This window comes from Vibrio sp. 10N.286.49.E11 (assembly GCF_041469505.1).
GTDB classification, from domain to species: domain Bacteria; phylum Pseudomonadota; class Gammaproteobacteria; order Enterobacterales; family Vibrionaceae; genus Vibrio; species Vibrio crassostreae_C.
This window is the reverse complement of record NZ_JBFRKQ010000072.1, coordinates 1-41,996: the sequence shown is the minus strand read 5'-3', so window position 1 is coordinate 41,996 and position 41,996 is coordinate 1. Positions and strand designations below refer to the sequence as shown.

General features: G+C 45.4%; 37 protein-coding genes and 3 tRNA genes. 34 read left to right on the top strand and 6 right to left on the bottom strand.

Annotation, left to right across the window (positions count from 1 at the left end; translation table 11 throughout):
- Nucleotides 1-35: 35 nt before the first annotated feature.
- From AB4167_RS17595 to ygfZ, 3 genes are all read right to left on the bottom strand, one after another.
- The gene (locus tag AB4167_RS17595; RefSeq protein ID WP_009847660.1) at nucleotides 36-242 is read right to left on the bottom strand and encodes a DUF1107 domain-containing protein; all 207 of its coding nucleotides are present in this window, start codon (nucleotides 240-242) and stop codon (nucleotides 36-38) included.
- 557 nt (nucleotides 243-799) lie between these two features.
- Nucleotides 800-1,261, bottom strand: a complete 462-nt coding sequence (locus tag AB4167_RS17590) for an aminoacyl-tRNA deacylase (protein ID WP_372136841.1) — start codon at nucleotides 1,259-1,261, stop codon at nucleotides 800-802.
- A 4-nt stretch (nucleotides 1,262-1,265) separates the two neighbouring features.
- A complete protein-coding gene (gene ygfZ / locus AB4167_RS17585) occupies nucleotides 1,266-2,237 on the bottom strand; it encodes a tRNA-modifying protein YgfZ (RefSeq protein WP_102398276.1) in 972 nt (323 codons plus the stop codon).
- Nucleotides 2,238-2,404: 167 nt separating this feature from the next.
- Between ygfZ and AB4167_RS17580 the strand changes: the two genes are divergently transcribed.
- Complete coding sequence (locus AB4167_RS17580) at nucleotides 2,405-2,665, top strand: succinate dehydrogenase assembly factor 2 (RefSeq protein WP_004735374.1); 261 nt, start codon at nucleotides 2,405-2,407, stop codon at nucleotides 2,663-2,665.
- Entirely contained in the window at nucleotides 2,613-3,032 is a 420-nt protein-coding gene (locus AB4167_RS17575; protein WP_372083303.1) for a protein YgfX, read from the top strand. Before AB4167_RS17580 ends, AB4167_RS17575 begins: the two co-directional genes overlap by 53 nt.
- A gap of 135 nt (nucleotides 3,033-3,167) precedes the next feature.
- Here the strand turns inward: AB4167_RS17575 and nadB are convergent, their stop codons facing one another.
- Complete coding sequence (gene nadB, locus AB4167_RS17570) at nucleotides 3,168-4,784, bottom strand: L-aspartate oxidase (RefSeq protein WP_017059049.1); 1,617 nt, start codon at nucleotides 4,782-4,784, stop codon at nucleotides 3,168-3,170.
- Between the two features lie 389 nt (nucleotides 4,785-5,173).
- Between nadB and rpoE the strand changes: the two genes are divergently transcribed.
- From rpoE to acpS, 11 genes are all read left to right on the top strand, one after another.
- Nucleotides 5,174-5,752: an RNA polymerase sigma factor RpoE gene (gene rpoE / locus AB4167_RS17565; RefSeq protein ID WP_372136840.1), complete on the top strand. Its 579-nt coding sequence runs from the start codon at nucleotides 5,174-5,176 to the stop codon at nucleotides 5,750-5,752.
- A gap of 26 nt (nucleotides 5,753-5,778) precedes the next feature.
- Nucleotides 5,779-6,402: a sigma-E factor negative regulatory protein gene (locus AB4167_RS17560; protein ID WP_017063205.1), complete on the top strand. Its 624-nt coding sequence runs from the start codon at nucleotides 5,779-5,781 to the stop codon at nucleotides 6,400-6,402.
- Nucleotides 6,399-7,361 (top strand): sigma-E factor regulatory protein RseB, encoded by a 963-nt coding sequence (rseB, locus tag AB4167_RS17555; RefSeq protein WP_017059047.1) that lies wholly within the window; start codon nucleotides 6,399-6,401, stop codon nucleotides 7,359-7,361. Before AB4167_RS17560 ends, rseB begins: the two co-directional genes overlap by 4 nt.
- Nucleotides 7,358-7,828 carry a SoxR reducing system RseC family protein gene (locus tag AB4167_RS17550; RefSeq protein ID WP_017059046.1) on the top strand — a complete coding sequence of 157 codons (471 nt, stop codon included), beginning with the start codon at nucleotides 7,358-7,360 and terminating at the stop codon, nucleotides 7,826-7,828. Before rseB ends, AB4167_RS17550 begins: the two co-directional genes overlap by 4 nt.
- 137 nt (nucleotides 7,829-7,965) lie before the next feature.
- Nucleotides 7,966-9,759, top strand: coding sequence for a translation elongation factor 4 (gene lepA / locus AB4167_RS17545; RefSeq protein ID WP_372136839.1), 1,794 nt, complete (start codon nucleotides 7,966-7,968; stop codon nucleotides 9,757-9,759).
- Between the two features lie 245 nt (nucleotides 9,760-10,004).
- Entirely contained in the window at nucleotides 10,005-10,901 is an 897-nt protein-coding gene (gene lepB, locus AB4167_RS17540) for a signal peptidase I (protein WP_017068697.1), read from the top strand.
- A 26-nt stretch (nucleotides 10,902-10,927) separates the two neighbouring features.
- Nucleotides 10,928-11,605, top strand: coding sequence for a ribonuclease III (gene rnc / locus AB4167_RS17535; protein WP_017059043.1), 678 nt, complete (start codon nucleotides 10,928-10,930; stop codon nucleotides 11,603-11,605).
- Nucleotides 11,598-12,569, top strand: coding sequence for a GTPase Era (gene era / locus AB4167_RS17530; protein WP_136978440.1), 972 nt, complete (start codon nucleotides 11,598-11,600; stop codon nucleotides 12,567-12,569). The genes rnc and era overlap by 8 nt, the downstream gene beginning before the upstream one ends.
- Nucleotides 12,570-12,671: 102 nt before the next feature.
- Nucleotides 12,672-13,400 (top strand): DNA repair protein RecO, encoded by a 729-nt coding sequence (gene recO / locus AB4167_RS17525; protein WP_019826299.1) that lies wholly within the window; start codon nucleotides 12,672-12,674, stop codon nucleotides 13,398-13,400.
- On the top strand, nucleotides 13,397-14,134 hold the full coding sequence (pdxJ, locus tag AB4167_RS17520; protein ID WP_372136838.1) for a pyridoxine 5'-phosphate synthase: 738 nt from the start codon (nucleotides 13,397-13,399) through the stop codon (nucleotides 14,132-14,134). The genes recO and pdxJ overlap by 4 nt, the downstream gene beginning before the upstream one ends.
- Nucleotides 14,135-14,203: 69 nt before the next feature.
- Entirely contained in the window at nucleotides 14,204-14,584 is a 381-nt protein-coding gene (gene acpS, locus AB4167_RS17515) for a holo-ACP synthase (protein ID WP_017059039.1), read from the top strand.
- Between the two features lie 125 nt (nucleotides 14,585-14,709).
- Here the strand turns inward: acpS and barA are convergent, their stop codons facing one another.
- Nucleotides 14,710-17,523: a two-component sensor histidine kinase BarA gene (gene barA, locus AB4167_RS17510; RefSeq protein ID WP_372136837.1), complete on the bottom strand. Its 2,814-nt coding sequence runs from the start codon at nucleotides 17,521-17,523 to the stop codon at nucleotides 14,710-14,712.
- A 165-nt stretch (nucleotides 17,524-17,688) separates the two neighbouring features.
- Here barA and rlmD point away from each other — a divergent pair, with 165 nt between their 5' ends.
- The 13 genes from rlmD (at nucleotide 17,689) to rpoS (ending at nucleotide 31,960) form a co-directional block, all read left to right on the top strand.
- A complete protein-coding gene (gene rlmD / locus AB4167_RS17505) occupies nucleotides 17,689-19,008 on the top strand; it encodes a 23S rRNA (uracil(1939)-C(5))-methyltransferase RlmD (protein WP_372136836.1) in 1,320 nt (439 codons plus the stop codon).
- Between the two features lie 134 nt (nucleotides 19,009-19,142).
- Complete coding sequence (gene relA / locus AB4167_RS17500; RefSeq protein WP_017059036.1) at nucleotides 19,143-21,365, top strand: GTP diphosphokinase; 2,223 nt, start codon at nucleotides 19,143-19,145, stop codon at nucleotides 21,363-21,365.
- A gap of 210 nt (nucleotides 21,366-21,575) precedes the next feature.
- Entirely contained in the window at nucleotides 21,576-22,373 is a 798-nt protein-coding gene (gene mazG, locus AB4167_RS17495; protein WP_372136835.1) for a nucleoside triphosphate pyrophosphohydrolase, read from the top strand.
- A 150-nt stretch (nucleotides 22,374-22,523) separates the two neighbouring features.
- Nucleotides 22,524-24,164 (top strand): CTP synthase, encoded by a 1,641-nt coding sequence (locus AB4167_RS17490; RefSeq protein WP_017063214.1) that lies wholly within the window; start codon nucleotides 22,524-22,526, stop codon nucleotides 24,162-24,164.
- An 81-nt stretch (nucleotides 24,165-24,245) separates the two neighbouring features.
- On the top strand, nucleotides 24,246-25,544 hold the full coding sequence (gene eno / locus AB4167_RS17485; RefSeq protein ID WP_017059033.1) for a phosphopyruvate hydratase: 1,299 nt from the start codon (nucleotides 24,246-24,248) through the stop codon (nucleotides 25,542-25,544).
- A gap of 401 nt (nucleotides 25,545-25,945) precedes the next feature.
- Entirely contained in the window at nucleotides 25,946-26,227 is a 282-nt protein-coding gene (gene ftsB / locus AB4167_RS17480) for a cell division protein FtsB (RefSeq protein WP_010435786.1), read from the top strand.
- Nucleotides 26,227-26,928: a 2-C-methyl-D-erythritol 4-phosphate cytidylyltransferase gene (gene ispD / locus AB4167_RS17475; RefSeq protein WP_372056189.1), complete on the top strand. Its 702-nt coding sequence runs from the start codon at nucleotides 26,227-26,229 to the stop codon at nucleotides 26,926-26,928. Before ftsB ends, ispD begins: the two co-directional genes overlap by 1 nt.
- 2 nt (nucleotides 26,929-26,930) lie before the next feature.
- Complete coding sequence (gene ispF / locus AB4167_RS17470; RefSeq protein ID WP_017067356.1) at nucleotides 26,931-27,410, top strand: 2-C-methyl-D-erythritol 2,4-cyclodiphosphate synthase; 480 nt, start codon at nucleotides 26,931-26,933, stop codon at nucleotides 27,408-27,410.
- Nucleotides 27,411-27,432: 22 nt separating this feature from the next.
- The gene (gene truD, locus AB4167_RS17465) at nucleotides 27,433-28,479 is read left to right on the top strand and encodes a tRNA pseudouridine(13) synthase TruD (RefSeq protein ID WP_102333130.1); all 1,047 of its coding nucleotides are present in this window, start codon (nucleotides 27,433-27,435) and stop codon (nucleotides 28,477-28,479) included.
- An 81-nt stretch (nucleotides 28,480-28,560) separates the two neighbouring features.
- Complete coding sequence (gene surE / locus AB4167_RS17460; protein WP_017059030.1) at nucleotides 28,561-29,304, top strand: 5'/3'-nucleotidase SurE; 744 nt, start codon at nucleotides 28,561-28,563, stop codon at nucleotides 29,302-29,304.
- Nucleotides 29,305-29,931: a protein-L-isoaspartate(D-aspartate) O-methyltransferase gene (locus AB4167_RS17455; RefSeq protein WP_017059029.1), complete on the top strand. Its 627-nt coding sequence runs from the start codon at nucleotides 29,305-29,307 to the stop codon at nucleotides 29,929-29,931.
- A gap of 35 nt (nucleotides 29,932-29,966) precedes the next feature.
- Nucleotides 29,967-30,881 carry a murein hydrolase activator NlpD gene (nlpD, locus tag AB4167_RS17450; RefSeq protein WP_017059028.1) on the top strand — a complete coding sequence of 305 codons (915 nt, stop codon included), beginning with the start codon at nucleotides 29,967-29,969 and terminating at the stop codon, nucleotides 30,879-30,881.
- A 98-nt stretch (nucleotides 30,882-30,979) separates the two neighbouring features.
- Complete coding sequence (gene rpoS / locus AB4167_RS17445; RefSeq protein WP_017059027.1) at nucleotides 30,980-31,960, top strand: RNA polymerase sigma factor RpoS; 981 nt, start codon at nucleotides 30,980-30,982, stop codon at nucleotides 31,958-31,960.
- Nucleotides 31,961-32,100: 140 nt separating this feature from the next.
- Here rpoS and mutS read toward each other — a convergent pair whose 3' ends face one another.
- Complete coding sequence (mutS, locus tag AB4167_RS17440) at nucleotides 32,101-34,662, bottom strand: DNA mismatch repair protein MutS (protein ID WP_017059026.1); 2,562 nt, start codon at nucleotides 34,660-34,662, stop codon at nucleotides 32,101-32,103.
- 124 nt (nucleotides 34,663-34,786) lie between these two features.
- Here mutS and pncC point away from each other — a divergent pair, with 124 nt between their 5' ends.
- The 8 genes from pncC (at nucleotide 34,787) to AB4167_RS17400 (ending at nucleotide 41,892) form a co-directional block, all read left to right on the top strand.
- The gene (gene pncC, locus AB4167_RS17435; protein WP_029235458.1) at nucleotides 34,787-35,281 is read left to right on the top strand and encodes a nicotinamide-nucleotide amidase; all 495 of its coding nucleotides are present in this window, start codon (nucleotides 34,787-34,789) and stop codon (nucleotides 35,279-35,281) included.
- Between the two features lie 139 nt (nucleotides 35,282-35,420).
- Complete coding sequence (recA, locus tag AB4167_RS17430) at nucleotides 35,421-36,461, top strand: recombinase RecA (protein ID WP_017056586.1); 1,041 nt, start codon at nucleotides 35,421-35,423, stop codon at nucleotides 36,459-36,461.
- A gap of 332 nt (nucleotides 36,462-36,793) precedes the next feature.
- Nucleotides 36,794-39,376 carry an alanine--tRNA ligase gene (gene alaS / locus AB4167_RS17425; protein WP_017063223.1) on the top strand — a complete coding sequence of 861 codons (2,583 nt, stop codon included), beginning with the start codon at nucleotides 36,794-36,796 and terminating at the stop codon, nucleotides 39,374-39,376.
- A gap of 220 nt (nucleotides 39,377-39,596) precedes the next feature.
- Nucleotides 39,597-40,778 carry an aspartate kinase gene (locus AB4167_RS17420; RefSeq protein ID WP_017063224.1) on the top strand — a complete coding sequence of 394 codons (1,182 nt, stop codon included), beginning with the start codon at nucleotides 39,597-39,599 and terminating at the stop codon, nucleotides 40,776-40,778.
- Between the two features lie 92 nt (nucleotides 40,779-40,870).
- Complete coding sequence (gene csrA / locus AB4167_RS17415; RefSeq protein ID WP_004415691.1) at nucleotides 40,871-41,068, top strand: carbon storage regulator CsrA; 198 nt, start codon at nucleotides 40,871-40,873, stop codon at nucleotides 41,066-41,068.
- A gap of 474 nt (nucleotides 41,069-41,542) precedes the next feature.
- Nucleotides 41,543-41,635, top strand: a tRNA-Ser gene (locus tag AB4167_RS17410).
- 43 nt (nucleotides 41,636-41,678) lie between these two features.
- Nucleotides 41,679-41,755, top strand: a tRNA-Arg gene (locus AB4167_RS17405).
- 44 nt (nucleotides 41,756-41,799) lie between these two features.
- A tRNA-Ser gene (locus tag AB4167_RS17400) sits at nucleotides 41,800-41,892 on the top strand.
- Nucleotides 41,893-41,996: the final 104 nt, after the last annotated feature.

The following is a 41,996-nucleotide window of genomic DNA, read 5'->3' as shown; positions in this document are numbered from 1 at the left end:
TCCTCCTACTCGATTTAATTCTGTAGATAATCAGGTCATGCGTACGCGCAGCGCAGTTTCATGATTTCACTATTTATTTCTTTCACTGTTTGAAAGTGACGTTTTTCTGCTCGGTCTGGTAGCACTAGCTTACCGTTATCAAACTCAAATTTTCCTACGCCGTAAATGTAGATTCGTCCTTTGAAAAGTCGACTTACATGTTTAGCAATCATACTCGGTGTATAGCGCTTAAACAGTCTCATTCTTAATTATCCTTATATTTACCTAGCCTGCATATTATAGAAAAACTCCGAGATAATAATTGTGATAAGCATGGAGTTATATGCAGTAGCGTTGACGTTAATTAGATATTTGTGCTGTTCTAAGCACTTTCTTCAGTAAATATCTATTTTTACGTGAGCTCCTCCCCAAAATAATATTGAGTAGTGAACTGCCGTGAACTTTTCTGTTCAGTATTAAGCAGTGATAATGTTACAAGTATAAGAATAGGCGGGATTTTTTTGTTTGTGTAATCAAATTGTAAATTTCGGACAAAAAAAAGCCCGTCTAAAACGGGCGAATAGTCACAGATGCATTACACAAAAGTGGATACTGATGTTACTCAGTGGATTCACTTGCACTGATTTGCTTAATAGCTAGTCAGTAAATTTACAATAACGCAAATTTAACTTTGTGACTACTTATGCTTTTATTTTGAGTAACTATTTATAAATGGTGTGTTCTTCTTATGACGAGGTTCACACTAAAAATGTACTCAATGAAATATTAAAATGAAGTTTGCGAAGCATGATCTAAACGATCATCGACTGATGTCCGCGACGGTCGGTGCACATAGCGCCATAAGATCATTGAGATCCAGCGCAACGCCAGCCATTCGGTCGCCGGAGCTAATGGTTACGGTCGAGTTGTTTTGAATGGAAGGATCAAAAATGATCGGCATGTGTCTCTTGAGAGCGAGCGGGCCAACACAACCCACTTTAAAGCCAGTGATTGTTTCAACATCAGAGAGAGACACGCAGGTCATTCGACGGCAATTCAGTACCGAGCGTACTTTCTTGGGGTCGACAGAGCGATCGCCAGCAGTACAGGCTAACGCATACTGGTTGCCCATATCCTTGAGCAGGATGCACTTCACCATTTGAGAGGCGTCGATGCCTCGCTCTTGTGCAGTTTCTTCAATGCTGGTGGTTGGCTTGCTTTGCATCAGCAGGCGATAATTCACCTGCTGTTGATCCAGCCATTGTGTAATCTGCGTTTCCACGTGGTTACTCGTCGTCAAGGCTGTACGGCAGTGGCAGGATATTCCATGTTTGATCAGGCTGCGCGGTCAGTCGCAGCTGAACATCGTCATCAAGGTTGTTTGGCAGTACCATCAAACCAATCGCTCGGTTATCAGCAAATTGATAGACGTTTAATAGTCGGCCTGCGCCACGCCAGTTCTCACCCACACTACGTTCCAGTTCAATAGGGTTTTCTAACGACAGCACGTCCGCAGTTGTGCCCGACACAATGCGCATCTCACGCTTGTTCATGCCACGGTACTTAGCACGAGCAACCGTTTCTTGACCTGTGTAACAGCCTTTTGAAAAGCTGATACCGCCAATCGCTTGCAGGTTAAGCGCTTGAGGGATGTGCTCGTTTTGCTCTGCTTTCGATAGGTTAGGCTGAGCATCAAGAATTTCATGATATTGCCAAAGTGTTTCTGATACTTTCTCCGCAGCGCTGTTTGATACCAAGGCTTCAGCGGCTTCTTCTGTCACAAGTAGAGCCCAGCGGTTATCTGCAACTTGAACCGCTGTACCACCAGAGATAGCACGCACATTACCTTGGCTTTCTGAAATAGAATCAATGTATTGATTAGCTGACGAACCCATCACACCGATAACAACGTCAGACGTTTGCTCGATATCGACCTTAGAGAACACCGCGTACTTCTTGATTTCAACGAGCTCGACTTCAATCGCTGATTTAGGTTGCATGAGTGCGTAGCCACCGTTGTGGTGGAACAAACGAAAGATACTCCATACCTTTCCTTTTGCATCACAGTGCGCGCCTAATGTGGATTCATCATTAGGAAGAGTGACGACATCGCACGTTACTTGACCCTGTAGGTACGACTTTTTGTCATCGCCTATCATGGTAATTGCACTCCAGTCTGATACGTGTGTCATCATCAGTTCTGGAAGCGATTCATTTTGCGTATGAGCGAGTGGCTGAAATATGTTTTTCCAATCCATTTTATCTTTCCTAAGAATTTTATTTGGCTCTATGTTAATCCGGTTCTGTTTCTTTGTCAGCCTAGGTTTTTTTGTGAGCTTAGATAGGGACTGTGACTCACATAGTAGTTGCAAGGCGTATGACTTGTTACACTCCGAGAAAGAAAAATTATAGGTGAGGATAGCCAATGTACACTGCAGAGCAGAAAGCACGAATTAAATGGGGTTGCCGTCGCGGCATGTTAGAACTTGATGTAGTCATCATGCCATTTTTCGAAGAGTGTTTTGATTCATTGCAAGAGCAGGAACAGCGCGAGTTTGTTTCTCTATTAGAGTGTGATGATCCAGATTTGTTTACTTGGGTAATGGGCCACGGACGCAGTGAAAACCTAGGCCATGCATCAATGGTTGATAAAATTGTCGCACACAACCTCAGCAAGGTTCGTTAAGCTTCAGCTTAACCCTTCGTATTCCGCATTATTTGCAAAAGGCACTATTTTGGGGTGCCTTTTGTTTTTCATCGTCCTGTCTTCTATTCCACTTGCCGCCAGCCTTTATTGCTTAGCTTTAATGATCCGCTTGTTCAGAAACAATCATGTGATTCTAAATAGTGTCTATGGGCGTTTTGATTACAGAGAGGATGGTGATATTCGACTCAATGACCGAACTTACCGACTCAAGTCCGTTGATAAGATCTGGGCGCAGTTCTTCGTTAAATTGCAGTTTGAATGTGGGCACTCGGTACTGCTTTGGCGGGACAGCTGTTGCGAGCGAGAATATCGCCATTTTCTGGCGAACTTACAACGAGCGCGCTAGAGAAGCCAAACTATTCGATGAAAGAAAGTATTAGATAAAAGAAAGCGTTAGACAAAAGAAAAGGGAGCACTCGGCTCCCTTTCGTTTAATCATTTTCCGCTGACGGCTAATTCGCTAAGCACGTTTAACCAATTATTATGATTGGCGTTTCTCTGGCGTCAGAATCGTTGGGCCACTGTCTTCTGCAAGTTCAGGGTAATCCAACGTGTAGTGGAGGCCGCGGCTCTCTTTACGTTGCATTGCACAACGAACCATTAGCTCTGCCACTTGTAGCAAGTTACGCAGTTCTAATAGGTTATTCGAAACCTTGAAGTAGCTGTAGTACTCATGAGTTTCTTGTTGCAGCATCTGAATGCGACGCAATGCTCGCTCTAGTCGTTTATCCGTTCGAACAATGCCCATGTAATCCCACATGAATAGGCGCAGTTCGTGCCAGTTGTGTTGAATGATAACTTCTTCATCACTGTTGGTGACCTGGCTTTCATCCCATGCTGGCAGTTCAGCGCACAGTTGAGATTGGTCGATGTTCTCAACGATATCTTTTGCTGCTGCCCATGCGTAAACCACACACTCAAGCAGTGAGTTAGAAGCCATTCGGTTTGCACCGTGTAAGCCGGTGTAGCTCACTTCGCCAATCGCATACAAGTTCGTTAGGTCGGTTTGACCCTGCTTATTCACCATGACACCACCACACGTGTAGTGAGCGGCTGGTACGATAGGGATCGGCTCTTTGGTCATGTCGATGCCCAAGTCCATCAAGCGAGTATGGATCATCGGGAAGTGCGCTGTGATGAATTCTTCAGGCTTGTGGCTGATATCAACATACATACAGTCGGCACCTAAGCGCTTCATTTCGAAGTCAATTGCACGAGCAACCACATCACGTGGCGCCAGTTCACCGCGCTCATCGAAGTCCTTCATAAAGCGAGAACCATCTGGACGACGCAAGTAAGCACCTTCACCACGCAGTGCTTCCGTTAGTAGGAAGTTACGCGCTTCTGGGTGGAATAAACAAGTTGGGTGGAACTGGTTGAACTCAAGGTTTGCCACACGACAACCCGCACGCCAAGCGATAGCAATACCATCACCTGAAGAAACATCTGGGTTAGAGGTGTATTGGTAAACCTTTGAAGCGCCGCCTGTTGCTAATACAACAAACTTAGCGCGCACGGTTTCAACATGTTCTTGGTTACGGTTCCAAATGTAGGCACCGATCACCTTGTCTTTTGAACCACCAATCTTATCTTCCGTGATCAAATCCAGCGCATTGTGGCGCTCGAAGATCTCGATATTTGGGTGGTTGTTGACGTTATCTTGTAGTGAGGTTTGCATCGCCATGCCAGTTGCATCGGCAGCGTGCAGAATTCTGCGGTGACTGTGGCCACCCTCACGAGTGAGGTGATATTTTGGTTGGCCTTCTGTGCTGTTCTCATCTTTATCAAATGGAACACCACCATCAATCAGCCATTGCACACACTCTTTCGCATTTTCAGCAATGAATTGAACTGTATCTTCTTCGCATAACCCAGCCCCAGCGATTTGAGTATCCTCTACATGAGACTCAATACTGTCCGACTCATCGAACACCGCGGCGATACCACCTTGTGCGTAATACGTCGATCCTTCGCTGCGTGGTCCTTTGCTTAATACAATTACTTTTGCATGTTCTGCTACGCGTAAGGCTAATGACAAGCCTGCCGCACCACTTCCTACCACTAATACATCACACTGATGTTCACGGTTTGCGTTCATAAAACTTATTAAATCCCGGGCTATAGTCGAGTTGTCCACTCTCAATTGACTTTGTCTTGTTTTAGGAGTTTGGCTAAGACTGTTATAATCTCTCCAGAGTCATCCTTAAACGCTATGCAAAATCAATATATAGACAGCTATCTAGAAATATTTAATTGCTCAATACCATTGCTTTTGCTCAAGTTTCCCCAAATTGATAGGGATAGCTATTTTTATTACATCACATTGTGAAACAATAATGGCAAATAATTTTAAGAAAGTTGGAACTTTCGGTATTTGGCTTAGTCACAATAGTGCTCTTGTAGACGGTGGTGTCAATACTACATTTCGCATAATTAGTACCCATATCTGTGAAGGTGAGGGTTATAACAATAGGAGTACCCGCTCGAATGAACGAGCAGCTAACCGATCAAGTGTTGATTGAGCGAGTTCAGAGTGGAGATAAGCAGGCATTTAACTTACTAGTGGTTAAGTATCAAAACAAAGTTTGTAATCTTATCTCTCGATACGTGAATAATTCCGGTGATGTACCTGATGTAGCACAAGAAGCTTTTATTAAAGCTTACCGCGCGATACCTAACTTTCGTGGCGAGAGTGCCTTCTATACATGGTTATACCGAATTGCCGTGAACACCGCTAAAAATCATATCGTTGCCCAAAGCCGTAGGCCGCCAGCAACCGATGTAGATGCAGAAGATGCAGATTATTACGAAACAGGCAGCGCGTTAAAAGAAATATCGAACCCTGAGAACTTAACGCTGTCTAAAGAATTGAAACAAGTTGTTTTTGGAGCGATTGAAGCGCTACCAGAAGACTTAAAAACTGCAATGACGTTGCGAGAGCTCGAAGGTTTGAGCTACGAAGAGATTGCAGAAGTAATGGATTGCCCTGTAGGAACCGTACGTTCGCGTATTTTCCGAGCTCGTGAAGCGGTGGAAAAGAAAATCAAACCTCTTTTGCAACGCTAGAACTTGTAATAATTATGGTGAAAATAATGGCTGATAAAGAAAAGCTTTCGGCACTCATGGATGGTGAAACGATCGATAAAGCTCTCATTGTAGATCTAGAATCTGATCAAGAAAGCATGGATACTTGGCAGAGTTACCATTTAATTGGTGATGTTATGCGTGGGGATTCGCCAGAAACTCCAGAGTGGAACATTGCTAATAGTGTAGCGGCAGCGCTTGAGAACGAGCCTGCACATGGTTCAATGTCGAACCTGCACCAAGTGAATGTTGAACCTACTGTTGCTCCAATTGAAGAGCAACCTAAACCTCAGCAAGCGAAGCGTCAGCTTCCGGCGTGGTTACAACAGTTTGGACAAGTTGCCGTGGCAGCGTGTGTTTCATTAGCCGTTGTATTAGGTGTTCAACAATATGGTGGTAGCGACCCTGCAGCACCAGAGCAGTTGCCTGTACTCCAGACGATTCCATTTGCCGGTTCTGCGGAACCAGTAAGTTTAACGCGTGACTCTGTTGAGAAACCAGCATCTGAAGCTAACTTGCAAGAGCAGCGCAAACGCGTTCATGCATTGTTAGAAGATTATGAGCTGCAGCTAAGATTAAACAGTGATGCATCGCCAATGCAAGATGCACATCTAGAATCGGACATTGAATGAAGAAAATCCTGGTCAGTGCACTGACACTGTTCAGCTTGATGTCTCCAACAGCCTTTGCAGAGGAAACCACTGCAAAGGCCTTGTTGCATCAAATGAACGAGGCCAGTCAGCATCTAAATTACGAACTCTCCTACATTTTGATAAAGAAGAGCAGTATTGAGCCTCTTGTTTATCGCCATGCGGTTAACGACGACCAACAACTTGCACACCTTGTTTATCTAAGCGGCCCTGTTCGTGAAGTCATTCGACGTGGCAACGAAGTTAGCTACATCGAGCCGGGTACAGAGCCATTTACGATTCAGTCAGGCAGCATGGTTGCGCCTGTTATTCCGATGATTAATCGAGATATCGAATCTCTGAATCAGTACTACGACTTTGTGAAAGTTGGTCGCTCTCGTGAAGCAGGTAGCACCACTCAAGTGCTGCGTGTCGTGCCGAAAGATGGCCTTCGCTACTCTTACGTGGTTTGGGTAGACGAAAAAACGAATCTTCCTTTGCGTGCCGACCTTTTGGATCGTGATGGCGAAGTGCTTGAACAGTACCGCACTATCTCTTACGTGGTGAACGATAAGATTGCTGAGGCTATGGGTGGCTTGAGCCAAGCTCAATTACCGAAAGTTTTATCATTACCGGAAGGCTTAGTGAGTGAAACTAACTGGCAAGCGTCGTGGATTCCTGAAGGGTTTAAATCAAAAGAGCTTAGCCGCTATCAAATGGCTGCGACCGATAAAATGGTTGAAAGTCAGCTTTTCAGTGATGGACTGTTTAACTTTTCGGTTTATATCGCGGAAAAAGATGAGCATTCATTGAAAGGGCAGCTGGTGCGTCAAGGGCGTAGAACCTTGCACAGCTTAGTGATTGGCGATAAAGAGATCTCTGTGGTTGGTGACATTCCGCCGGCAACTGCAAAACGTATTGCTCAGTCAGTTACATTTAATAAATCGGTACAAGCGCAATGATGACCGCGCTGGCGACCGTTAGCTCGGTTGAACAAAAAGGTAAGCAATACTTTGTTCAATTGAGCTGCGAACAACAAACCAGTTGTAGCAGCTGTTCTTCTCAAAAAAACTGCGGTACGGGTATTGTGACCAAGGCTGTTGGCAATAAATCTTTGTTTTGGCAGCTTAAAACCAAAAGCTTAGTCAAAGCTGGACAAATCGTAGAAATTGGCTTTCCAGAAAAAAGCCTACTTCAGTCGGCGGCGATTGTTTATCTCATCCCACTTTTCATGTTGATGATTGGTGCTGGTTTTGGGCAACTCTTGTTACAACCCTTACTCCAGGGGGGCGAGGGCATTGTTATCTTAAGTGCAGCACTGTTTACTGCTGGTGGGATTGCCTTAGCGAAGCGGTTAGCCAAACCCATGGAAGACAAATCCAAGCAAGAAGTCGTCTTGATTCGAATCCTAGGTGAGTCTCTCGTCTAATTTATGATGCTTCTTGCCCTTAAATTGGGTAGAATCTGCCAACTTGATTGAAATGCCGCCACCAATGCTGACTGTAGATTGGACGCGTCGCGGCTTTCTTATTATCCCTATTCAAAGAGTTTAGTCACACCAAGCCTATGAAGCACATTCGTAATTTTTCGATTATCGCCCACATCGACCACGGTAAGTCGACCCTTTCTGACCGCTTAATCCAAGTTTGTGGAGGATTAAGTGAACGTGAGATGGCAGCTCAAGTCCTCGATTCTATGGATATAGAACGCGAGCGTGGTATTACAATTAAAGCGCAGAGTGTGACTTTAGATTACAAAGCTAAAGATGGTGAAACTTACCAACTTAACTTTATCGACACTCCTGGACACGTAGACTTCTCTTACGAAGTATCTCGTTCTCTAGCGGCTTGTGAAGGCGCACTACTTGTAGTGGATGCTGGCCAAGGTGTTGAAGCACAAACTCTAGCAAACTGTTACACAGCAATCGAAATGGAACTGGAAGTAGTGCCAATCTTGAACAAGATTGACCTACCAGCTGCTGAACCAGAACGTGTTGCTGAAGAAATCGAAGAGATCGTTGGCATCGATGCGATGGAAGCGACTCGCTGTTCTGCGAAAACAGGTTTGGGTGTTGATGATGTTCTAGAAAACATCGTGACGGCAATCCCGCCACCGGAAGGTGATCCTGAAGCGCCTCTACAAGCGTTGATCATTGACTCTTGGTTCGATAACTACCTTGGCGTAGTTTCTTTGGTTCGTATCAAAAACGGTAAGCTGAAGAAGAACGATAAGATCAAAGTAATGTCGACAGACCAAGTATGGGGTGTTGACCGTCTAGGTATCTTCACGCCTAAGCAAATCGATACTACAGAGCTAAATACTGGCGAAGTAGGTTGGGTTGTTTGTGGTATTAAAGACATCCTAGGTGCACCAGTTGGTGATACGTTGACGCTTGCAAAAGGCGGCAGCACTGAACGTCTACCTGGTTTCCAAAAAGTGAAGCCTCAGGTATACGCTGGTCTATTCCCTGTATCATCTGATGACTACGAAAACTTCCGTGACGCGTTAGGCAAATTAAGCCTGAACGATGCATCACTGTTCTTTGAACCAGAAAGTTCAGCAGCACTTGGTTTTGGTTTCCGTTGTGGCTTCTTAGGAATGCTTCACATGGAGATCATCCAAGAGCGTCTAGAGCGTGAATACGACCTAGACCTAATCACAACTGCTCCAACAGTAGTGTATGAAGTTGTAAAAACAGATAAAACGGTTCTTTACGTTGATAGCCCGGCTAAACTGCCAGCGGTTAATGACCTAGAAGAAATTCGTGAGCCAATTGCACGCTGTAATATTCTGGTACCTTCGGATTACCTAGGTAACGTAATCACACTGTGTGTTGAGAAGCGTGGCGTACAAGTAGACATGGTCTACCACGGTAACCAAGTTGCTGTGACGTACGATCTTCCTATGGCAGAAGTAGTTCTAGACTTCTTCGACCGTCTGAAGTCAACGTCTCGCGGCTATGCATCATTGGATTACAACTTCCAACGTTACGAGCCATCAAACATGGTACGTGTAGACGTACTGCTGAATGGCGAAACAGTTGATGCACTAGCTATCATTACGCACAAAGATATTGCTCAGTCTCGTGGTCGTCTACTGGCAGAGAAGATGAAAGAATTCATCCCTCGTCAGATGTTCGATATCGCGATTCAAGCAGCGATTGGTAACCACATCATTGCTCGTTCTACAGTGAAACAACTGCGTAAGAACGTAATCGCAAAATGTTACGGTGGTGATATCAGTCGTAAGAAGAAACTTCTTAAGAAACAAAAAGAAGGTAAGAAGCGTATGAAGCAGATCGGTAACGTTGAACTGCCTCAAGAAGCTTTCCTTGCAATCCTTCATGTTGGCAAAGACTAGGTATCAATCGCACTAACTATCTGCTGAACATTACTGGTTAAAATCGTTTATTTCTTTGTTGCAAAGATTGCAATTAGGCCCGCTAGTCACTGCACTTTGCGCCTCGAACTAAACGATTTTTCCTGCGTAATCTCCCCAGCATTTAGTCAGCATGATTGATACAGATTAGAAATATTAAGCAGAGTGAAAGGGTTATACTCTTTCACTTTCGTTATTTTTAAAGAAATGAAATTTAAGGGATATCAATGGCTAATACATTTTCGCTTATCTTAGTGATCGTAACTCTAGTGACCGGCATTGTATGGGCGTTGGAAAAGTTTGTGTGGGCGAAGAAGCGCCAGCAAAAGCTTGCTGACGTTGAAGCACAATCGAATGGCCTAGACGCTGAAACTAGCGCAAAAGTTACGGCTCAACCTTGGTGGGTTGAGAACAGTGTGTCCATTTTCCCGGTAATTGCATTTGTTTTGGTTCTGCGTTCATTTATTTATGAACCGTTTCAAATCCCTTCTGGCTCGATGATGCCAACGCTTTTGGTTGGTGACTTCATCTTGGTAGAGAAGTACGCGTACGGTCTAAAAGACCCAGTATGGCGCACTCAACTGGTAGAAACGGGCAAGCCAGAGCGTGGTGATTCAATCGTATTTAAGTACCCACCTCAGCCTAACATCGACTACATCAAGCGTGTTGTTGGTATGCCAGGTGACACCATTCGCTACAGCAGTCGTAAAGAGATCTGCATTCAGGCGAAGGGTACAAGTAGCTGTGAACCAGTGAAACTAAGTAATGTTGAAGAGAGCCAATTTATTCAAGATGGTGTGCCTCTGATTCAGCTGAACGAACAGCTTGGAGACGTAGAACACCAGATTTTAGTTAACCCATTGCGCCGCGATCGTGTGCAAGCATATCAGCCTCGCAATGGTGTTAACGAATGGGTCGTTCCAGAAGGCCAGTACTTTGTGATGGGTGATAACCGTGACAACAGTGCCGATAGCCGTTACTGGGGCTTTGTCCCTGAAGCAAACCTTGTTGGTAAGGCCGTTGCTATTTGGATCAGCTTCGAATTCGAACGCGGTTCAGACAGTGTACTTCCAACATGGATTCCTACTGGTGTGCGTTTTAATCGCATCGGTGGGATTCATTAATCGATCACATAACACATCGAGAGAGCATGAATTCTCCAATTGATAAACTAGAGAGAAAGATTGGCTATCAGTTTAATGATGCCGATCTTATCCACTTGGCGCTGACTCACCGCAGCGCCGCAGGTAAACATAACGAACGTCTTGAGTTTCTGGGCGATTCAATTTTAAGTTTTGTTATCGCTGATGATCTTTACCACCGTTTTCCTAAGGTAAACGAAGGTGATATGAGCCGCATGCGCGCAACATTAGTACGTGGTCATACATTGGCAGAACTAGGTCGTGAATTCGAACTAGGAGATTACTTAAAATTAGGTCCAGGTGAGTTGAAGAGTGGCGGTTTCCGTCGTGATTCTATTCTAGCGGATGCGGTTGAAGCGATCATCGGCGCTGTCTATTTAGATAGTGATACCGAGACGGTTCGCGGCATTATTTTAAGCTGGTACCAATCTCGCCTAGATGCTATTCAGCCTGGAGTATCTCAAAAAGATCCGAAAACTCGCCTACAAGAGTTTTTGCAAGGTCGAAGAAATCCTCTACCTGTCTACACAGTGACTAATATTAAAGGTGAAGCACACAACCAAGAGTTTACGGTTGAGTGTGAAGTGGCAGGTGTGGATAAACCTGTTATCGGTAAAGGCACTAGCCGCCGCAAGGCAGAACAAGCGGCTGCTGAAACAGCATTAGAGCAACTAAGCAATGTCTGATAACAACCAAGATTTCGATATCGATGCATTCTTTTCATCTGATAGCAAAAAAACAGGCCTACCGGAAAACCAACACTGTGGCTTCATCGCTATTGTCGGTCGCCCAAATGTAGGTAAGTCGACGCTTCTGAACCATATTCTGGGTCAGAAGATTTCTATTACATCACGTAAACCACAGACGACACGTCACCGTATTATGGGCGTTGAAACTGAGGGTGATTACCAAGCGATCTTTGTTGATACTCCTGGACTTCATATTGAAGAAAAGCGTGCCATCAACCGCTTGATGAACCGTGCGGCGAACAGCTCATTAAGTGATGTAAACCTAGTATTCTTCCTTGTCGATGGTACTCACTGGACTGACGACGATGAGATGGTTCTGAACAAACTGAAGAAGACTGACTTCCCAATTGTACTTTGCATCAACAAAGTAGATAACGTTCAAGACCGTACTAACGTGATGCAGCACATGATGGAAGTCTCTAAGAAGATGGACTTCATTGATGTAGTGCCAATCTCAGCGAAGCAAGGTAAAAATATTGATGTACTGCGTAAGCACGTACGTGAACATTTACCTAAAGCGACACACCACTTCCCTGAAGAATACGTGACTGATCGCTCGCAACGTTTTATGGCCTCTGAAATTATCCGTGAAAAGCTAATGCGCTTTACGGGTGACGAGCTACCTTACTCGGTAACGGTTGAAATCGAACGTTTCGATTACAACCCAGATAATGATGGCTTCCACATCAATGCACTGATTCTTGTTGAGCGTACAGGCCAGAAGAAAATGGTGATTGGTAAAGCGGGCGAGAAGATCAAAACGATTGGTCGTGAAGCGCGTATCGATATGGAAGAGCTATTCGGCCGTAAGGTTTACCTAGAGACTTGGGTCAAGGTTAAATCTGGCTGGGCTGATGATGAGCGTGCACTTCGCTCGTTAGGCTACATCGACGATCTATAATATATTGAACGTCACTTTCTGAGATTAAGAAAGTTGAACTGAATATAAATCCAAGAGAGAGTGCGAACTCTCTCTTTTTGTATCTGTAATAAGGGTAAGTGATTGAGCGAAGGGTTACAGCGATGCTTTGTGTTGCACCGTCGACCATACAGTGAGTCGAGCCTGATCTTGGACGTCTTCAGCGAAGAGTTCGGTCGGGTGACGTTGATGTCTAAAGGCGCTCGCAGCAAGCGTTCCAATTTGAAAGGTGCATTACAACCTTTTACGCCGCTATTGCTTAAGTGGTCTGGTAATGGTTCGATGAAAACCTTACGCCAAGCTGAACCCATCAGCTTGGGGCTCCCTCTCGCCGGTATTAATCTGTATTCAGGCATGTACGTGAACGAGCTTATCGGTCGGGTATTGATGGCGGAAGTACCGATGCCTGCACTTTTTCACGACTATCTTCATGCTTTAACAGAGCTGGCGCATAATGATAATCCTGAGCCAGCACTGCGTCGCTTTGAGCTGGCTCTATTATCTGCTATGGGTTACGGCGTCGACTTTTTACACTGCGCGGGCACTGGCGAAGCGATTGATCCGAGCATGACTTATCGCTATCGAGAGCAGAAAGGTTTCATCGCTTCAGTACGTCGAGATAACCTGACTTTTATGGGCGATGAACTTATTGCAATCAGCGAACGTAGGTTTATCACTAAAGAGCAGTTAAAAGCGGCAAAACGCTTTACACGCATAGCCTTAAAGCCGTATCTTGGCGGCAAACCATTAAAAAGTAGAGAGCTATTTATGCCAACAATAGCCCTCTCCAGAGCACGGAGTATTGGAAAATGAGCTCAATCCTTTTAGGCGTTAATATCGACCATATTGCAACACTACGTAATGCACGTGGTACTAAATACCCAGATCCAGTACACGCAGCTGAAATCGCTGAACGTGCTGGTGCAGATGGCATTACTATTCACCTGCGTGAAGACCGTCGTCACATCGTTGATCGCGATGTGCGTATTCTGGCTGAAACACTTCAAACTCGCATGAACTTGGAGATGGCCGTAACGGACGAGATGGTTCAAATTGCACTCGATACTAATCCTGAGTTTGTTTGTCTGGTTCCTGAAAAACGTGAAGAGCTAACCACTGAAGGTGGCTTGGACGTAGTTGGTCAACTAGAGAAGATCAAAGCGGCGACACAAAAACTGTCTGCAGCAGGTATCAAGGTATCTCTGTTTATCGATGCTGGCCGTGAGCAAATCGATGCTGCAAAAGCGTGTGGCGCACCGTTCATTGAACTGCACACGGGTCACTATGCTGATGCTAAGACAGAAGAAGATCAACAAGACGAGCTTAAGAAGATCGCAGCAGGCGCAAGCTATGCAGATGACTTAGGTATCACAGTCAATGCGGGTCATGGTCTGACTTACCACAACGTAGCACCGATTGCGGCACTTCCAGAGATCTACGAGCTGAACATCGGTCACTCGATCATGGGACGTGCAGTGTTTGATGGCTTAAACAAAGCCGTTGCAGACATGAAAGCAATCATGGAAACAGCACGTAACAACGCTTAGTTCGGCAAGTCGTCGGCACTAAGCGATGTACAGTTAATCATTAGACAGAAGTTAAGTAGTAGAGGAAACATGGCAGTTGTTGGATTAGGTACAGATATCGCAGAAATCGAACGTGTCGAGAAGGCGCTGTCGCGAAGTGGCGACGCTTTTGCTCAGCGTATTTTGACGGATTCTGAGTTTGAAGTATTCCAACAGTTGAAGCAAAAAGGCCGTTACCTTGCAAAACGTTTTGCTGCTAAAGAAGCTGCATCTAAGGCGTTAGGTACGGGGATTGCGCTGGGTGTTACCTTCCACGACTTTGAGATTTCAAACGATGAGCATGGTAAGCCAGTATTGAGCTTACACAAGAAAGCGCGTGAAATCGCAGAGGCGAATGGCACAACATCGATTCATCTGACTATCTCGGATGAGCGTCACTACGCTGTGGCAACGGTGTTACTCGAATCGTAAACAGATTATCGCGACTTTATATCTAGTGCTCTTGGCTCTAGACAGAAAAAAGCAGAGCTCATGAGCTCTGCTTTTTTATTGGCGGGTAAACCCTCTAAAGAATACTAGTGAGTAACAAGTACCCGCTAGGCCTTCGCCTGTTTCAAGTAGTGAATCGCGGTTGCTTGAACCTTATCTAATTCATCCTGAAGCTCGAAAAGCTCAGGTTCAATGTCTTCAACAGAAGTACCTGAACGCAGCTCTTTCTCTATTGTCGCACATACCGATTTTAGCCTTGGTACGCCGCTGTACGAGCTGCTGCCATGCATCTTGTGAATGATGTGTATCAGCTCTTCAACTGGATAGTCACTGTCTTCTATCGCTTTGTCTGCTGCCTCATACACCTCTGGAATAAAGTCGACGAGCATTTGCAGCATATCGCGTGCGAGGTCTTCTTTATTGGCGGCTTGTTTCATCGCAGCTTGCCAATCAATGATGATGTTTGTGTGCACGCTGGCTTCAGTTTCTGACACCGGACCGTTGTCGACTTCAGCAGAGACCGCTGGGTGGTCTGGATCTATTTTTTCGATGAGCTCAACCTCAGAGGTCGAGCTCCAATGAATCAGAACCTGCTGTAAAACATGCTCTTCAATAGGTTTGGTTAGGTAGTCATCCATGCCCGCTTCAAGCAGTCGATCTCGTTCGCCAATCATTGCATGTGCGGTCACGGCAATTACAGGTGTATTCGCATTGTTCGCCAGTTTTTTGATGTTCTGACAAGCGGTTACACCGTCCATCTGTGGCATTTGAATATCCATGAAGATGATATCAAATGGCGTCTCTGTCGCTTTGTCTATCGCCTGCTGACCACTGGTACAACTGATGACGGTTTCTACACGCTCTTTAAGCAGCGCGTTAATCAACTTAAGGTTGGCTGGGTTGTCGTCTACTGCCATCACAGTAAGCGGTAACTTCTCTTCAGAATGCGTTTCAATCGCTGGTGCAATCAAGGTAGGTGCCTGATTCGATACCAGAGTTTGCAGCAACTTCTTACGAGAAAGAGGCTTGGTGATGCACTGAACATCGACCTCTTTCATTAGTTGCTCACCCAACGCTAGCTCGGTACTTGGTGTACCAATAATCACGTTTTGAGCAATCTTCTTCGCACCGATCGCCCAACCACTCACAGTATCAAATTGATACTCTTGGTTGGCGGCTAGGTTAAGCAGAACGTAGTCATACGAGGTCGTCTCATCTGGCATCACCGAACGATACGTTACCACTAAGCCTTCTTGGGTTAGGATTTGCTGAGTAATCGATGCCGCTTGCATGTTTGGCTCGATAAGCAGCAGTTGTTTGTCTTGCAGACACTGCGTCTCAATCAGCTCTGTCATCGGCATATCAGTCGTTGATAGTCTCAAGGTGAACCAGAAGGTAGAGCCTTGGTGAAGACGACTGGTTAGGCTGATCTCTCCGCCCATTTGGCTGACCAGTTTTTGGGTGATAACCAGACCTAAGCCTGTACCGCCGTAACGACGAGAGATACTTGCATCGGCTTGGCTGAAAGCTTGGAAAAGCTGAGCTTGTTGACGCTCAGAAATACCAATACCCGTATCGCGAACCATGAACTGCAGCTCGATGTTGTCTTCGCTTTGTGAACGCAGCTCAACGCTGATATCAATGTTGCCGCGTTCGGTAAACTTGATTGAGTTACCAACAAGGTTGGTTAGGATCTGCTGAATACGCAGTGGATCGCCCACCACACCTGGCGGTACTTTAGGGTCGATCTTCAGTGTCAGTTCTAGGCCTTTCTCATGAGCGTTGGTTGCTTGAAGGTTTACTACCTCTTCAAGGCTGGCTTGGAATTCAAATGGGATGTTCTCTAGGGCTAATTTACCGGCTTCAAGTTTCGAGAAGTCCAAGATATCGTTGATGATGCTAAGCAGGTTGTTTGCCGAGCGTTCAATGGTTTGCAGGTAATCGGTTTGACTGTTCGATAGGTGAGTCTTGAGCATTTGACGAGTAAAGCCAATCACACCGTTCAGCGGCGTTCTCAATTCGTGAGACATATTCGCTAAGAACTCAGACTTAACACGAGCCGCTTCTTGAGCGCGTTTCTTCGCGATGTCTAACTCAACGTTTTGAATCTCAAGCTGTTCAAGAGTTTCTCGCAAATCTGATGTGGCCTGGTCGATACTGTGCTGCATCTCGACGTGATACTCTGATAGCGATACCGCCATCGCATTGATACCGTTTTTCAGCGAGTCTAGCTCACCATGCATCTTACCTTCGATACGCACATCTAGGTGACCTCGACGAATTCGGTCGACCATGTTTTTCATGTGTGTGATCGGTTGAGTGACATCGTGCATTAAGCGGAACGCAAACACACCCGATAAACCAAGCCCGAGAATCAACACTAAGAATGCAGAGAACACTTCTTGATATTGCTGCAATCGAAGTGATGAAAGATCTAATTCAATCGCAATGTAGCCGATCGCTTGATTAGCTTGAGACTGACCGTTGGCTGAATTGATGTACTGGCCTTCGGCGATGATAGCTGTCCGCAGGATCAGCGTATTATCGAGAAGGTTCGATGAGCTTAAATGCGGGATCGGTTTATCTTTGGGGTAGGTCAGGCTTTCAAAATCGGGGTGGAAGTTTGAGGTTACAAACAACTCATGACGCTCATCAAACACCGCGATACTGCGCACTAGCTTAGAATTCTTTCGATGCGCATAGCTAATAAGCTGACGAACAGACTCTCGACTTTCGAGCTTCATGCCTGATTCACTCGTAATCGCAAGTGGCTCAATGATGCTAGTACCAGTGTTAACCACTTGACCTTCAAGGTCTTGATAGCGGTTAAATGAGAAAAATGCACTCAATAGCAACCCAATAATCAGGGTTGGAGCTAGAGTTAAGGTAATTACACGGGCTCTTAAGCCATATCTGGTCATGTTCTTTAATTACATCGAGGTCTGGATATGGGAAAATAACGCACACAATGGCGGTTAAGTGAACGGTAAGCTTAATCAAAGCCGTGACGTTCGACAATGATTCCAAGACATAATAGTGAGTCCTGGATACCAATTACTTATTAAAAGATACATTAGGCACAAGCAATGGCACGTTTTTTCCAACCAAAAAAGAAAACTCAACTCGAGACCAAGCATCAATCGGTTTTGGTTGAACGAATGGATCACAATGGCGCTGGCATCGCTTATCAAAAGAATAAACCGGTTTTCATTGATGGCGCATTGCCCGGTGAGCAGGTGGTTATTCAACTTACTGAGAGCAAAAGTAAGTTTTCGCGAGCTAAACTCATCAAGTTATTGAAGCCGAGCAAGCAGCGTTTAAAGCCGTTTTGTAAGCACTTTAATCAGTGTGGTGGCTGTCACCTTCAACACCTAGGTTACTCTTCTCAGGTTGAGCATAAATCGCAATCTCTGACGCACCTGATGAGCCAATACCAAACGGCGAACACTGAAGTTGCACAACCTATTGTCGGTGATGAAACCGGTTATCGACGTCGCGCACGTATCAGCCTATTTGTTGATAAGAAGACACAACAGCTTCAATTCGGTTTCCGTAAGAAGCAGAGTAAGCAGATTGAAAACATCACCGACTGTGCCGTGCTTGATCCTCGCCTTAATGTGTTGCTGCCAAAACTGAAAAATTTACTGAACACTTTCAACAGCCTTACGTCTTTAGGACACGTTGAATTGGTGTTGGGCGATACTGGCCCTGTTATGGTGCTACGTCACCTTAAGCCTCTGGTTGAAAAAGATGAGCAAGCGCTGATTGCGTTAGCAAAAGAAGAAGGCGCTACGCTGTATTCGATGCCTGAAACCGATAAGTTGGTTCGCTTAGTCGGCGATACACCTTCTTACAGCGAAACTGGCGTGACGTTACCGTTTGAGCCAAACCACTTTATCCAAGTAAACCAGAAAGTGAATCGGCAGATGGTGGCTCAAGCGATTGAGTGGCTAGAGCCTCAAGCGGATGAGCGAGTGCTAGACCTGTTTTGTGGTCTCGGTAACTTTAGTCTGCCTATCGCGCAACAATCGGCGTTTGTGGTTGGTGTAGAAGGCGTTGATGAAATGGTTCAGCAAGCCGCATCTAATGCAGCGTTAAACCAGTTAAGCAATACAGAATTTTACCAAGCTAACCTTGAAGAAGACTTATCTTCACAGCCTTGGGCAAAAGAGAAATTCGATAAAGTATTGCTTGACCCGGCACGTGCGGGAGCGAGTGGGATCGTTGATCAAATTTCAGCGTTAGGAGCGAAGCGTGTGGTTTATGTTTCGTGTAATCCTGCTACTCTAGCTAGAGATTCTGAGAGCTTAGAAAAACAAGGCTATCAATTAGCCAAACTGGGTATGTTGGACATGTTCCCACACACCAGTCATCTAGAATCTATGGCTCTCTTTATCAAGGCTTAGAGGCCCTTAAACAAGGCTTCAAATGAATCACAAAGGCGCAGGGAAGCCTGCGCTGATATCAATATGGTCGAACTAACTTGGAACCAGTTAGTCATATTGAATTGGGTATAAAACATAATAACTAGGAAGGCATGATGGTTGCGGTACGAAGCGCACATTTAAACCCAAGCGAACAGTTTGAGCTAGAAAGTTGGATTGCGTCATTGAATCAAGACGCAAAAACCTCGAATAAACTGATTAAAGTTTATCGTCACTGTGAAGAACTTTTAAAAGATCACGAGCAAGCATCGCTCTTGCTTTGGCGTGGCCGTGAGATGATCGAAATCTTGGTCACCTTGTCCATGGACCGTGCCACCTTAATTGCTGCACAACTTTTCCCCGTCGTCTCAAGCGGCGTTTTTGAGCGCGAAGCGTTTGAAGAAAGCTACGGTAAAGAAACCGTAAAGTTGATCGATGGCGTTGAAGAAATGGCGGCCTTAGGCCAGTTAAACGTGACCCTTGAAGGCAGTGCTGCCTCGGGTCAAGTTGATAACGTTCGACGCATGCTACTGGCTATGGTCGATGATTTCCGCTGCGTAGTCATCAAACTCGCTGAACGAATCTGTAACCTTATCGAGGTAAAAAAAGCGCCTGATGCTGTGCGTCGCGCGGCCGCAAAAGAGTGTTCTAACATCTATGCCCCACTGGCAAACCGTTTAGGTATCGGCCAACTTAAGTGGGAAATCGAAGATTACGCATTCCGCTACCAACAACCAGATACCTACAAGCAGATTGCAAAACAGCTGTCTGAGCGTCGTATCGTTCGTGAACAATACATCACAGATTTCGTTGATGATTTAACCGCAGAAATGCAGCGTTCAAACATCAATGCTGAAGTGAGTGGCCGACCAAAACACATCTACAGTATCTGGCGCAAAATGCAGAAGAAAGGCTTAGCCTTCGATGAGCTTTTTGACGTACGAGCAGTACGTATTATCGCTGACCAGCTGCAAGACTGTTACGCCGGCCTTGGGGTGGTACACACTAAATACAAGCACCTCCCGAGCGAATTTGATGACTATGTGGCGAACCCTAAGCCAAATGGTTACCAGTCGATTCATACCGTAGTACTTGGCCCTGAAGGCAAGACCATTGAGATTCAGATCCGTACTAAGCAAATGCACGAAGACTCTGAGCTTGGTGTGGCGGCGCACTGGAAGTACAAAGAAGGAGCTTCAAGCGGCCGTAGTGGCTACGATGAGAAAATCACTTGGTTGCGTAAACTTATCGACTGGCAAGAAGAGATGTCGGACTCTGGCGAGATGCTGGATGAGGTACGTAGCCAAGTCTTCGATGACCGTGTATACGCATTTACTCCACGTGGTGACGTGGTCGACTTACCAATGGGCGCAACCCCGTTGGATTTCGCCTACCACATCCACTCGATGGTCGGACACCGCTGTATCGGTGCCAAAGTAGCGGGGCGTATCGTACCGTTCACTCATAAACTATCGATGGGCGATCAAGTTGAGATCATCACGCAGAAAGAGCCGAACCCATCTCGTGACTGGTTAAATCCAACCACAGGTTTTGTTCATTCTGGTCGAGCTCGAGCGAAAATCAACGCTTGGTTCCGCGCACAAAGCCGTGAGAAAAACCTAGAAGCGGGTCGTGATATCCTGGAAGTTGAGCTAGCGAAAGTAGGCGCAACCCTAAAAGATGCTGATCAATACGCACTAAAACGCTTTAACGTGAATACGCCAGACGAACTCTATGCAGGTATTGGTAGTGGCGACTTGCGTATTAACCAAGTGGTTAATCACATCAATGCGCTAGTGAATAAGCCAACGGCGGAAGAAGAAGACAAGAAAGCGCTAGAGAAACTGCTTGAGTCGGAAAACAAGCCGGCACAACAGAGTCGTCCGAAGAAAGATGCGGTAGTGGTTGAGGGCGTTGATAACCTAATGACGCACCTAGCGCGTTGCTGTCAGCCAATCCCAGGTGATGTGATTAAAGGTTACATCACTCAAGGTCGTGGTATCTCAGTGCACCGCGCTGACTGTGAACAGCTAGGCGAGCTAAGCGTGCATGCGCCAGAACGTATCATTGATACCGTTTGGGGTAATGGCTTTGTCGGTTCATACATCCTAACGCTGCGTGTTGAAGCGCTAGAACGTAATGGCTTGTTGAAAGACATCACCTCACTGTTCTCGAATGAAAAGATCAGCGTGACCACAATGAAGAGCCGCATCGACTACAAGCGTCAGCTATCGGTAATGGATTTCGATTTGGAAGTGACCAATATTGAAATTCTGAGTCGCGTTACCAGCCGAGTAGAACAAATCAAAGATGTTATGTCAGTCAAAAGGTTGGGGTAGGCCAAAATACTATCCACGTCATTCCCTACAGTGAGGGACGAACGTGATAGGGAATCTCGTAAAGCGATTTGAGATCCCCAACTCGCTCATTCTTCGCTCTTGGGGATGACGGAAAGAATAGAAAGGTGAGTGGTTTTGGCTGCTCGCCTTTTTTAGTTTTAGAAGACGTTATAAATTTAAAAATCAAAGACAGTGAATAGGAAGAAAACGATGAATCACCCGATTGAACAACTTGAACAGATTATGACTAAGCTGCGCGATCCAGAAGGTGGCTGTCCTTGGGATTTGAAACAAAATTTTGAAACAATTGTGCCGCATACTATCGAAGAAACCTACGAGGTGGTGGACGCGATTCACAACAAAGATTGGCCGAACCTACAAGAAGAGTTGGGTGACTTGTTGTTTCAGGTGATCTTCTATAGCCAGTTAGCGAAAGAACAGGGGTTGTTTGAGTTCTCTGATGTGGTTGATGGCATTAACGAAAAGCTAACACGCCGCCATCCGCATGTGTTTTCTGATACCGAGTTTGCGAGCGATGAAGAAATTAATGCCAACTGGGAAGCTGAAAAAGCCAAAGAAAAAGCTCAGGCAGGCAAAACTCAAGAAAGTATTCTAGACTCAATACCAAACTCTCTACCTGCGCTTTCACGTGCTACAAAGATTCAAATACAGGTAGCGAAATATGGCTTTGATTGGGACTCTATTGGCCCAGTGGCTAATAAGGTTTTAGAGGAAGTCGATGAGGTGCTGGAAGAGGCACTTCAAGTGACGCCAAATGAAGATTTGGTTGAAGAAGAGTTGGGAGACTTGCTGTTTGCGACGGTCAATTTGGTACGACATTTAGGTAAAAACCCAGAATCGGCACTCAATAAAGCCAATCTCAAGTTTTCGCGTCGCTTTAAAGGGGTGGAACAAAAAGTTCGTCAGCAAGATAAAAATTTGACTGACTTTTCACTACAACAGCTTGATTCCATGTGGGATGAAGTCAAAGTGGCGGAGAAAAGATAACCAAAGCTTTTATCATGAATTGATTTGAAGCAAAAAATAAAAAATAGCAGTGTGATAGATTTCACGTTGTGGCGATAAGGGGCTTCTGGTATATTTTCATCCCGTCCAGAAGTAGTCCATTTCCCTCATTCAACCAATTTCAGGTTAAACATGACGACAAATTACATTTTTGTTACTGGCGGGGTTGTATCCTCTCTAGGTAAAGGTATTGCTGCAGCATCTCTTGCAGCTATTTTAGAAGCTCGTGGTCTTAAAGTGACCATGATGAAGCTTGACCCTTACATCAACGTTGATCCAGGCACTATGAGCCCGACTCAGCACGGTGAAGTGTTCGTTACGGAAGATGGCGCTGAAACAGACCTTGACCTTGGTCACTATGAGCGATTCATTCGCACCAAGATGACTAAGCGTAACAACTTCACTGCAGGTCGTGTTTACTCAGACGTACTAGCAAAAGAGCGTCGCGGTGATTACCTAGGTGCAACAATTCAGGTTATCCCACACATCACTAACTCTATCAAAGAGCGTGTAATTTCTGGCGCAGCTGGCCACGATATCGCGATCGTTGAAGTTGGTGGTACGGTTGGTGATATCGAATCTCTACCATTCATGGAAGCGATTCGTCAGCTAGCAGTAGAACTAGGCCGTGAACGCGCAATGTTCATGCACCTTACTCTAGTGCCATACCTAGCAGCTGCGGGCGAAGTGAAAACTAAGCCAACGCAACACTCTGTAAAAGAGCTACTGTCTATTGGTATTCAGCCAGACATCCTAGTTTGTCGTTCAGACCGCAACATTCCTTCGAACGAGCGTAAGAAAATTGCTCTGTTCTGTAATGTGCAAGAAAATGCAGTTATTTCTATGCGCGATGTTGACTCTATCTACAAGATCCCTCAGCTTATTAAAGCTCAAGGTACTGATGAACTTGTATGTAAGCGTTTCGGCATCACAGCTCCAGAAGCAGACCTGTCTGAATGGGAACAAGTAATTTACGAAGAAGCTAACCCAACGGGTGAAGTGACGATTGGTATGGTTGGTAAGTACATTGAACTACCAGACGCATACAAATCAGTAAATGAAGCGCTAAAACACGCGGGCTTGAAAAATCGCCTAAGCGTTAATATTAAATACGTAGATTCACAAGACGTTGAGTCTCGTGGCGTAGAAGTTTTAGAAGGCCTAGATGCAATCCTAGTTCCTGGTGGCTTTGGTGACCGTGGTGTTGAAGGTAAGATTCTTGCTGCTCAATACGCTCGTGAAAACAAAGTACCGTACTTAGGTATCTGTCTAGGTATGCAAGTAGCACTTATCGAGTACGCTCGTAACGTTGCGAAAATGGAAGGGGCACACTCTTCTGAATTCTGTACTGAAACTAAGTACCCAGTTGTTGGTCTTATCACTGAGTGGACTGATGGCGAAGGTAAAGTTGAAGAGCGTACAGAAACATCTGACCTTGGCGGCACAATGCGTCTTGGTTCACAGCTTTGTCACCTAGCGAAAGGGACGAAAGCTTACGAATTATACGGTAGCGCGACGATCCATGAACGTCACCGTCACCGTTACGAAGTGAACAACAATCTTCGTCCACAAATCGAAAAAGCGGGCCTAAAAGTATCGGGTCTATCTGCGGACAAGAAACTGGTTGAAGTTATTGAGAACCCGAACCACCCATGGTTCGTTGCTGCTCAATTCCACCCAGAGTTCACTTCAACACCTCGCGATGGTCACCCATTGTTTGCAGGTTTCGTTAAAGCGGCTGGTGAGTTCCAGCGCGGCGAGTTAGAGAAGTAAAAAGGAATACAGGTAGCTGCGTAAGTTGTGCTGCTACCTTTAAATTTGACATTTATATATTCAACGAGAAGGAAACATTCAATGTCTAAGATCGTTAAAGTTCTAGGTCGTGAAATCATCGATTCACGTGGTAACCCAACTGTAGAAGCTGAAGTACACCTAGAAGGCGGTTTCGTAGGTATGGCTGCTGCTCCATCTGGCGCATCTACTGGTTCTCGCGAAGCTCTTGAGCTACGTGACGGCGACAAATCACGTTTCCTAGGTAAAGGTGTTCTTAAAGCTATTGAAGCTGTAAACGGCCCAATCGCTGAAGCTCTAGTTGGTACTGACGCTAAAGCACAAGCTGACGTTGACCAAATCATGCTTGACCTAGACGGTACTGATAACAAGTCTAAGTTCGGCGCGAACGCTATCCTAGCTGTATCTCTAGCTAACGCAAAAGCTGCTGCTGCTGCGAAAGGCATGCCTCTATACGAGCACATCGCTGAGCTAAACGGTACTGCTGGTCAGTTCTCTATGCCTCTACCAATGATGAACATCATCAACGGTGGTGAGCACGCAGATAACAACGTTGACATCCAAGAGTTCATGATCCAACCAGTTGGCGCTAAAACTCTTAAAGAAGGTCTACGTATCGGCGCTGAAGTATTCCACAACCTAGCTAAAGTTCTTAAGTCTAAAGGCTACAGCACTGCAGTTGGTGATGAAGGTGGTTTCGCTCCTAACCTTAAGTCTAACGCTGAAGCTCTAGAAGTTATCGCAGAAGCTGTTGCAGCTGCTGGTTACGAACTAGGTAAAGACGTTACTCTTGCTATGGACTGTGCAGCATCTGAGTTCTTCGACAAAGAAGCTGGCATCTACAACATGAAGGGCGAAGGTAAAACTTTCACTTCTGAAGAGTTCAACCACTACCTAGCTGAGCTAGCGAACAACTTCCCAATCGTTTCTATCGAAGACGGTCTTGACGAGTCAGATTGGGATGGCTTCAAGCACCAAACTGAACTTCTAGGCGACAAGCTTCAAATCGTTGGTGACGATCTGTTCGTTACAAACACTAAGATTCTTGCTGAAGGTATCGAGAAAGGCGTAGCTAACTCTATCCTTATCAAGTTCAACCAAATCGGTTCTCTAACAGAGACTCTAGCTGCTATCAAGATGGCTAAAGACGCTGGCTACACTGCAGTAATCTCTCACCGTTCTGGCGAAACTGAAGATGCAACTATCGCTGATCTAGCGGTAGGTACAGCTGCAGGTCAAATCAAAACTGGTTCTATGAGCCGTTCTGACCGTGTTGCTAAGTACAACCAACTTATCCGTATCGAAGAAGCTCTAGGTTCTAAAGCTCCTTACAACGGTCTTAAAGAAGTTAAAGGTCAATAATTCGTCCTATTTGGCACTGTAGCTGCGTTAACTGCAGAAGATTCACTAAGTCACATAGGAAACTATGCTCCATAGCTGAATCTTCTTTGTTGCCTTGCTACAGCACCAACTAGTTAGAATTATGCACTAATACTTTTGAATGCCTCGCTTATGCGGGGCATTTTTTTGTCTGTAGAAAACTGAATGAAAGAAGCTCTAGGCTCTAAAGCTCCTCCTTGTCACATATAAAGTTCGTCATTCCCTAGACTGACGAAGGAAGGAGTAGGGAATCTCATTGTTTTCCTGACAATGACTCCCCGACTTATTGATTCCCTGACACCACATATCTCGCACCAATAAGCTCATTATGGTATATATGTGCCTTATTCTAGTTCCTTCTTTTTCAACCGGCGAAAGGTGTTATGCGAATTTTTGCTTTAGTACTGCTCATAGTGTTTGGCTGGCTACAACACACACTGTGGCTCGGTAAAAATGGTATCTCTGATTACTACGGTGTGAACAACGAAATCCAAGTTCAACAGCAAGTAAATGAAAAGCTGCATATTCGAAATGCAGAAATGTTTGCTGAAATTGACGATCTACGCCAAGGCTTAGACGCGATAGAAGAACGCGCACGTCATGAACTTGGAATGGTCAAAGAAGGTGAAACGTTTTATCGCATCATTGGTGAGGAATCCCATTAATGTCGACTCAACTTCAAAGCGTGATTGCCGTTGTACCTGCGGCGGGCGTCGGTAGCCGAATGAAGGCAGACCGCCCTAAGCAATATCTCAAGATTAACGGCTCAACGATTTTAGAGCACACCGTAGATAAATTATTGTCTCATCCACAAGTCTCTCAAATTATCGTCGCGATTAGCGATGATGACCCATACTACCCAGAGCTTGCTCTAAATCAGAACCCACAAGTGATCAGAGTGTCGGGTGGAAGCGAAAGAGCGGACTCCGTACTCTCTGCTTTAGATTACATTGCAGAGCAACAGCTCGGTGAGTGGGTAATGGTGCACGATGCGGCAAGACCTTGTGTCCAGTTGGGTGACATCGATAAGTTGATTTCAGGCGCGATGAACCACGATGTCGGGGCTATTTTGGCCGCGCCCGTTCGTGACACGATGAAGCGAGGTGCCCAAGGGCAGATTGAGCATACCGTTGAACGAGCCGATTTATGGCATGCACTTACGCCGCAAATGTTCAGAGCAAAGCCTCTGTGGAAGGCATTAAGTGAGGCGTTGCAACAAGGCGCTTCAATTACTGATGAAGCCTCAGCCTTTGAATGGAAAGGTTTATCGCCCGCTTTAGTGGCTGGGCGTTCAGATAATTTTAAGATTACTCAGCCAGAAGATTTAGCGCTCGCTGAGTTCTATTTAAGTCAGAATAAGGAATAATGATGATTCGTATTGGCCATGGCTTTGATGTACATAAGTTTGGTGGTGAAGGCCCGGTAATTATTGGTGGCGTGAGCGTCCCTTATGAACAAGGTCTTATTGCACACTCAGACGGTGATGTTGCCCTACATGCGTTATGTGACGCTCTATTGGGTGCGATTGCTGCGGGTGATATTGGTCGTCATTTCCCTGATACCGATGACGAATGGAAAGGTGCGGATAGCCGTGAGCTACTGAAAGATGTTTATCGTCGAGTAAAAGAGCAAGGCTACGTGATTGGTAATGCCGATATTACTATCATGGCGCAAGCACCAAAAATGGCGCCTCATATAGACTCTATGTGCCAAGCTATTGCACAAGACTTAGAAACCAGCATCAGTAATGTGAATGTAAAAGCGACGACCACAGAGCGTTTAGGTTTTACAGGTCGCAAAGAGGGCATCGCATGTGAAGCGGTGGTCCTAATTACCAAAAGTGCGTAAGCACCAACACGAAAAGAACAGCATGTCAGATATTTTATCTTCATTGGCTTATCTAAACGGTAAACCAACTGCGAAAGCAAAACTAAAAGCAAAAGCCGAACACTTTGTCGTTAATGAAGACTTGGGTTTTGAATTTACCGGCGAAGGCGAGCATCTCATGGTTCGCATCCGTAAAACGGGTGAGAACACGAGCTTCGTGGCCAATGAACTGGCTAAAGCTTGCGGTGTTAAGTCGAAAGACGTGAGCTGGGCGGGTTTGAAAGACCGCCACGCTGTGACAGAGCAGTGGTTGAGTGTACACCTACCAAAAGGTGAGCCTGACTTTTCAGGGTTCTTAGCACAGTACCCAAGCATTGAGATCTTGGCGACAGCAAGACACAACAAAAAGTTACGTCCGGGTGATTTAGTTGGCAACCAATTCGAGCTGACTTTGTCTGAAGTAACAGACTGTGATGATGTCGTAAAACGTTTGGAAAAAGTCGCTCAAGTCGGTGTGCCAAATTACTTCGGTGCTCAGCGTTTTGGTAATGAAGGTAACAACTTATCTGAAGCTCGTCGTTGGGGCCGTGATAACGTTCGTACTCGTAACCAGAATAAGCGCAGCTTGTACCTTTCTGCGGCTCGCTCGTGGATTTACAACCTGATCCTGTCGGACCGTATTGAGCAAGATGCGTTTGCATCGGCATTGGTTGGCGATATTGTCATGAAAGACGGCGCTCAACTAGCGGTAACTGCGGACAATATCGAAGCAGTAAACCAAGACATCGCGAATGGCGCTGCATGGGTTACTGTTGCTTTGGCTGGCGATAATACTTTGCCAACGACTGATGAGTCTCAAGCGTTAGAGCAAAAACATCTTGATTCTGAACCTGACCTAATGGCGCTGATTCGCGGTAACCGCATGCGGCATGACCGTCGTGAAGCATCGTTAAAACCAACCGATTTAACTTGGGAAGTGAACGAAGATAATGTCACTCTTAAGTTCTCTCTAGACGCAGGTTGTTTCGCAACCGCTATCGTTCGAGAGTTGGTTGAAGAAGTACACGTAGAGAGAACCTACGAGCAATAACGATTCTGCTTGGAGCTGAGTCACTTGATATTGGAATTTAAGTGACTTGGCTTAGCATGGGAACAAAAGAAAGGATACAAGATGAAGATTTTACTCAGCAATGATGATGGTGTGCACGCTCAAGGTATTCATGAGCTGGCAAATGAGCTACGTGATCTTGCTGACGTTATCATTGTTGCCCCTGACCGTAATCGCTCGGGTGCGTCAAATTCATTAACTTTAGAACAGCCTCTGCGTGTTCAAGAGATTACTGAAAATACCTATTCGGTACAAGGAACACCGACCGACTGTGTGCATTTTGCGTTAAACGAACTGCTAAAGAATGACATGCCTGATCTGGTATTAACGGGCATTAATCACGGTGCTAACCTGGGTGATGACGTGCTTTATTCCGGCACGGTGGCTGCAGCAATGGAAGGGCATTTTCTAGGCGTTCAATCGGTAGCGTTTTCTCTGGTGGGAAAAAAACATTTTAAGACAGCGGCAGCGATTGCTCGTCGTATTGTCGAACAACATTTAGCAAACCCAATCCCGACCAACCGCTTGTTGAACGTAAACGTTCCTGATTTAGCCTTAGAACAATTGTCTGGTACTCAGGTGACGCGCTTAGGTGCTCGTCATCACGCTGAAGATATGATCAAGCAAAAAGACCCGCGTGGTCACGATATCTATTGGCTTGGCCCTCCGGGTAAAGAGCAAGATGCCGGTGAAGGTACCGATTTTTACGCGATTGAGCATGGCTTTGTGTCGGTAACACCGTTGCAGGTTGATCTGACGGCGCATGAGTCGTTGGGTGCGATGGCAACATGGTTAGGGGAGAAGTAAGTGAGTAATCCGCAAGCTGAGCGTTTAATTACTTTCCTGATTGAAAATGGTATTCAGGATCAAAAGGTTCTTGATGCGATTTACCAACTGCCGAGAGAGAGCTTTTTATCACAGGCGATGTACCATCAAGCTTATGATAATAATGCGCTGCCGATCGGACAGGGGCAAACCATCTCACAGCCATACATTGTTGCTAAAATGACAGAGCTACTTGAATTACAACAAGATAGCCGTGTCTTGGAGATCGGAACGGGTTCTGGTTACCAAACTGCGGTATTGGCTCAACTTGTTGATCATGTGTATTCGGTTGAAAGAATAAAGTCTCTACAATGGGATGCTAAACGCAGGTTGAAGCAACTCGATTTCTACAATATTTCAACCAAACATGGTGATGGCTGGCAAGGATGGTCTTCCAAGGCGCCTTTTGATGCGATTATTGTCACCGCAGCTGCAGAGTCGATTCCTCAGGCTCTTTTACAGCAGTTGAAAGATGGCGGCCGTTTATTAATCCCTGTTGGTGATGACGAACAACAATTGTTGAAGATTGTTCGCCATGGTGACGAGTTTTTATCGAGCGTGATCGAGATGGTGAGATTTGTACCTCTTGTTCCTGGTGAACTAGCTTAATAACAAGATTAATGGTGTAGGTGGATAGAGAGTCGATGCGTTCGAAGTTGTTAAAAGGAAGTACTTTACTGCTTAGCTGTGCCCTTGTTGGGTGTGCAGCGAATTCGCCTGCGCCCGTTTCAAACCTAAACAAGAATTACTCATCGATTGATCGTGGTAGTTATCGTGGCAGTTACTATGAAGTTAAAAAAGGCGACACCCTTTACTTCATTGCTTATGTCACCAATAAAGACGTTAAAGACCTCATCGGTTATAACAAGTTGTCTGCTCCTTACACTATCCACCCAGGGCAGAAGCTTAAGTTATGGCGTCCTAGCTACAACGCGCCAGCGTATGGTAAGTCAACGGTAGCGGCAGCAGCAGTTGCTGCGCCTGTCGCCGCATCCACAACGTCATCTGCGGCAAGTAAACCGAAAACCACACCACAAAAGAGCAAAAACTCTAAACCGGCTCCAGCTCAAACTACCACCAAAGTGGTGAAAAAAGATCCACCAAAGAAGGTTGAACAATCCAAATCAAAGGAGTATGTTGGTTCTAAAGGTAAACAGAATGTTACACCGCCCACCAAACCAACAAGTGATAAAGTATCCAAATGGTTATGGCCAACTAAAGGGAGAGTAATCAAGAGTTTCTCTGTAGGCGAACAAGGAAATAAAGGCATAGACATAGCAGGACAGCGAGGTCAGCCAATAGTATCTACAGCAGGGGGAACGGTTGTTTATTCGGGTAATGCACTACGAGGCTACGGCAATCTAGTGATTGTGAAGCACAATGATAATTACTTAAGTGCATACGCGCACAACGACCGACTATTAGTATCTGAAGGGCAAAGTGTGAAACCAGGGCAGAAGATTGCAACAATGGGAAGCTCTGGAGCCAGCAGTGTTAGGCTGCACTTTGAGATTCGTTACCAAGGTAAGTCCGTTAATCCAAAACGATATTTACCTTAAATACAATATGCAAAAATTACGTATTGTATGGAGTGACATAGTCATTTAGCGACATATGAAGTTGTAATGTCATGCTAATTTCGCCAGGGGGAGGCGTTATGAGTATAAGCAATGCAGTAACCAAAGAAGAGTTCGATCTTGACCAAGCAACCACGGAACCGGAAGCTCTTGGAAAAGCAAAACGAACAGTCACTAAGAAAACCGAAGCGAAAGAAGAAGTTGAAGTTACGTCTAAAAGTTTAGATGCCACTCAACTCTACTTAGGCGAAATTGGTTTCTCACCACTACTAACCGCTGAAGAAGAAGTGCTATACGCACGTCGAGCTCTACGCGGTGATGAAGCAGCACGTAAACGCATGATCGAAAGTAACCTGCGTTTAGTGGTAAAAATTTCACGTCGTTATAGCAACCGCGGCCTTGCACTTCTCGATCTAATCGAAGAAGGCAACCTAGGTTTGATTCGCGCCGTAGAGAAGTTTGATCCAGAGCGTGGCTTCCGCTTCTCAACTTACGCGACATGGTGGATTCGTCAAACCATTGAACGTGCGTTAATGAATCAGACTCGCACTATCCGTTTGCCAATCCATGTTGTGAAAGAGCTGAACATCTACCTACGTACTGCAAGAGAGCTATCACAAAAGCTTGACCATGAACCAACGGCAGAAGAAATTGCTTCTAAGCTAGATAAGCCGGTTGGTGATGTGAGCAAGATGCTTCGTCTAAACGAAAGAGTGAGCTCTGTTGATACGCCAATTGGTGGTGACGGTGAGAAAGCGCTGTTGGATATTATTCCAGACATCAATAATTCAGATCCTGAGGTTTCAACTCAAGATAGCGATATCAAGAACTCGTTGATTTTCTGGCTTGATGAGCTGAATCCTAAGCAGAAAGAGGTGCTTGCGCGTCGCTTTGGACTACTGGGTTATGAACCGTCAACATTAGAAGAAGTGGGCCGCGAAATCAGCCTGACTCGTGAACGTGTTCGTCAAATCCAAGTTGAAGGTCTTCGCCGTCTACGTGAGATTCTTATCAAGCAAGGTCTGAATATGGAAAACCTGTTCAACGTAGAAAACGACTAATTGAACGGATGATGCTTCTCTAAATAGAAGACAAATAAAAACGCTGACTTTAAGTCAGCGTTTTTTTGTTTGTGGCTTTGGTATTTCATGCCGTCTAATCAAAATAGCAGTACGGCCATAACAAGCTACTTGGTAAGAAACTAAAGCAGCTTCTTCAAGCGGTAAAGTTCTTCTAATGCTTGGCGAGGAGTTAGATCATCAGGATCAACATTCGCTAGCGCTTGCTCTACTTCACTCGGTTCTGGGATCAGGCTCAGTTGGTTTGCGATATCGACACCGCTTGGCTTCGATGTTGGCGACTCCATACTTAACGCTTCTAACTGAGTCAGCTTCGCACGAGCATTCTTGATCACTGCTTTCGGTACGCCAGCTAAACCTGCAACCGCTAGACCATAAGATTTACTTGCAGCACCTTCTTGAACTGCGTGCATAAAGGCAATGCTATCACCATGCTCAACCGCATCTAAGTGTACGTTTGCTAAAGTTGGAAGTTGGTTAGGTAGTTCAGTTAGCTCAAAGTAGTGCGTTGCAAACAGTGTCATCGCATTGATTTGATTGGCTAGCCACTCTGCACTTGCCCAAGCCAGAGACAGGCCATCGTAAGTACTGGTACCACGACCGATTTCATCCATTAGCACAAGGCTGTTTGGTGTTGCATTGTGCAGGATATTTGCGGTTTCTGTCATCTCAACCATGAAGGTTGAACGGCCAGAAGCCAAATCATCGGATGCGCCAATACGCGTAAATATACGGTCGATAGAGCCGATGGTTGCGCTTTCTGCAGGAACATAACAACCGATATGAGCCATCAATGCGATGAGTGCCGTTTGGCGCATGTAGGTCGATTTACCACCCATGTTGGGACCCGTGATGATCAGCATCTTACGTTGATCATTCAGGTCGATAGGGTTAGCAATGAAAGGTTCGTCCATCACTTGTTCAACAACAGGGTGACGACCGGCCTGAATTTGTACGCCAGCAGACTCTGTCATGGTTGGACGACAGTAATCAAGGGTATCTGCACGCTCAGCCAAGTTCTGTAGAACATCAAGCTGAGATACTGAAGAGGCGATATTTTGTAGGCGCTCTAGATACGGCAGTAGTAAGTCAAACAACTCTTCCCACAGCTGTTTCTCGATAGCGAGTGCTTTCGACTTAGAGTTAAGTACTTTGTCTTCGTGCTCTTTTAGCTCAGGAATGATGTAACGCTCAGCATTTTTCAGCGTTTGACGACGAACATAGTGTGGCGGCACAAGATGGCTTTGCCCACGGCTTACTTGAATGAAGAAACCATGTACGTTGTTGTAGCCAACTTTTAGCGTGTCGATGCCATGACGTTCACGCTCTTCTTGCTCAAGCTTATCAAGAAATTCAGTTGCGCCTGCTGCAAGGTCGCGCCATTCGTCTAACTCGGCATTGTAGCCTTCTGCAATCACACCACCGTCACGGATAACCACCGGTGGGTTCTCTTTGATTGCACGTTCAAGCAGCTCAGAAACCTCATCCACAGGAGAAGCATATTGAGCAAGTTGAGTTAGGTATGGGTGCTTCAGTTGCGTCAGTGTTTCAGCAAGCTCTGGCAAATATTCCATTGCTTGGCGAAGACGCGCCATATCGCGAGGGCGAGCAGAGCGAAGTGCTAATCGAGCGAGAATACGTTCGATATCACCAATCTGTTTTAAGGTTGGCTGTAGTTCTGTGAATAGAGCCAAATCTTTCATTTCACCAATTGCATCTAAGCGCTGATCGAGTGCAGATATATTGCGCATTGGTTGATGTAACCAACGCTTAAGCATACGGCTACCCATTGCTGTCGCAGTGTGATCAAGTACTTCGGCAAGGGTGTTATCAGTACCACCCCCAAGATTTTGCGTGATCTCCAAATTACGACGAGTTGCAGCATCAAGGATCACCGAGTGATCTTGTTTATCCATCGTGAGTGAACGGATATGAGGGAGGGCAGTACGTTGGGTATCTTTCACGTATTGGATCAAACAACCAGCCGCACATAGACCCAGTTTCGCGCTTTCTACGCCAAAGCCAACCAGATCGCGAGTACCAAACTGCTTATTCAATTGCTGCTTAGCGGTGTCTAATTCAAATTCCCATACAGGGCGGCGGCGGTTGCCATTACGGCTTGCCATTAAATCGACGGGTTCGAAATCTTCAGGGAACAGCAGCTCACGCGGAGAGGTTCTTTGTAGCTCAGCGGCCATCGCTTCTTCTGTTTCTGGCTCGCAAAGTTGGAATCGGCCAGAGGTAATATCAAGTGTCGCATAACCGAATTTACCGTTGTGGTGATAAATGGCTGCAATTAGGTTATCAACGCGTTCAGAAAGCAAGGCTTCGTCGGTTACGGTACCCGGTGTCACGATACGCACTACTGCGCGCTCAACAGGGCCTTTTGAAAGTGCTGGATTACCAATCTGTTCACAAATTGCTACGGACTCACCAAGTTGCACTAACTTTGCAAGGTATCCTTCAACCGCATGGTATGGAACACCTGCCATCGGAATCGGTTCACCATTTGATGAGCCACGCTTAGTCAGTGAAATATCGAGGAGTTGAGAGGCTTTTTTAGCGTCATCGTAGAAAAGCTCGTAGAAATCGCCCATGCGGTAGAACAGCAGAATTTCTGGGTTTTCTGCTTTCAGTTTTAGATACTGCTGCATCATGGGAGTATGTTTTTGATCGGCTTTCACAGTTAACTTCTTTCGTTTATTTCTATTGCGGCTTAGGATACGTGAAAGCGTTTCGTGCGAAAAGCGGCTGATGCGAAAAGATGCGAATCCAAATGATATGACAGTAAATAAAGGGAAGCAGATGATGCAGATGACTCAAGACCTTAGTGAGCAGCTTGGACATTTACTCGCTAAACACAAACACGTGTTAGTGACGGCTGAATCTTGCACTGGCGGAGGTGTCGCGAGTGCAGTCACCGATATTGCGGGCAGCTCTGGATGGTTTGATCGCGCTTTTGTTACGTACAGCAATGAAGCCAAACAAGAGATGATCGGTGTACAGCTTAAAACCTTAATGGAGTTCGGCGCCGTGAGTGAGCCTGTCGTAATAGAAATGGCGAGCGGGGCATTGCAACATTCAAACGGGACGATCTCTGTATCAATCAGTGGCATCGCTGGCCCAGGTGGCGCGACCGAAGATAAGCCTGTTGGTACAGTATGCTTCGCGTGGAAAGCGCTAAATGGCTGGGATAAAGTAGAAACGCATGTATTTACAGGCGACAGATCACAAGTACGCCAACAAGCCACGCACCATGCCCTGCAAGTTATTTATGATTACCTATCAATGGAAGGTAAGTAACATTTGTACAAATTATTTTCATACAGGTATAGACACTGTATGAATCAACAGTATAATGAAAGCCAATTAGTCACCCCTATGTGGGTTAGAAATAGATTCTAGATCGCTTGTTGAGACAACCGATTATGTGGAGATAGAAATGGACGAGAATAAACAAAAAGCGTTAGCCGCAGCCCTTGGTCAGATTGAAAAGCAATTTGGTAAAGGTTCTATCATGCGTCTTGGTGATAACCGCACAATGGACGTAGAAACTATTTCTACAGGTTCTCTATCTCTAGATATCGCACTAGGTGCTGGTGGCCTACCGATGGGACGTATCGTAGAAGTTTACGGTCCAGAATCATCAGGTAAAACAACGCTAACGCTTGAGCTTATTGCTGCAGCACAGAAAGTGGGAAAGACGTGTGCATTCGTTGATGCGGAGCACGCACTAGACCCTATCTACGCTCAAAAGCTTGGTGTTGATATCGATGCACTTCTTGTTTCTCAACCAGATACTGGTGAGCAAGCGCTGGAAATCTGTGATGCACTGGCTCGTTCAGGTGCAATCGACGTTCTTGTTATTGACTCAGTAGCAGCCCTAACACCAAAAGCAGAAATCGAAGGCGAAATGGGCGACAGCCACATGGGTCTTCAGGCTCGTATGCTTTCTCAAGCAATGCGTAAGCTGACGGGTAACCTTAAGCAGTCTAACTGTATGGCTATCTTCATTAACCAAATTCGTATGAAAATTGGTGTGATGTTCGGTAACCCAGAAACAACAACAGGTGGTAACGCACTTAAGTTCTACGCATCTGTTCGTCTTGATATTCGCCGTACTGGTGCGATTAAAGATGGTGATGAAGTTGTTGGTAACGAAACTCGTATCAAGGTCGTTAAGAACAAGATTGCTGCACCATTCAAACAAGCTGAGACTCAAATCCTTTACGGTAAAGGCTTCAACCGCGAAGGTGAGCTTATCGACTTAGGTGTTAAGAATAAGCTAGTAGAAAAAGCAGGCGCTTGGTACAGCTACAAAGGCGATAAGATCGGCCAAGGTAAAGCTAACGCTGGTAAATACCTACGTGAAAACCCAGAAGTTGCTCTAGAGATCGATACTAAACTTCGTGAGTTACTACTGACTCCTGCTGTTCTTGAAGAGAAAGACGTAGAGAAAGAAGAAGAAAACGAAGAGCTATAAGCTCACGTTTTATAGAGTGGATGTTTGAAAGAAGCATCCGCTTTGAAAGAATTTAAAGCCTCGCATATTTTATGCGGGGCTTTTTTATTGGATCTGCTCCGTCGAGCATGTCTTTGGTCAAATCTCTCTCGTTGACTGAGTTTCTTCGGTACTAGGTCGTCAATTTAGTTCTGCTTTTCCACGGCAAGATATAGTGGAATATTCTTCATTTTATCGAATTCCCACTAAAATCCTGCCCAAGGGTGTCTTTTCTACAAGAAAACTAGTCGAAGCCTTAACCATGATCTACAATACGGCAAAATTCTAACTCGACTATTTTCAGGAAGAGCTGCATGTACATGAGCACTGATGAGGTTCGCAACGCGTTCCTTAAGTTCTTTGAGAGCAAAGAACACCAAATCGTAGACAGTTCATCGTTAGTTCCACATAACGATCCAACCCTGCTATTCACTAACGCAGGTATGAACCAATTCAAAGATTGCTTCTTAGGCGCCGAAAAGCGTGCCTACACTCGAGCAACTACGGCTCAGCGTTGTGTACGTGCGGGTGGTAAACACAATGACCTTGAAAACGTAGGTTTCACGGCTCGTCACCACACGTTCTTCGAAATGCTAGGCAACTTCAGCTTTGGCGACTACTTCAAAGAAGAAGCGATTGGATTTGCTTGGGAATTCCTGACTGAAACTCTTCAACTGCCAAAAGATCGTCTACTGGTAACGGTATACGAGACAGATGATGAAGCATTCGATATCTGGAACAAGAAAGTAGGTGTTCCTGCTGACCGTATCGTTCGCATTGGCGACAAAGAAGGCGGTAAACAGTTCGAGTCTGATAACTTCTGGACGATGGGTGACACAGGTCCTTGTGGTCCATGTACTGAAATCTTCTACGATCACGGTGAGCACATCTGGGGCGGCCGTCCTGGTACACCTGAAGAAGATGGTGACCGTTTCATCGAGATCTGGAACAACGTATTCATGCAGTTCAACCGTCACGCTGACGGCACAATGGAACCGCTACCTAAGCCTGCTGTAGATACAGGTATGGGTATTGAGCGTATTTCTGCAATCATGCAGGGCGTTCACTCTAACTACGAAATTGATGTATTCCAAAAGCTAATCAAAGCGACTGCGGAAGTTGTTGGTCATGACGATCTATCTAACCAATCGCTACGCGTTATTGCTGACCACATCCGTTCTTGTTCATTCCTAATTGCTGACGGTGTTATGCCTTCAAACGAAGGTCGTGGCTACGTTCTACGTCGTATCATCCGTCGTGCAGTTCGTCACGGTAACAAGCTTGGCGCACAAGGCGTGTTCTTCCACAAACTTGTGGGCGTACTGGCTGAAGTGATGGGCTCTGCGGCAGATGAACTTAAGAAACAGCAAGAGCTGGTTGAAAAAGTACTTCGCATTGAGGAAGAGAACTTTGGTCGTACGCTAGAGCGCGGCATGGTTATTCTTAATGACGCACTAGATGCACTTGAAGGCAAAGAGCTTGACGGCGAAACAGTTTTCAAACTTTACGATACATACGGCTTCCCAGCTGACCTTACTAACGATGTAGCTCGCGAACGCGATTTTACTATCGATGAAGAAGGCTTTGAGAAGGCGATGGAAGCACAGCGTAAGCGTGCACGTGAAGCAGGCCAATTCGGCACGGATTACAACGCGACAATCAAAGTAGACACCAACACTGAGTTCTGTGGTTACACAGCAACTGAAGGTGCTGGTGAAATCTCTGCGCTATTCGTTGACGGCGAAGAGGTTGCTTCACTATCGGCTGGCGACAAAGCAATCATCATCCTTGAAGAGACACCATTCTACGCTGAGTCAGGCGGTCAATGTGGTGATGCTGGTACACTAAAAACAGCGTCGGGTCTTTTCAAAGTACAAGACACTCAGAAGCTAGGTAACGCATTTGCGCACCACGGTGAGCTAGTTGAAGGTGTATTTGCTAAGGGCGATAAAGTAGAAGCAACGGTTGACGCTGAGCGTCGAGCTGCTATCTCACTAAACCACTCTGCCACTCACTTACTTCACTCTGCATTGCGCGAAGTGCTAGGTGAGCACGTTGCTCAGAAAGGTTCTTTAGTTAAGCCAGACAACCTACGTTTTGACTTCTCTAACCTTGAAGCGGTAACACCAGCACAGATTAAAGAAGTAGAGCGTCTAGTTAACGCACAAGTTCGTAAGAACCATGTGATTGAAACGAACATCATGGACATCGAGTCAGCGAAAGAAAAAGGTGCAATGGCACTGTTTGGCGAGAAGTACGATGATGAAGTTCGCGTTCTATCTATGGGCGACTTCTCTACTGAACTTTGTGGTGGTATCCACGCTTCAAACACAGGTGATATCGGCCTATTCAAGATCACTTCTGAAGGTGGTATTGCTGCGGGTATTCGTCGTATTGAAGCGGTAACAGGTGAAGCTGCACTAGATGCAGTAGAAGCTCAAGCTAACGCTTACGAAGAGAAACTGGCTGAGTCAGCTAAGAAAGCGAAATCGCTAGAGAAAGAAATCCAACTGCTTAAAGAAAAGATGGCTGCTGCAGAAAGCGCAAACATCATGGGCAAAGTAGAAGACATCTCTGGTACTAAAGTTTTGGTTGCTGCAATTGAAGGCGCAGACAACAAGAACCTACGTACTATGGTTGATAACGCTAAAAACCAAGTAGGTAGCGGCATCATCCTGATCGCGAACGTAGCAGACGGTAAAGTTGGCTTGATTGCTGGTGTAACCAAAGACCTAATCGGCAAAGTAAAAGCGGGTGATCTCGTCAAGATGGTTGCTGAGCAAGTTGGCGGTAAAGGCGGCGGTCGTCCAGATATGGCTCAAGCGGGCGGTACAGACGTTGCAGCACTGCCAGAAGCGCTTAAATCTGTGCGTACTTGGCTAGAAGAGCGTCTTTAAGCTTAAGTAATTGATACAAAGATGCCCAATCAGTTGATTGGGCATCTTTTATTTTGCCTATTGGAAGAGTGTTTAAACAAGGTTTGATTGAGATTAACCAAGAAGTCTAATGGTGGCGTTAGACTCCTTGGTTAATTTTTTATTGCTTCGCCCTGACGCGGAGTATGTGTTTTTTTGTCATATATAGACATTGGTCTTGGGAAGGTGAGGACGGGTGAAAATGCCTCTTATCGTGCAGAAATTTGGTGGAACGTCGGTGGGTTCAATTGAACGAATCCATCATGTAGCAGAAAAAATCATTGAAGCGAAAAATGAAGGGAACCAGATCGTGGTTGTCGTTTCTGCTATGTCTGGTGAAACAAATCGGTTAGTTAATTTAGCCACGCAAGTTGATAGCGTACCAAACGCTAGAGAACTGGATGTGTTGTTAACGGCTGGCGAGCAAGTTTCCATGGCCTTGTTAGCAATGACGTTACACAAGTTAGGTTATGAAGCGACATCGATGACTGGCTATCAAGCCAAGATACACACGGATTCTAATCATAATAATGCAGCGATTGAGCGTATTGATACTGCTCCTATTCAAGCTCTGCTAGATGACAACCAGATTGTTATTGTTGCAGGCTTTCAAGGATTCAATGCGAAAGGTGATATCACGACATTAGGCCGCGGTGGTTCAGATACTACAGCGGTCGCGCTTGCAGGTGCCTTGCAGGCGAAAGAATGCCAGATCTATACTGATGTAGATGGTGTTTACTCTTGTGACCCTAGAGTCGTAAAACAATCTCAGAAATTAGATACTTTAGACTTTCCTTCTATGGAAGAGATGGCTCGCCGAGGCGCTAAGGTATTGCACCTTCCTTGTGTTCAGTATGCATGGCAGCACAACGTGTCATTGCGAGTGCTTTCAAGCTTTGAACAAGGCGAGGGCACATTGATCGCGGGTAATCAGTGTTTGAATGATATTGCTGGCATCGCCATCCAAAGAGATATGGTGCGTATCGAGTGTTTGAATGAAGATTTACCGTCTTTCATTTCACATTGCCAACTGTTGGGGATCGAAGTCTGTAGTGTGATCGAGGAAACAGAACGGGCAGCACTCATTATTAAACAAGACATAAGTGCCAAATTAAAACTAGTTTTTGCTGAGAAAATCCGTAATAGTGAACAGGTTAGTTTGTTAACTGTGGTAGGAAGCCGAACACAAGAAATTGTGGTCAGTTCACATGGATTGTTGTCTGAAGGCGAAATTGATGTACAGCATCACTTATTGCAGCAGCAGTCTTTAACTTTGGTGATATCACCAACGCAAGTCGATATGGCTGCTAACATATTACACAATGCATACATCGTAGCGCGTGAAACACAGGGTTATCCTAAAAAAGAAGTGCATTTTGGTTAAATAAACTCAATCGATAGTTTACGAAAATATAACTTTTGTTGGATAATGCTCTCGTAGCTAGATAAATTTAGAGATTACTCAAGGAGCAAAGAATGCTAATTTTGACTCGCCGCGTTGGCGAAACACTGATGATTGGTGATGAAGTAACAGTTACTGTACTAGGCGTTAAAGGTAACCAAGTACGTATCGGTGTTAACGCACCTAAAGAAGTATCTGTTCACCGTGAAGAGATCTACATGCGCATTCAAGCTGAAAAAGGTAATGGTAACGTTGCATCTGGCAACTACTAATACTTTTGCGTAGAGAAGAGGCTAGCATTGTTGCTAGCCTTTTTTGATCTTGGGGAACCGAAACACTGATTGGGACATAGATGGGTTGGATAACGGATCGGTCTCAAAGTGGTGAAGTGAATGCTTTGTGATGCTGCGAGATACAGACAAGGTTGAACAGAACTGTTGCTCTGTATTTTGTTTGGCAAAACTCAAGATTTATTCGCTTCCCCTATGGCGAAAATACGCATCCCGTAGTATTGTGCCATCAGCGGTAGCACTTGCTGCTGGAGAAATTAGATAATTGTTTTCGGCTGTTTATTATTGCCAATCTTTCACCTTAATTTTTAAGGGAAAAAGCGCGATTTGAATCTTACAAGTTCAATTTGCAAGCGCTTTGATTAAATAGCAAACGGTTGAGTGTTTTTGTCCAATTTTTTTCAATAAAGTGTTTGACATATTTTCGGTAAAACGTAATATGTGCCTCCGCAAGACGGTGAGGTGGCCGAGAGGCCGAAGGCGCTCCCCTGCTAAGGGAGTATGTGGTTTGTAGCTGCATCGAGGGTTCGAATCCCTCCCTCACCGCCATTTCTTGTGAGTCTAAAATTAGCAATTTAGACAATGTAAATGTGCGTCCTTAGCTCAGCTGGATAGAGTACCTGGCTACGAACCAGGCGGTCGGAGGTTCGAATCCTCCAGGACGCGCCATTCTCTCTTCTCTTACTTGTAAGTGATTTGAGAATAATGAATTAGGTGAGGTGGCCGAGTGGCCGAAGGCGCTCCCCTGCTAAGGGAGTATGTGGTTTGTAGCTGCATCGAGGGTTCGAATCCCTCCCTCACCGCCATTCATTACAGGCCGATGGCCTTTTTTTTTCTTCGTAGCAAGAAGAATGTGATATATTTCACAACTTCATTCTTAATGAATGAACACCGTGCGTCCTTAGCTCAG

Excerpts from the sequence above, each read along its gene's own strand:
- AB4167_RS17490 (WP_017063214.1), top strand. The coding sequence starts at position 22,524 with ATGACGACAAATTACATTTTTGTTACTGGCGGGGTTGTATCCTCTCTA.
- eno (WP_017059033.1), top strand. The coding sequence starts at position 24,246 with ATGTCTAAGATCGTTAAAGTTCTAGGTCGTGAAATCATCGATTCACGT.
- relA (WP_017059036.1), top strand. The coding sequence starts at position 19,143 with ATGGTTGCGGTACGAAGCGCACATTTAAACCCAAGCGAACAGTTTGAG.
- mazG (WP_372136835.1), top strand. The coding sequence starts at position 21,576 with ATGAATCACCCGATTGAACAACTTGAACAGATTATGACTAAGCTGCGC.
- AB4167_RS17580 (WP_004735374.1), top strand. The coding sequence starts at position 2,405 with ATGTACACTGCAGAGCAGAAAGCACGAATTAAATGGGGTTGCCGTCGC.
- AB4167_RS17560 (WP_017063205.1), top strand. The coding sequence starts at position 5,779 with ATGGCTGATAAAGAAAAGCTTTCGGCACTCATGGATGGTGAAACGATC.
- ispD (WP_372056189.1), top strand. The coding sequence starts at position 26,227 with ATGTCGACTCAACTTCAAAGCGTGATTGCCGTTGTACCTGCGGCGGGC.
- lepB (WP_017068697.1), top strand. The coding sequence starts at position 10,005 with ATGGCTAATACATTTTCGCTTATCTTAGTGATCGTAACTCTAGTGACC.
- recA (WP_017056586.1), top strand. The coding sequence starts at position 35,421 with ATGGACGAGAATAAACAAAAAGCGTTAGCCGCAGCCCTTGGTCAGATT.
- surE (WP_017059030.1), top strand. The coding sequence starts at position 28,561 with ATGAAGATTTTACTCAGCAATGATGATGGTGTGCACGCTCAAGGTATT.
- csrA (WP_004415691.1), top strand. The coding sequence starts at position 40,871 with ATGCTAATTTTGACTCGCCGCGTTGGCGAAACACTGATGATTGGTGAT.
- rseB (WP_017059047.1), top strand. The coding sequence starts at position 6,399 with ATGAAGAAAATCCTGGTCAGTGCACTGACACTGTTCAGCTTGATGTCT.
- ftsB (WP_010435786.1), top strand. The coding sequence starts at position 25,946 with ATGCGAATTTTTGCTTTAGTACTGCTCATAGTGTTTGGCTGGCTACAA.
- ygfZ (WP_102398276.1), bottom strand. The coding sequence starts at position 2,237 with ATGGATTGGAAAAACATATTTCAGCCACTCGCTCATACGCAAAATGAA.
- rlmD (WP_372136836.1), top strand. The coding sequence starts at position 17,689 with ATGGCACGTTTTTTCCAACCAAAAAAGAAAACTCAACTCGAGACCAAG.
- acpS (WP_017059039.1), top strand. The coding sequence starts at position 14,204 with ATGGCAGTTGTTGGATTAGGTACAGATATCGCAGAAATCGAACGTGTC.
- AB4167_RS17575 (WP_372083303.1), top strand. The coding sequence starts at position 2,613 with ATGCATCAATGGTTGATAAAATTGTCGCACACAACCTCAGCAAGGTTC.
- pdxJ (WP_372136838.1), top strand. The coding sequence starts at position 13,397 with ATGAGCTCAATCCTTTTAGGCGTTAATATCGACCATATTGCAACACTA.
- alaS (WP_017063223.1), top strand. The coding sequence starts at position 36,794 with ATGTACATGAGCACTGATGAGGTTCGCAACGCGTTCCTTAAGTTCTTT.
- rpoS (WP_017059027.1), top strand. The coding sequence starts at position 30,980 with ATGAGTATAAGCAATGCAGTAACCAAAGAAGAGTTCGATCTTGACCAA.
- AB4167_RS17550 (WP_017059046.1), top strand. The coding sequence starts at position 7,358 with ATGATGACCGCGCTGGCGACCGTTAGCTCGGTTGAACAAAAAGGTAAG.
- pncC (WP_029235458.1), top strand. The coding sequence starts at position 34,787 with ATGCAGATGACTCAAGACCTTAGTGAGCAGCTTGGACATTTACTCGCT.
- truD (WP_102333130.1), top strand. The coding sequence starts at position 27,433 with ATGTCAGATATTTTATCTTCATTGGCTTATCTAAACGGTAAACCAACT.
- barA (WP_372136837.1), bottom strand. The coding sequence starts at position 17,523 with ATGACCAGATATGGCTTAAGAGCCCGTGTAATTACCTTAACTCTAGCT.
- AB4167_RS17595 (WP_009847660.1), bottom strand. The coding sequence starts at position 242 with ATGAGACTGTTTAAGCGCTATACACCGAGTATGATTGCTAAACATGTA.
- era (WP_136978440.1), top strand. The coding sequence starts at position 11,598 with ATGTCTGATAACAACCAAGATTTCGATATCGATGCATTCTTTTCATCT.
- rnc (WP_017059043.1), top strand. The coding sequence starts at position 10,928 with ATGAATTCTCCAATTGATAAACTAGAGAGAAAGATTGGCTATCAGTTT.
- ispF (WP_017067356.1), top strand. The coding sequence starts at position 26,931 with ATGATTCGTATTGGCCATGGCTTTGATGTACATAAGTTTGGTGGTGAA.
- nlpD (WP_017059028.1), top strand. The coding sequence starts at position 29,967 with ATGCGTTCGAAGTTGTTAAAAGGAAGTACTTTACTGCTTAGCTGTGCC.
- lepA (WP_372136839.1), top strand. The coding sequence starts at position 7,966 with ATGAAGCACATTCGTAATTTTTCGATTATCGCCCACATCGACCACGGT.
- nadB (WP_017059049.1), bottom strand. The coding sequence starts at position 4,784 with ATGAACGCAAACCGTGAACATCAGTGTGATGTATTAGTGGTAGGAAGT.
- rpoE (WP_372136840.1), top strand. The coding sequence starts at position 5,174 with ATGAACGAGCAGCTAACCGATCAAGTGTTGATTGAGCGAGTTCAGAGT.
- AB4167_RS17420 (WP_017063224.1), top strand. The coding sequence starts at position 39,597 with ATGCCTCTTATCGTGCAGAAATTTGGTGGAACGTCGGTGGGTTCAATT.